The sequence below is a fragment of the Enterococcus sp. C74 genome (genome assembly GCF_040887125.1).
GTDB lineage: Bacteria > Bacillota > Bacilli > Lactobacillales > Enterococcaceae > Enterococcus_B > Enterococcus_B hirae.
The window spans coordinates 115,344-173,014 of record NZ_JBFOFA010000003.1; the positions used below are offsets into that span (position 1 = coordinate 115,344).

The following is a 57,671-nucleotide window of genomic DNA, read 5'->3' on the forward strand; positions in this document are numbered from 1 at the left end:
GGACTGGAGTAGGTGGGGCAATCTTTACCCAAGGACAACTAAATAAAGGCGCTCATTTGTACGGGGGAGAATTTGGCTTGATATTCTTAGAAGGCAATCAAACATTTAGTAAGCTTGGTACAGCAGTTCAAATGGCTTGGCGTTACTGTGACCGTTTGGGAGTTTCACGTACGACTTATAGCGGAAAAGAAGTCTTTGAACGAGCAGAACAAGGGGATGAACTAGCAAAAGAAGAGGTAGATAATTTTTATAATTATTTAACAAAAGGTTTGTTTAGTATCCAATTTTCGATTGATCCTGAAGTCATCGTGATTGGTGGGGGGATCTCTGCAAAAGCAGGGTTATTAACAGAAATCAATCAACGAATGAAACAATTAACTACTGATTTAGAACTAAATGACTTTGATCCTAAAATTTTATTATGTGATTATCGAAATGATGCAAACTTGATTGGAGCAGCTGCCAATTTCACCGCTCAACGAGAAGGTTTAGTTCAATGATGCATAGCGTTGAACAAAACTTTTAGACATATGGTAGGCATTCCATGATTGAATATGATAAACTATCATGGAGGTGGAAAAAGATGTCAAAAAAAAATAAAGATATTGAAGTACGTATCGAAGAAGTCAAAAAACAAATCAAAGGAACAACTTATGATGTGACTCAGTTATTTATTGGTAAAAAAATGATTGGGGAAATTTTGGCTTATGGACCAAAAGAATTTGAAATTTTTTTTGGTGAAGAAGATTTTGGGAAAGAAAAGAGTCTTGAAAACGCGATAGAAACAGTTATTCGTCACTGGAATCTACACGAATAAAAAAATATCAAAAAAATTTTCAATAAGGGGTTGCAAAAATCTGGAAAATTAGGTATTATAACTAAGTCAGGTTGATACAAACCTTTCGGAGGAGTAGCGAAGTGGCTAAACGCGACGGACTGTAAATCCGTTCCTTAGGGTTCAGTGGTTCGAATCCACTCTCCTCCATTTCATTGGGGTATAGCCAAGCGGTAAGGCAAGGGACTTTGACTCCCTCATGCGTTGGTTCGAATCCAGCTACCCCAGTAGTACGGAGTGATCTATTAAGATCACTCTTTTTTTTGTGAAAACAGCTTGTTTCTTGAAGATTATCAAGAAATAGGCTAGAGTGAATAGTAGATAGATCAAAAAAAGGGGGCAGTAAAATGAAGTGGAAAGAAAAAGTAGATGAGACCGCAGAGAAAATCTATGATTTGATTAAGTCGGAAAAGTATCAGGTAGAAGTCCGGTTACCGAAAAAATCAGAAAAAGCGATACAAGTGAAATCAAAGCGTCCAACCAATCACACAAAAAAATGGCTTTCAAAAAACCGTTAAGAATAACACAATCTCTAAAAAACAGTGATTTTACTGTCTTTTGGAGATTTTGTTATTTTACAAAATGATTTTCAATCCTTCCACTTGGATTAAAGAGGAAGGACACACATTTACTTACATAAACTTTTGGATAAAATAATCGGGTTGGCAAATGATTGATCGACAATTAGTCGAGCAAAAGAAACTTTTTCCTTTTCAGTTGTGAACCAGGTATATACCAGTTATAATAAAGGAAATGAAAGGGCGGATATACGTTATGTCGAATCAACTACCAGTCTATATACAAATCCATGATCAGATCAAAAGTGAAATCGAACAAGGTATTTGGAAAATCGGTGATCGCCTTCCTTCTGAAAGAGAATTGGCAGTGAAATTCAATGTTAGTCGAATGACTTTACGTCAAGCCATTCAAAACCTGGCTGATGAAGGGATTTTGGAAAGAAAAATTGGCTCAGGTACATATGTAGCAAGAGAAAAAGTCCAAGAAAAGATGTCTGGTGCGACCAGTTTTACTGAAATTATGGAATCACAGAATCGAGTACCCTCTAGTCGGACAATCTATTATTTTTTAACTTCCCCAAGTTCTAGTGAAATGGAGAAGCTGCAACTGGAAAAAGACGAAACGATTCTTCGTATGGAACGAATTCGTTATGCTGATGATATACCAATCTGTTTTGAAGTAGCCAGTATCCCGCAAAAGATTATTGCAGACTATAGTAAATCTGAAATTACCAATTCTCTTTATCGGGTACTCGAAGAGAAAAGTGGGCATAAGATCGGGGCAGCTAATCAAACAATCACAGCCATTCTTGCTTCAGAAAAAATTGCAGAATATTTAGAAGTAAAAAAAGGAGATGCTGTGTTACGTTTACGCCAAACTTCTTATTTTGATGACGGTACCCCATTTGAATATGTTCGTACGCAATATGTAGGGAATCGTTTTGAATTTTATTTAGAGAAATAAAAGAGGGACACGAAACAGTCCAAATAAAGAAGAGCCTGAGACAAGTTTTGTCCTAGGCTCTTCTTTTTTGATTTCGAGATCAGCGGATAGAGTGATTACTGGTCAGCTTCTACCAGTTGTTCATGATAGGAAATTGGACCATCTGTAAATTCCACCTGTCCATTCAATAATTCAACGACTGCTGTTTTAAATGCAGTAACTTCTGTTTCTACAATCAAACAGTGAACCGTGACTTTGTCTGTGTAGATCGTTTCTTTTATAGGAATATGTTTCAACTCAAGCATATTTTCTAATTTACCTAATTGCGGATAGGTGATATGGACAGCTATTTCTTGCTGTTGTGTTCCTTCAACGATCCCGATTTCAATTAGTGCGTGAGAAACAGCCTGTGTATAGGCACGAATCAAACCACCGGTACCCAATTTTGTCCCACCAAAATAGCGTGTGACGACAGCGACCACATTGATCAATTCATTTTTTTTTAGTACTTCCAGCATTGGGACACCTGCCGTACCACTAGGCTCACCGTCATCACTACTGCGTTGAATTTCATTTTTTTCACCGAGAACGAAAGCACTACAGTTATGGTTTGCTTTCCAATGCTCTTTTTTCATTGCCTGAATAAACGCTTTAGCTTCTGCTTCCGTTTCAATTCGTTTCATAGAGCAAATAAAACGAGATTTTTTGACTTCGATTTCTGCTTGACCGTCTGCTTGGATGGTTCTATAACTATTCAGCGTGATGCTTCCTCCTTACAAGTAGTTGATAATAGTCAAAGTATAATGAATTATTCCTTTAGTTTCAACACTTATAATACTTGAGTAATGAAGATAGTCTATGGGATAATAGAAGAAAGAAAGGTGAGATGGGGATGAAAGAACGCATAAAAAAATATGACGCCATCACCCAATATTTAAAAAATAACGGGGGATCACAGGTTACTTTAACATTTACACAGATCGACGAACTTCTTTTTCCAAGTTATGGGCTCCCTAAATCAGCTAGACAAAGCACTGATTGGTGGGCAAATGATTATAAGCACCCAGAAAAAGGAGCATATGGCTGGATCAATGTTGGCTACGAGGTTGTGGTGATCAATTTAAAAAAAGAATATGTTGTGTTCAATCAATTAGTTAAATCGAGTTGGCTATTCGACTGATAAGAAAACGTTGACATTATCTTGCTTTTTTGTATAATAATCACACAAGCAAAAAAGAAATCGTTTGCAAAAGTTAAAAGAATGGAGAGAGTAAAATGACTAAAAAAACAATCATGCTCGTATGTTCTGCTGGGATGAGTACCAGTTTACTTGTAACAAAAATGCAAAAAGCTGCTGAAGAACAAGGAATTGATACGGATATTTTTGCCGTATCAGCTTCTGATGCCGATAATCAGCTAGCTTCTAAAGAAGTTGATGTTTTGCTGTTGGGACCACAAGTCCGCTTCATGAAAGCTGATTTTGAAAAACGTCTAGAGCCAAAAGGAATCCCATTAGATATTATCAATATGGCAGATTATGGGTTGATGAATGGCGAAAAAGTATTACAACAAGCCATCCATTTAATTGAAAATAAGTAAAAGCACACGAAACGCATCCCAAGATGGTCGAATCGTAAAATAAGCCGAAAAATCCAGCGAATAGGGCGCCTATTCAAGGATTTTTTGGCTTATTTTTTATACCAACCGTTTCAAATAACCATTTATTCTCAAATTTTTTGAAGAATGGACTGATGTAGCGTATCTTCTTTTAGGGGATTAGATGAAAAAAAGTAGTTTATGCAGTTTATATGGTAGACGATTACTTACGAGAGACTTGAGAGAATGGACAGAGAGTTTTGAACAGATTCGCTATCAGAAACTAGCTGCCATTCATCTACAAGGAAATTGGTTAACATGTAATCGATGCAGCATGCGAACAAAAATAGGTAAATCAGAGCAAAAGCAACCAATCCTCTTTTGTCCTGTTTGTCTTTTTTTAGGTCGTTGTGACAACACACAAGAATTATTTTTATTTGAACAACCTGAGTTGCCGAAAAGAAATGTCTGTTTTACTTGGACAGGAAAGTTAACGCCAACTCAACAAGCGATTTCTACGAACTTGGTCACTGATGTCTCGGGAAAACAGCACATGATTTGGGCTGTGACAGGAGCGGGAAAGACTGAGATGCTTTATGAAAAGGTCATAAAAACGTTAGAAAAAGGTGGACGAGTCGCATTAGTTTCACCTAGGGTTGATGTGTGTAACGAACTTTACCTGCGTTTTTGTGGCGTTTTTCCAGAAGAAGACATTGTCCTGCTTCATGGAAAAAAGAAAGAAGCCTATCGCTTTAGTCCATTCGTGATTGCGACTACGCATCAGCTGTATCGTTTTTATCAGGCGTTTGATCTGTTAGTCGTCGATGAGGTGGATGCGTTCCCTTTTGCAGGAGATCCTGGGTTAGCTTATGCTGTTGAAACTGCAATTAAACCAAAAGGAACATTTATCTATTTAAGTGCGACACCTAATGAGCAGCTACTGAAAAAAATCCGTTCAACCTTTTTGATCCATCAATTGCCACTTCGCTTCCATCAACGGTTATTGCCTGAACCACATTTGTTTTTTTGGAATGACTGGCCGAATAAATGTTTGAAAGAAAAAAAACTTCGACCACTTTTGAAGTGTCTAAACATGCTGCTCCAACAAAATCATGTCTTATTATTTTGTCCGTCGATTGCCTTGATGAATCGATTAGCCTCACTGTTAAAGCGTTGTTTACCCATGTACCGTATTACCGATGTATCCGCAAAAGATCCAAACCGTTCAGAAAAAGTTCAGCAAATGAGAAAGCAACAATATGATGTGTTACTTACTACAATGATTTTGGAACGTGGGGTAACATTTGCGAATGTGTCAGTGATCGTGTTAGGCGCTGATCACCGTGTTTTTACTAAATCTTCCCTTGTACAAATCGCTGGTCGAGCCGATCGAAAGGGAGATTTTACCAATAGCCAAGTCTATTTTTTCTATGAAGAACTGACAAAAGCTATCAAATTAGCCTGTCGTGAGATCAAAGAAATGAATCGTCAGGGAAAAAAGCAGCTTGCTATGAAAAATAGTGAGCCTAGAGGAGAAAAAACACATGAATCGTTGTAGTTATTGTCAAAAACAAGTCATCCGAAATTTGAAGATCAGCGAGATTCTTGGGTTGGGAAAGATTCTTCCTCAGATTTGTGAGGACTGTTCAAATTTGTTTCGTCCGATAAATAAACAGCAAAGCTGTCGAACTTGCCAGAAAGAACTGCATGCGGATGTTACTTATTGTGAAGATTGTATTGCCTGGAAAAACGCCTATCCCAATTATGATTTCAGTCATCATGCTTGTTTTTACTATGATTCAGCCTTCAAAGAATGGTTAAAGCGCTATAAATTTATGGGAGATGTCCGACTGGCAGGTACATTTGCTAAACAGTTGCAAATAATCCAACAAGAATTTAGCGATTATCAAATCTGTCCAATCCCACTAGCAACTGCTCGTTTAAAAGAACGTGGGTTTAATCAGGTCATTGAAATGTTGAGAGTAGCTAAAATACCTTATCGTCAACTGCTGACTCGCTCTGATCATTCACTTTCACAATCCCAAAAAACACGTCAGGAACGTTTAAAAACTACCCAACCTTTCAAATTAGCTGTTGTTCCAACGATCATCAAAGGGAAAAAAGTATTGTTGGTAGACGATGTCTATACGACGGGGCAAACCCTTTTCCATGCTGCTTCTTGTTTATTGCCACATGCTCCTGAAAAAATCCGCACCTTTTCGCTAGCTCGATAAATAAATGAAAAACGAATGTCCTTGATAGCGATTTAGTTTGCAAATGGATTAGAGTTCGATATAATGGTAGTAAGAAGAGGGAAAGAGTGGTCCTTCTCCTTCTTGATTGTGGTAGACGAAAGGGGTAATTTTTATGTTTAGATACAATGTACGCGGTGAAAATATCGAAGTAACTGAAGCGATTCGTGACTACGTTGAGAAAAAAGTAGGAAAACTTGAACGCTATTTCAGTGATGCACCCGATGCTACAGCACATGTAAATTTAAAAGTTTATACTGAAAAAACAGCGAAAGTGGAAGTAACTATTCCATTACCTTATCTTGTATTGCGTGCCGAAGAAACATCACCTGATCTTTATGCAAGTATTGATTTGGTAGTTGACAAATTGGAACGACAAATCCGCAAATTCAAAACAAAAATTAACCGTAAATCTCGCGAAACCGGTATGAACACAGCCGATGCAGCGGTATTATTCAATAACGAAGCTGACGATGCCGATCATGAAAATGATTCTGAATTAGACATTGTCCGCACGAAACGTTTATCACTGAAACCAATGGACAGTGAAGAGGCTGTTCTACAAATGAACATGCTTGGTCATAATTTCTTTATTTTTGAAGATGCAGAAACCAATGGTACAAGTATCGTTTACCGTCGTAAAGATGGCAAATACGGTTTGATTGAAACCGACTGATAAATAACAATTAGAAAAAGCAGTAAAAAGCTTGTGGCAAACCCTTCACGGTTTGCCACAGCTTCTTTTTTGTCTACGTCAGAAATTGTGAATTAATTGTGAATATATTACATTAATTGTGTTAAGATATTTCAATTATCTAGAACTAATGATAAAATAGAAACTAGAATCTACATAATCTGGATAATATATGTAAAAAGGAGATTATACAACGCATGGCCAATTTTATTCGTTCGATTATCGAAAATGATAAAAAAGAACTAAAACGTTTAGATCGTATTGCTAAAAAAGTAGAAGATCATGCTGACGAAATGGCAGCATTAACAGATGAACAATTACAAGCAAAAACAGCTGAGTTTAAAGCTCGCTATCAAAAAGGGGAAACTTTAGATCAATTATTACCGGAAGCCTTTGCGGTAGTTCGTGAAGCTGCCAAACGAGTGTTGGGACTTTATCCTTACCATGTACAATTGATGGGGGGGATCGTTCTTCACGATGGAAATATCCCAGAGATGCGTACTGGTGAAGGGAAAACTTTAACAGCGACAATGCCGGTTTATTTGAATGCATTGACGGGAGAAGGTGTTCACGTCGTTACTGTCAATGAATACCTGGCTACTCGTGACTCCTCTGAAATGGGCGAATTATACAACTTTTTAGGTTTAACAGTTGGCTTGAATATCAATTCAAAATCAGCGGACGAAAAACGAGATGCTTACAATTGTGATATTACCTATAGTACCAATAATGAATTAGGTTTCGACTATCTAAGAGACAACATGGTCGTTTATCGTCATCAAATGGTTCAAAGACCATTGAATTATGCGATTGTCGATGAAGTCGATTCGATCTTGATCGATGAAGCAAGAACACCGTTGATTATTTCAGGTCAAGCTGAAAAATCAACAGCTTTATATACAAGAACAGATAATTTTGTGAAACGTTTGAAAGAAGAAGAAGATTATAAAATCGATGTGCAATCGAAAACAATCAGCTTGACTGAAGCAGGGATCGAGAAAGCCGAAGAAACATTTGGCTTAGAAAATCTATATGATATCGAAAATACTGCCTTAACCCACCATCTGGATCAAGCATTGCGTGCCAACTATATCATGATCTTGGATATTGATTATGTGGTCCAAGATGGAAAAGTCTTGATCGTTGACCAATTTACTGGTCGTATCATGGATGGACGCCGCTACTCTGATGGATTACATCAGGCGATTGAAGCAAAAGAAGGCGTAGAGATCGAAGACGAAACGAAGACGATGGCGACAATCACGTTCCAGAACTATTTCCGAATGTATAAGAAACTGTCAGGTATGACTGGTACAGCAAAAACAGAAGAAGAAGAGTTTCGGGAAATCTATAATATTCAAGTTTGTCAAATCCCAACAAATCGTCCAGTCATTCGTGACGACCGACCTGATTTGTTATATCCAACATTGACTAGCAAGTTCCAAGCGGTGGTGCAAGACATCAAAGAACGTTACCGCAAAGGACAACCTGTTCTTGTCGGAACGGTAGCAGTGGAAACTTCAGAATTATTGTCTGATATGTTGAATCGTGAACGTATCCCACATGAAGTATTGAATGCAAAAAACCACTTCAAAGAAGCGGAGATCATCATGAATGCTGGTCAAAAAGGTGCGGTGACGATTGCAACGAATATGGCTGGACGTGGTACAGATATCAAGTTGGGACTTGGTGTCAGAGAACTAGGCGGACTAGCTGTTATCGGGACAGAACGTCATGAATCACGTCGTATCGATAACCAATTACGTGGTAGGGCTGGACGTCAAGGAGACCCAGGGATGTCTCAATTCTATCTTTCATTGGAAGATGATCTGATGAAACGATTTGGTTCTGAACGGATCAAAGCATTCTTAGATCGCATGAAAATCGGTGAAGAGGATGCAGTGATCCAAAGTAAGATGCTGACAAAACAAGTGGAATCAGCACAAAAACGTGTCGAAGGAAATAACTACGATACTCGTAAAAATGTCTTACAATACGATGATGTAATGCGAGAACAACGCGAAGTTATCTACAAACAACGTCAAGAAGTCATCATGGAAGAAACAAGTTTGTCTAAACCAATGATGAATATGATCAAACGTACGATCAGTCGGGTAGTAGATGCGCACACACAACTAGAAAAAGACAACTGGAACCTTGAAGGAATCGTTGATTTTGCAGGTAGTACATTAGTCCATGAAGATAGCATCTCAATCGATGATCTTAAAGGGAAAGAACCGCAACAGATCAAAGAATATTTAAATGAGTTAGCACAAGAAGTATTTAATACGAAAGCTAACCAGCTCAACGGACCTGAACAATTACTAGAATTTGAAAAAGTAGTCATTCTACGAGTAGTGGATTCGAAATGGACCGATCATATCGATGCTATGGATCAATTACGCCAATCAATCGGTCTTAGAGCATATGGACAAAACAATCCATTGGTTGAGTATCAAACAGAAGGATACAAGATGTTTGAAGAGATGGTTGGAGCGATCGAATATGAAGTGACTCGTCTCTTTATGAAAGCTGAGATTCGTCAAAATGTTCAACGGGAGCAAGTGTCAACCGGCGAAGCAGTTCAACCAACTACCGGTGATGCAAAAGAAAATAGCAACACAAGTGCCAAAAAACAACCGGTTCACGTGAACAAAGTAGGCAGAAATGATCCTTGTCCATGTGGTAGCGGGAAAAAATATAAAAACTGTCATGGAAAAGATGAGAACTAATTTTTGACAGCTAGCAGATAAGATTGGTGAGATCGGTTCTTTTTGATTAAGAATCGACTCACCTTCTTTCTGTTATGAAGCGTTTCTGTTAAACTAAAGTGGTTGAATAAAACATAAAATAATGTAGATAGAAAGAGGGAAGTTTATGGAGATTTCAGAAATCCGTAACTTATTAGCTGAGATGGAAGAAAAGGTCACAAGTTTCAGGAGGTCTCTTTGACTTAGATCGGTTGGAAGAAGACATCGCTGAAGCTGAAGCCAAAATGGCAGAGCCTGGTTTTTGGGATGATAGCGAAGCAGCACAAAAAGTGATCAATGAAAACAACACAAATAAAGAAACGTATGATCAATTCAATGCGTTAGCTGAAGAATTAGAAGAGTTAGCCCTAATGGTAGAAATGTTGCAAGAAGAACCAGATGCACAAATGCAACAAGAAGCAGAAGATAGAATCCAACTATTAGACGAAAAAATGAAGACGTATGAATTAGCCATGCTTTTAGATGGTCCATATGATCGCAACCATGCAATCGTCGAACTTCATCCTGGAGCAGGGGGTACAGAATCCCAAGACTGGGGAAGTATGTTGTTACGCATGTATACACGTTGGGCAGAACAACATGGCTACCAAGTGGAAACATTGGATTACCAAGCAGGGGATGAAGCAGGAATAAAAAGTGTGACTTTACTGATCAAAGGGCATAATGCATATGGCTATTTAAAATCGGAAAAAGGTGTCCACCGTCTTGTTCGGATCTCCCCATTTGATTCAGCCAAACGGCGCCACACTTCGTTTTGTTCGGTCGATGTGATGCCAGAACTAGATGAAACGATTGATGTTGCCATCAACCCAGATGACTTGAAGATCGATACGTACCGAGCAAGCGGTGCCGGAGGACAACATATCAATAAAACAGAGTCTGCCGTTCGGATCACTCATCTTCCAACAGGAACGGTCGTAGCTAGTCAAGCGCAGCGTTCACAATTAAAAAACCGAGAACAAGCAATGAGCATGTTGAAAGCGAAATTGTATCAACTTGAGGTTGAAAAGAAAGAACAAGAAGCTGCAGCATTGCGTGGGGAGCAAAAAGAAATTGGTTGGGGTTCACAAATTCGTTCCTATGTCTTCCATCCATATTCAATGGTAAAAGATCACCGGACAAACGTAGAAACTGGTAATGTTCAAGCTGTAATGGATGGCGATTTAGACTTATTTATTGACGGATATTTAAAAATGCACCTCTAAATAGTTGACTTTAATTGAAATAAAATTGTAAGATTTTGAAAGCAAGATGAAACATTACCATGCTATAATGGTGAGAGACTGAGAAAAGATATGGAGAGAACGCCATGATTGAAATGAAGGATGTCATGAAAAAGTACTCAAATGGTACGACTGCAATCCGAAATTTATCGGTTGTTATCGATCAAGGAGAGTTCGTTTATGTAGTTGGTCCATCAGGGGCTGGGAAATCTACATTCATCAAATTGATGTATCGAGAAGAAAAAGCGTCAAAAGGAACCTTAAATGTTGCTGGTCATGATTTAATGGCAATCAAAAACAAAGATGTTCCTTACTTACGCAGAGAAATCGGGGTAGTTTTCCAAGACTACAAACTGTTGCCGAGAAAAACAGTTTACGAAAATGTCGCTTATGCGATGCAAGTAATCGGTAGAAAACCACGAGATATCAAAAAACGTGTGATGGAAGTGTTAGATCTTGTTGGATTGAAACATAAAGTGCGTGTTTTTCCAAGTGAGCTATCTGGTGGGGAACAGCAACGGGTATCGATTGCCCGTGCAATCGTAAATACGCCGAAAGTATTGATTGCTGACGAACCTACAGGAAATCTAGATCCGGAGAATTCTTGGGAGATCATGAAGTTATTGGACCGAATCAATGCTCAAGGGACAACGGTTGTTATGGCAACCCATAACAGTACGATCGTGAATACAATTCGTCATCGAGTGATCGCCATCGAAAATGGACGAATCATACGTGACCAAGCGGAAGGGGAATATGGATACGATGATTAGAACCTTTTTCCGACATTTATTAGAGAGTATCAAGAGTTTAAAGCGTAACGGCTGGATGACTGTCGCTTCAGTGAGTGCCGTGACGATCACATTAACATTAGTTGGGGTGTTCATGGCTGTGATCATGAATGCAACGAAACTAGCCGAAGATATCGAAGGCAACGTAGATGTTTCTGTTTTCGTTGATATTGGCACGAATGAAAAAGATATGAAGACTCTTGAAAAACAATTAAAAGAGATTGATCACGTCAAAAGTGTCAAATTCTCAAGTAAAGACCAAGAGTTGAAAAAGATCCAGGATGCTATGGGGAATTCATGGAGTTTATTTGAAGGAGATAACAACCCGTTATATGATGTTTATGTCGTACAAACGTCAGAACCTTCTTATACGAAACAAGTATCTCAAGAAGCCGGAAAATTAGCGAATGTTTCTCGCGCGGATTACGGTGGAACGTCTTCAGATAAAATTCTTAAGCTTGCAGGAACCGTTCGAACATGGGGCTTAGCTGCAGCAGCATTATTATTGTTTATTGCAATGTTTTTGATTTCAAATACAATCAGAATCACGATCTTATCTCGCCAAAAAGAAATTCAAATCATGCGATTAGTTGGTGCCAAAAACGGCTACATTCGTTGGCCATTCTTTTTAGAAGGTGGCTGGATTGGTTTGATCGGTGCAATTATTCCGGTATTGCTGATTACATTTGGGTACCAAGAAGTATTCCGAATGCTTAACCCTTCATTATTGCGCTCCCACTATTCCTTGATCCAACCACAGGATATCGTGTGGAAAATCAACGCTTTGATGGCTGGGATCGGAATCATTATCGGTTCATTAGGATCAATTATTTCGATGAGAAGATTCTTGAAGTTTTAATTCATTTCCATCGTTTCACCATATGAAAGGATGGAACGAGTTGTTTCAAGAAGATCCAACAACTTTAAAGTTTAAATGGATGATTCAATGAATCAGCAGACAGAAATTCATTTTTCTGTCTGCTTTTTTAGTTATGATAAGAGTGACCATTTTGTAAAACGCTATGATTTTTTTTACCTCATAATATAAAATAAAAAAATAATATCAAGTAATGATCAATAGGAGGTCATATTGGTTCAGCAGTAGGTATTTTAATTCAGTGAGATCATTATCTGTCTGATACTTTCACTTTACTTTAAAAAACATCTCGGCTATTCTTAAGTAGGTGTAAAAGTGAAGAGGTGAGCCATGAGAGTAGTTGTTGATAATTTTTTTACGATCATCTTAATTGCGAATATCTTATTATCAATTGTCATTGTTTTTCGTGAACGAAAAGAAACCGCTCAGACATGGGCATGGTTGTTAGTATTAATGTTTATTCCGATTGTCGGTTTTCTTTTATATATCTTTTTTGGCAGAGGTATTTCACAAGACAAGATCTTTGATTTGAAGATCCAAGGGAAAATCGGGAAGAACTTGGAAATTGAAGAAGACAAACAAGCCTTGATGCGAGGACTTTATCCGCATCCACCAACAGGACAAGTTGATGTCAAGCAATTAATCTATATGCTGACAGTGTTTGAAAGTACATTGTACACAACTGGAAATGAAGTGACTTTATTTACGGATGGACGAGAAAAATTTGATGCATTGATTGAAGACATTAAGCAGGCAAAAGATCATATCCATCTACAATATTATATTTATCGGGGCGATGCTCTGGGTAAGGAAGTGCGTGACGCGCTGACTGAAGCAGCTCAAAGAGGGGTTAAAGTCCGTGTATTATTAGATGCTTGGGGGTCTACCCAAGTAAATGCAAAATTTTTCCACGAATTACAGGTAGCTGGTGGTGAAGTCGCTTTTTTCTTTCCACTATTTGTCCCTTATATCAATCCACGAATCAATTATCGAAACCATCGGAAAATAGTTGTCATTGATGGGAAAATTGGTTATACTGGTGGATTTAATGTAGGAAACGAATATTTAGGAGAAGTTTCAAAGTTTGGTTATTGGCGAGACAATCATTTGCGAATCTATGGGGAAGCAGTTTATACGCTACAAAATCGTTTTTTGATGGATTGGAACTCGCAGCACGTGAAAGAAGTCAGCTATGCACCAAAATTTTTCCCAAAAATTGATTCTGTAGGCACTTTAGCACTTCAAATCGTCACAAGTGGCCCAGATTCTGAGCATGAACAAATCAAATTGACTTATTTAAAAATGATTTCATTAGCAAAAAAAGAAATATTGATTCAAACGCCTTACTATATCCCAGATGAATCCATTCATGAAGCATTGAAATTAGCCTTGCTTTCTGGTGTCAAAGTTCAGATTCAGATTCCCAATAAACCTGATCATCCGTTAGTCTATTGGGCAACTTATTCTTTTGCAGCAGAACTAATCGAATATGGTGCAGTGATCGAAACCTATGAAAATGGGTTTATCCATGCTAAGACCATGATCATTGACAGTGGAATAGTTTCAATTGGTTCAGCAAATATTGATGTCCGTTCATTCAAATTAGACTTTGAAGTGAATGCGTTGATCTATGATGAAGGAATGGCGACTCACGTAAGAAAAGCTTTCTTTGCTGATTCAAGAAAGTCACAATTGTTAACCAAAGAACGCTATGAAAATCGAGGATTTATCATCAAATTAAAAGAAGGTTTGGCACGATTGATCTCGCCATTATTATAATTGCTACTTCCAGCTAATCAAAAAGGACATGAGGGAGGCGTCTAAGACGTCAGCTCATGTCCTTTTTCTGTCGGGGCCATTTCTGTAAACTGTCAGAAATGGAGAAAGCGTCTCACAGGAACAAAACTAACTTTGGGGTACTTCTTGTTTTTGGGGAAAGCAAGAAATAAGTTAGATAATGTTTGATAAAGAGACACATTTCAAAGCCAGTATAGCATAGAATAACCTAATGAGATAGTGTTTTTTTATTAATAATCATTATTTTTGTTATTTTATAATTTTAATTCGTTTTCAAGTATTTTGTTAAATGTTAAAATGAACTTACTTTAGGACTGAAGGAGATTTCTAAATGAAAAAATTAAAATTACTTTTACCAATAATAGGATTAACTATTCTTTTATCAGGTTGTTCAAAATGGATCGATCGAGGAGAATCCATTACAGCTGTCGGTTCTTCCGCATTGCAACCATTAGTTGAAACAGTCGCTGAATCTTTTCAGGCTGCAAACCCTGGGAAATTCATCAATGTCCAAGGAGGAGGAAGTGGAACTGGATTATCTCAAGTCCAATCTGGAGCAGTAGATATCGGGAATTCTGATTTATTTGCGGAGGAAAAATCTGGAATCGATGCAGCTGCTTTAGTTGATCATCGGGTGGCTGTAGTTGGGATCACACCGATCGTTAACAAGGAAGTGGGCGTTAAAGACATCTCAATGGAAAACTTACGGAAGTTATTTACGGGTGAAATCACCAACTGGAAAGAACTTGGCGGGAAAGACCAACCAGTGGTTATTTTAAATCGTGCATCAGGAAGTGGGACACGTAGTACTTTTGAAAAATGGGTCCTTGATGGAGAAACGGCGATTCGTGCGCAAGAACAAGATTCAAGCGGAATGGTGCGACAAATCGTTGCAGATACTCCAGGAGCAATTAGTTATGTCGCTTTCTCATATGTAACCAACGATGTGGCTACTTTGAGTATTGATGGTGTAGAGCCAACCGATGACAACGTTACGACCAATAAATGGATCATTTGGGCTTATGAACATATGTATACAAAAAATCAACCAAAACAGTTAACGAAAGAGTTTTTAAACTACATGCTATCAGAAGAAGTTCAAAATAATATCGTAGGTGAATTAGGTTATATTCCGGTTTCACGTATGCAAGTTGAACGTGATTGGGAAGGAAATATTGTAAAATAATCATCTTTACACAATCTTTACAAACTTCGCATAAATTTTACATGTTATTAAACTCAAATTGATGTTCGCTTTGTACACTGTATAAGTATGTTAAACCTTACTGGGGGGGAATCATCTGTGGAAGATGTGAAAAAAGTATTATTAACAAAATCAAAACGTTCAAAAATGGAGCAGCGTGGTAAATTCATCAGCTTCTTATGTATCGCCTTGATCGTTCTAGTAGTAGTAGCCATTTTTTATTTTGTTGCAAGTAAAGGATTAGCGACCTTTTTCGTTGATAAGATCAACGTATTTGATTTCTTGTTTGGAACGAATTGGAATCCTGGACAAATTGGTGCAGATGGTAAACCGATGGTCGGGGCATTACCAATGATCGCTGGTTCGTTTATCGTTACTTTTTTATCTGCGATCATCGCGACACCTTTTGCCATCGGTGCAGCGGTCTTCATGACAGAGATATCTCCAAAAAATGGCACAAAAATCTTGCAACCAGTCATTGAACTATTAGTTGGTATTCCATCTGTTGTTTATGGTTTTATTGGATTATCAGTCATCGTACCATTTATCCGAAACATTTTTGGCGGAACTGGTTTTGGTATTTTAGCTGGGACATTTGTTTTGTTTGTCATGATCTTACCAACTGTGACGACTATGACAGTCGATGCCTTAAAAGCCGTGCCGCGTCATTATCGTGAAGCGTCATTAGCTTTAGGAGCTACACGTTGGCAAACGATCTATAAAGTCGTTTTACGAGCTGCTGTACCGGGAATCTTGACAGCCGTTGTATTTGGTATGGCACGTGCATTTGGTGAAGCATTAGCGATCCAAATGGTCATCGGGAATGCTGCCTTGATGCCAACAGGATTAACAACTCCTGCTTCAACATTGACATCGATTTTAACAATGGGGATCGGAAATACGATCATGGGAACAATTGAAAACAACGTGTTATGGTCATTAGCTTTGATCTTGCTATTGATGTCATTAATCTTTAATATCGTGATCCGAATGATTGGTAAGAAAGGGGCATTGAAATAATGAACGCAAAACGCTCTGATAAAATCGCAACAGGAGTCCTTTATGCAATATCGGGAATTATTGTATTGATCTTAGCTGCGTTACTTTTATATATTTTAGTTCGAGGAATTCCTCATATCTCTTGGTCATTTTTAACTGAACCATCAAAAGCCTATCAAGTAGGCGGCGGAATCGGTATCCAATTATTTAACTCGATTTATTTATTATTGATCACGATGATCATCAGTTTTCCGCTTTCTTTAGGAGCCGGTATTTACCTTTCGGAATATGCTGGTAAAAACTGGTTGACTGATGTAATCCGTACTTCAATTGAAATATTAAGCTCATTACCATCTGTAGTCGTTGGTTTGTTTGGCTTTTTAGTTTTTGTTATCCAATTCCAGTATGGCTTCTCCATTATCTCTGGGGCACTAGCTTTAACAGTTTTTAACTTACCCCTATTGACGAGAACGGTAGAAGAATCTTTACAAGCGGTGCATTACACACAGCGTGAGGCAGGGCTTGCATTAGGTTTGTCACGTTGGGAAACAGTGATTCGTGTAGTTGTACCCGAGGCAACTCCAGGGATTTTAACAGGAGTCATTTTAAGCTCAGGGAGAATTTTTGGGGAAGCAGCAGCTTTGATCTATACAGCTGGGCAAAGCGCGCCTGCACTTGATTTCTCAAACTGGAATCCATTGAGTGTCTCTAGTCCAATCAGTATTTTCCGTCAAGCTGAAACACTAGCTGTTCATATTTGGAAAATCAATACGGAAGGAACGATGCCAGATGGCGTATCAGTATCTGCTGGAGCATCTGCGGTCTTAATTATCGCAGTATTACTATTCAATTTTGGTGCTCGTGCGATTGGTAAACGTTTATACCGGAAAATGACTTCAGCTTAAGGAGAAGAAGTAAGATGAAAGAATATAATTGGAATGAAAGAAATATCATCACAATGGGTCAAGAAAAAGAAATTGCCCTTTATACAGATGATCTTCATGTTTGGTACGGTGACAACGAAGCGATCAAAGGTGTTGATCTGGAATTTGAAAAGAATAAGATCACAGCTTTAATCGGTCCTTCTGGCTGTGGTAAGTCAACTTATTTACGTTCGTTGAATCGGATGAATGATGGGATCGCAAATACTAAGGTGACTGGTAAAATCATGTACAAAGATGTCGATATCAATGCACCACAAATTGATGTCTATGAGATGCGTAAGCGAATCGGAATGGTTTTCCAACGACCAAATCCATTTAGTAAATCAATCTATGAAAATATCACGTTTGCATTGAAGCAACATGGCGAAAAGAACAAGAAGAAATTAGATGAGATCGTTGAGACCAGCTTGAAACAAGCCGCATTATGGGATCAAGTAAAAGATAGCCTGGATAAAAGTGCTTTAGCCTTGTCAGGTGGTCAACAACAACGTTTATGTATTGCACGTGCGATTGCGATGAAACCGGATATCTTGTTATTAGATGAACCAGCCAGCGCACTTGATCCGATTTCTACTGGGACAGTAGAAGAAACATTGGTGAATCTAAAAGATGATTACACGATCATCATTGTGACCCATAACATGCAACAAGCAGCTCGTATCAGTGACTACACTGCCTTTTTCTACTTAGGAAAAGCGATCGAATACGATAAAACGAATAAGATATTTACTAGACCAAAAATTAAAGCGACCGAAGATTATGTATCGGGTCATTTTGGGTAAGACGGAGGATTCGTTATGACAAAAGAAATTATCTCATCAAAAGATCTTCACTTATATTATGGAAAAAAAGAAGCGTTAAAAGGAATCGATCTAAGCTTCAATCAAGGCGAAATCACAGCGATGATTGGTCCTTCTGGCTGTGGTAAATCAACTTATCTACGCTCATTGAATCGAATGAATGATTTGATACCGAGTGTGACGATCACTGGAAGTGTCCTATATAAAGGAAAAGATATCTATGGCCCTAAAACGGACATTGTTGAATTGCGTAAAGAAATCGGAATGGTCTTCCAACAACCAAATCCTTTTCCCTTTTCGATTTACGAAAATGTAATCTATGGGTTAAAACTAAAAGGCGAAAAAGATAAAAAAGTCCTTGATCAAGTAGTCGAAGAAAGTTTAAAGGCTGCATCTGTGTGGGATGATGTCAAAGACAAACTGCATAAAAGTGCCTTATCCTTATCAGGTGGTCAACAACAACGGGTATGCATTGCAAGAGTGTTAGCCGTCAATCCAGAAATTATTTTGTTAGATGAGCCAACTAGTGCGCTTGATCCTGTTTCTACTGGGAAAATTGAAAGCATGCTCTTGGAATTAAAGGAAAGATATACTATGATTATAGTTACGCATAATATGTCACAAGCTTCACGGATTTCTGATAAAACAGCCTTTTTCTTAGATGGGAATTTAATTGAGTTCAATGATACGAAAAAAATCTTTATGACTCCAGAAAAACAAGAAACGGAAGACTATATCTCAGGGCGATTTGGATAAGGAGGAAACGAAATGTTACGTACACAGTTTGAAGAAGAACTACTTAACCTTCATAATCAATTTTATGAGATGGGGATGATGGTAAGTAGTGCAGTGCATAAATCAGTTCGTTCTTATATCAAACATGATAAAGCACTTGCTCAAGAAGTGATCGAAAATGATATTAAAATCAACGACATGGAAACACGTTTAGAGAAAAAAAGTTTTGAAATGATTGCTTTGCAACAACCAGTGACTACAGACTTACGGATGATTATTACCGTGATGAAAGCTAGTTCTGATTTGGAACGAATGGCAGATCATGCGGTTTCAGTTGCCAAATCAACGATCCGTGTGAAAGGTCAAACCAGAATCCCAGAGATCGAAAAAGAAATCTCTGATATGTCTGATTATGTCAAAAAAATGGTGGACAATGTGTTGGTTGCTTACGTCAAAACGGATGAAAAAGATGCTCGAACGATCGCAAATATGGATCAACGGGTCAATGATTATTTCAATCGCATCTACAATGCAACGATCAAAAATATGCAGTCTGATCCAGAAACAGTCATCAGTGGGACAGATTATCTAAATGTTGCCAGCTACTTAGAACGGATTGGCGATTATGTAACGAATATTTGTGAATGGATCGTGTATCTAGCTACAGGAAAAATCACCGAATTAAACTCAAATCATAACGAAATTTTCTAACTCTTGAAGATTGGAAAGTAACGATCAACGTGTGAGTTATGAGTAATAAGCCGAAAAATTCCAAAATAGGAAATATCCTAGGAATTCTTCGGTTTTTTTGTAACTTGAAGACTTAGAGTGAATATTGCTGACTTCTCTGAGAGAAAAAGGTCAAGACTAATTGTCATTTGTATAATCGAAATTCAGCGACTAGTCTTTGTTTTTTCAACTCGTTCAATTATAATAAGAGCATAGAGATGAAAAGGAGTGAAAGAAGATGAAATTTGTTGAGCAAGATTTTGCTTATTATGAGCGGACAATCAAAAGAATGTATCAAAGTTATTATTGGAAGCGAATTCTAATCTTAGCATTCGTACTCGTGATTGTTCTGGCTTATACAGGCATCTTTCAGGAACATTTGCTTTATAATGTTTTACTGATGATAATCATTGCTGGGGGAGGTATTTATCTTTATCTGCAAAAACAAAAATTTCCAGAGGTCTATCAAAAATATCTAGAGATAAATCAACCAGAAGCAAAAATCGTTAAGATCCAAGAAGCAGAGTATAGCTATAATGATCTTGAAGACAAGAGTGTCAGGATTAACAAAACTGGTATGCGTAATTTGCCGTCAAGGAATAAACAATATACATTGATGGTTGGATTCTCCAAGTCCTTTTTTCCGCGTGAACCACTTCAAATTGTTTATTATGATATGCTTGAACTAACCTATGAAGAAAAGTTTCGTTTGAAGCGAAACGGCTATCATTCAATGCCACGTTTTTTGCGTCGGTTTACATTTAGTAATTTAAAAGAAAGCATTGGTAATATGGGACGTTTTATTGTCGGAAATATATTTTTACTAGTTATCCTGTTTCGTGTTATACGCTATTTATGGTCATTTATCCAATTGCTTTTTTAATATCCATAATATTCATACATAATTCATAAAAAATTAGAAAACAATATTTCTTGCCATAAAAAGGGAAAGAAATATTGTTTTTAAAGCATTATTGGCTGGTTCAATGGGAAGTAAATCGTTCAGTAACTCAAGTTGGAGAAAAAGTTACAACTTAAGTCCTATGACTTTTTCTTCCATTCCGTGCATAATATGAATGTAAGGAAAAGCTTGCAAACTATATTTGCTTAAGGAGGCAATTTCCATGAAAGAAAGAGAACGTATTTTAGACTTAGTTAAAAAAGGGATCCTTTCCACTGAAGAGGGCTTAGATTTATTAGAAAGCATGGCAACTGAGAAAGATGAAAAGCAAATCGCAAAAGAAGCAGATAAAGTAACTGCTAGTCATAAAGAAAAAGATCAAGCAACTCAATTGATCGATGAATTGGAAAATGGCACATCAGAAGAAATCCATTTTAATGCCGATCCAAAACAAAATGAAAAAGAAGATCAAGAAAATTTGGAACGTATCTTAGATGAGTTAGCAACACAAGCCAATCAAACGTCGGCTCATTTAGACGAAGTGAATGAAAAGTTAGCACAAAATAAAGCGGCACGCAATGACAAACAGGAGACATTGATGCAGCTGAATACCAAAGAAGAATTGGATGAACTAACAGAAGATGAGCTTCTCCAAAGAAAGACTCTTGAATCTGAGATCAAGGAATTAGAAGCTGCGAGTGAACAATTAACAGAAGAACAATTGAAACTAGAAGCAGAATTAAAAGATATTCGCAAAAACCAATGGACAGAAAAGAAAGAAACAATTGCTGATAAATTTGAGTTACCAGATGACTGGAAAGAACAAGCCAACGATACATTGAACCAAGTTGGAGAAAAAATGTCTGAAGCTGGTTCTCAGCTAGGCAAGTTTTTGCGGAAGACATTCCAAACGGTATCGGAAACAGTCAATGAAAACATGGAATGGAAAGATGTCAATCTCCGTGTACCAGGTATCGCAACGACAAAATTTGAACACGAATTTTATTATGAAGCACCTGCAGCAAGTATTCTTGATATCAAAGCTGCAAACGGAAATGTCACATTGAAAACTTGGGAAAGTGAAGACGTGAAAGTTGAAGCTAAAATCAAATTATACGGTAAAATGAATGCAGAACCATTCGAGGCATTCTTAGAACGTAGTCAAATTGAAGTCAATGATGAGCATGTCTCATTCCAAATCCCAAATAAACGTGTACGTGCGGATCTAGTCTTTTATTTACCAAAACGAGTATATGACCATACAGCAATCAAATTGTTAAATGGGAATATTACGATTAACGACTTAGAAGGTAAAGATGTGTACACCAAATCGACAAATGGAAATATCGTCATTCAAAAATTACAAGCAACCATGCTTGAAATTGAAGGCGTTAATGGGAATATCGATGTTCAATCAGGTGCAATCTTAGATTCGATCATCGAAACAGTGAATGGTACGGTCACTGTAGGAACAACCCCTGAAAATCTTTCCGTTTCTCTCGTTAATGGGGATGTACGGTTGACAATGAAAGAAGAACATTTGAAAAAAATTGAAGCAAGTTCAGTCAATGGCAATGTCAAAGTAGCTTTACCAACAGGAATTGGCATGGAAGGTAATGCGAAAACAAGTTTAGGCAGCATCAACAGCCGCCTGACTGATTATGAAGTAATCCGTGAAAAAAAAGAACGGACCAATCAATTACTACAGTTCCGTCGTCTCTCTGAAAATGAAGTAGCTAGAATCCAATTATCGACTACGACTGGTAGTATTTATTTAAAAGATACGGATCAATAAAGTAATCAACCGGTGAGTTAGCTTATTCTAACAATCGAAAGCAGGATTGATAAGTGGGATGTACGTTCACTATTAAACGATGATACTTGGTCATTCGTTCCTTTAACGAGGAAAAGCAAAAATCTTTGGAGAAAAAGTGTAGTGAGAATGAACAGTTTATCTATTGTCACACTCTTTTTCTTCCATTAAAATGAATAGAACAGAGGTGAAAGTAAAATGAAAAGAAAATTGACAAAATCAAATAAAAATATTGTTTTGACTGGTACATTAGCTGGGATTGCAGAATATCTTGGAATTGATCCAACGGTAGTTCGTGTGATCTATGTATTCCTAAGCTTAGTGGCATTTGGAAGTCCAGTTATCTTATATATTTTATTGGCTTTGCTCATCCCTTCTGGACGAAACAAACAGACTCGTTATGGGCATGAAAACCAATATTATCAAAATAATAATTATCATCATGAACAAACAAAAAAACGTAAAGAGGCGGAAAAGGTCAATGATGACGAATGGAGTGACTTCTAATGTCTTATCTTCAGCGCCTCATCGTGAATACGTTGACGTTCATCTCTCTGGCAGTGATTTTTCCGACGATGATTTATGTAGATAGTATTTGGACAGCTATTTTAGCAAGTTTCGTATTGTCCATCTTGAATATGTTCATCAAACCTATTCTAACAATTTTATCACTACCATTCACTTTAGTGACACTGGGCTTGTTCACATTTGTCATCAATGCGGCAATCTTGAAGATGACTTCCTTTTTTGTTGGAGCATCTAATTTTAATTTTGCTTCCTTTGGTTCAGCTTTTTTGATTGCTGTGATCATGTCAGTGGTGAATATGATTGTCAGTGAACACAATAGTAGAAGGTAAACGTGAACAATCGATAATGACTAAAAGGGTACATCCATGGGAAATGTCTTAAATTCCTTGGTTGTACCTTTTTGCTTTGTTTTATAAAAAAAGTGAATTTAAAATAAAAACGTTTTTTTTATTTGGTAGTACTTTTTGTCAGACAATGATAAAATGGGAAGGAACACTCTAATAGAAATGAGGTAGCACGAATGGCAGAAGTTGTAAAAGTAAGCCAATTAGTAGAAAAATTATCATTAGAAATAGTGACTGGTGATGAAAAGAGTTTGGAGCGTGTTATCGTAACTGGTGACATCTCAAGACCTGGTTTAGAATTGACCGGTTATTTTAATTATTATTCACATGATCGTTTACAATTATTTGGGAGCAAAGAGATTAGCTTTGCTGAACGGATGATGCCGGAAGAAAGACTGATGATCATGAGAAGATTGTGCAGTGAGGATATGCCAGCATTCATTATTTCTCGGGGGCTTCCAGCTTCTGAAGAAATGATTCAAGCAGCCAACGAATACGGTATGGCTGTCTTACGTTCACCAATCTCCACATCCCGTTTGCTTGGAGAATTATCTAGTTATTTAGATGGTCGTTTAGCTCCTAGAACGAGCGTTCATGGTGTGCTAGTCGATGTTTATGGGTTAGGTGTACTCATTCAAGGGGATAGCGGAATTGGTAAGAGTGAAACCGCATTAGAATTAATCAAACGTGGTCATCGCCTGATTGCTGATGACCGAGTAGATGTTTATCAACAAGATGAACTGACAGTCATTGGTGAACCACCAAAAATCTTAGAACACTTGATAGAAATCAGAGGGATCGGAATCATTGATGTCATGAACTTGTTTGGAGCAAGTGCTGTCCGTGGTTCAATGCAAGTGCAGTTAGCCGTTTATTTAGAAGCCTGGGCGAAGGACAAAAAATATGATCGACTAGGTTCTGAAGATACTTCTGTGGAAATTGCAGAAGTGGGGATTCCACAAATAAAAATACCTGTCAAAACTGGACGAAACGTGGCCATCATCATCGAAGTTGCAGCAATGAATTTCCGAGCAAAAACGATGGGATTTGATGCAACAAAAACGTTTGAAGAAAGATTAAGTCGTCTGATCGAAGAAAATTCAGGGGCACAATAGCAAGGAGTGGAAACATGATAGCGCAAATCGATCGGGTAGCGTTCAATCTTTTAGGAATACCAATCTATTGGTATGCTTTGATCATTGTATCGGGAATAATTATTGCCATGTGGCTAAGTAGCCGTGAAGCCGTACGAGTTGGCTTAAAATCTGAGGATGTCACTGATTTTATGTTGTGGGGATTGCCACTTTCAATTATTGGCGCACGGTTGTACTATATTTTATTTGATTTACCACAATATATAGCTGATCCTATTCAAATATTCAATATCCGTTCTGGCGGGTTAGCTATTTATGGTGGATTGATCGCAGGTGCCATTACTTTATACTTCTTTACCAAATACCACTTTATTTCCATGTGGACATTTTTAGATATAGCAGCACCAAGTGTCCTACTCGCTCAAGCAATTGGGCGCTGGGGAAATTTTATGAATCATGAAGCTTATGGCCCTGTCACGACGAGAATCTTTTTAGAAAATCTTCATATCCCAAGATTCATAATTGATAATATGTACATTGAAGGTTTTTATCGTCAACCTACCTTTTTATATGAATCCGTTTGGAGTTTGATTGGCTTTATCCTACTCCTATTTTTAAGAAACAAAAAGCATTTACTGAAAAAAGGAGAAGTTTTACTTGTTTATGTGATGTGGTACAGCTTCGGGCGCTTTTTTATCGAAGGATTACGGACAGATAGTTTATACTTCTTAGGTGTTATTCGTATCTCCCAATTGTTGTCAGCCTTTTTATTCGTTGGGACAATTATTCTGTTTATCTGGCGTAGAAAAAAAGGAAATTTACCAGATTACGATCGCACTTTTGGTAAAAATCAAATGATTATCTAATTTACAGAGCTAAAAAAATGAAAAAAATTGCAGGAGTGGTAAAATGAAATATAGGGTGGCAGTCTTAGGAGCTGGCTCATGGGGGACAGCTCTTGCGCAAGTTCTTGCTGAAAATGGACATGATGTTCGCCTATGGGGACATCGTCAATCGCAAATAGACGAGATCAACCAACAACACACCAATCAAAAATATTTACCCGACTATCATTTGTCAACGTCAATCCGTGGTTTTAGTGAGTTGGAACAGGCAGTTCAAGATATTGATGCCTTGTTATTCGTGATTCCGACACGAGCCATTCGCTCTGTAGCACAAGAGGTGGTCACTAAATTGAATACCAAGCCTGTAATCATTCATGCAAGCAAGGGTCTAGAACAGGAAACACACAAACGGATCTCAGAAATTCTTTTAGAAGAGATCCCGAGTGACAAACGTCAATCCATTGCTGTTTTATCTGGTCCGAGTCACGCAGAAGAAGTAGCAAATCATGACATTACTACGATCACAGCTGCTAGCACAGATCAAAAAACAGCTTCCTTTGTCCAAAGGTTATTCATGAATCATTATTTTAGGATTTATACCAACCCTGATGTGATTGGGGTTGAAATGGGGGCTGCATTGAAAAATATTATTGCTCTTGGTGCAGGAGCAATCCACGGATTAGGTTTCGGGGATAATGCAAAAGCTGCTATTATGACTAGAGGTTTAGCTGAAATCAGTCGTTTAGGTGTTGCCATGGGTGCCAACCCATTGACTTTTATTGGTCTTAGTGGTGTGGGCGATTTGATCGTTACTTGTACTAGTATCCATTCGCGAAATTGGCGAGCGGGCAATTTGTTAGGTAAAGGGCATGAACTGTCAGAAGTATTGGAAAATATGGGGATGGTTGTGGAAGGTGTCCATACGACAAAAGCCGCAAAAGAACTTGCTCAGCAAGTAGGTGTAGACATGCCAATCACTCAAACAATTTATGAAGTACTTTATGAAAATAAAAATGTACAAATTGCGGCAAGAGAAATCATGTTGCGAGATGGAAAAAAAGAAAATGAATTTTCACGATTAATTTTTTAGAGGAGAGATGACAAATGAAAGTAAAAAAGGCAGTTATTCCAGCAGCAGGTTTAGGAACAAGATTTTTACCTGCAACAAAAGCGATGGCAAAAGAAATGCTTCCAATCGTTGACAAACCAACGATTCAATTTATCGTAGAAGAAGCACTTAAATCAGGGATCGAAGACATTTTGATCGTCACTGGGAAAGCAAAACGACCAATCGAAGACCATTTTGATTCAAATATCGAGTTAGAAACGAATTTGAGTGAAAAAGGGAAAACAGAATTATTGAAGTTGGTTGAAGAAACAACTGATGTAAATCTACACTTCATTCGTCAATCTCATCCAAAAGGGTTAGGACATGCTGTATTACAAGCCCGTGCTTTTATCGGTAATGAACCTTTTGTTGTGATGTTAGGTGATGATATCATGGAAGATGAAGTACCTTTGACACAACAATTGATTGATGACTATGAGCGGACACATGCATCAACGATCGCAGTGATGGAAGTGCCACAAAAAGATACGTCTAAATACGGAATTATTAATCCTGGTGAAGAATTAGAAGAAGGATTGTTCAATGTTAAAAACTTCGTTGAAAAACCAGACCCAAGTAAAGCACCAAGTAATTTAGCTATTATTGGACGCTATTTATTAACTCCTGAAATCTTTGATGTTTTGGCAGAACAACAACCAGGTGCTGGGAATGAGATCCAACTGACAGATGCGATTGATACATTGAATAAAACACAACGAGTATTTGCTCGTAACTTTACAGGCAAACGCTATGATGTTGGTGACAAGTTTGGTTTCATGAAAACCAGTATCGAATACGGCTTGACTCATCCAGAAGTCGGCGAACCATTAAAAGAATATATCAAAGAGCTAGGGAAACAATTAGAAGCTGATCAAACGATGGTACCAAAAAAAGACAACAAAAAAATTGAATCAAAAGATGAGCTGAAAAAATAAATTTTTTAGCAATGAAAGCTTCAACTGCTCTTATCCAAAAAAAGTAGTTGAAGCTTTGCTATTTTTTATTTGTTTAAAAAATGCGAAAATGCTATGCTTATAGAAAGAGTATCAGAAGGGAGTTCGAGTATGACAGGCGGAGAAATTGCTGGGCTGATTGCGGCCATCGCATTTGCAGTCCTCGTTGTTTTTATCATAAGAGTATTGTTACAATTATCAAAAACATTAGAAAAAGTGGATCAAACAGTAGCAGAAGCAAATACGACGATTGAAGTCGTCACCAAAGATGTCGATCTTTTGTCAAGGCAGGTGGAAGGTTTACTAGTCAAAAGTAATGAATTGCTTTTAGACATCAATGGGAAAGTAGAAACGATTGATCCATTATTTACAGCTATCGCGGATTTAAGTGAAAGCGTGTCAGAATTGAATACATCAAGTAAAAATATCGTAACCAAAGTTGGTGGGATTGGGCGTACAACAGCTAAAGCTACCGTGGCTGGAAAAGTTGGTGGCACAGCTTTAAAGTTTTTCAAAAATAAAAAACATACAGAAAAGACTGGAGGAATTTAATTATGGCAAAAAAAGGTGGATTTTTACTAGGAGCAGTTATTGGTGGGACAGCAGCGGCAGTCGCAGCATTATTATTAGCACCAAAGTCAGGAAAAGAACTACGCGATGAACTTGCTGCACAAGCAGATGATTTACTTGATATGGCTTCAGACTACACGGATATGGCAAAAGAAAAATCAGCGACATTAACAGACATCGCAAAAGAAAAAGCGCAAGATCTATCCCAACAAGCTGGTGACTTAGCTGGTAGCGTGAAAAATAAAGTCAATCATTCTGCAAATGATGTCGAAGATGAGTCTGAAGACATTTTATTAACATTAAAAGAACAATCAGAAGATCTTTCTCATCGCTTCAAGAAATCAGCAGATGAGCTTAAAAAGCCAGTCGGACAAATGAATGAAACAGTTAAAGATGCATCTGAAGATATGATGATCAATGCGAAAGATGCTGCAGGTGAAGCTGGACAAACAGTCAAAGAAGGCATTGCTGAAGCAAAACCAGTCGCAAAAGATGCGCAAGCAATGGCAGATATGGCTAAAGAAGATGTCAAAGCTAAAAAAGAAGATTTAAAAGATACATTTACTGACAATGGAAAATAGGCAATTTCTATTTTTTGTAAATAATCAATAGATGCTATCTCTATTTTGGTTAATCGAACGGAACAAGTGATGAATATCAAAGCTAGCAAAGTTTCCTAGCTTTGATATTTTTTTGTTTGGATAATTACTAGAATAATACATAATGTAAAGGTCTAATTTGCGTAATCACTTGATAGCATGCTTGTTACCATGAGAGTGAAGACACTATAAAAGAACCAGAATGATCAGAAGAATTCGTATAATCTATTGGTAACCAGAGCTCTTTGGTATGAATGGGTCAACAACAATTAGTGAGGTTGAAGATAAGAAAAAAATGAGTCTAGGACTAACAGTCACCCTAGACTCATTAATAGATGTAGAAGTGATAAACGGCGTTCAAAGAGCTGATCTTCGGCGATAAGCCGCTCTTTTCACGACCTTACTCAATAACCAATAATTCTTTTGGCGTAGTTGTAAATGGAATACAGCCGTCTTTTGTCACATAGACACAGTCTTCGATTCGAACACCTACTTGATCAGGGATATAGATTCCTGGTTCAAGGGAGAAGCACATGCCTTCTTCGATGACTAAATCATTACCTGCTACAAGGGAAGGAAATTCATGGACAGTGGTTCCGATTCCGTGACCTAGACGATGATTGAAGTATTCGCCATAGCCATAGCTATTGATTACATTTCTTGCAATTTGATCTAGTTCGGCAGCCGTTACGCCGGGACGTACAGCTGCTTGGGCAGCTAATTGTGCCTCAAGTGTGATTTGATAAATTTTTTCCTGAAATTCAGTTGGTTTTTTATAGGCTACAGTTCGAGTAGCATCGCTGCAATAACCATCCCAAACAACACCTAAATCAAACAAAACAAGTTCATTAGGCGAAATTTTTGTGCTGCCTGGAGCACCGTGGGGGCTTGCTGCGTTTTTACCAGCTAAAACAAGCGTGTCAAACGACATTTGCGAAACACCTTGTTTTTTTAGTTGGTATTCGATTTCTGCAATGATTGCTTGCTCAGTAACACCTTCTTTTACTGCCTTAAAGCCGATTTCAAAGGCAACATCTGCCCATTTACCAGCAGCAAGTAATTGGTCTTTTTCTTCCAGTGTTTTGATTAATTGGAGACGTTGAATGATTGCTGTTAAATCAGTAAAGTTGTCAGAACCAGTTAGAACATCTGAAATGGCATCGAAACGATCAACGGTTAACGCATTTTTTTCGATTCCGATATTTCCAGGCTGACCATAACGGTGACGAATTTCTTTCCCAATGATTTCCCAAGGATTTTCGCTGTCTAAATAGCCACGAACATCAAAAGACCATGCACTGTTTTGTGCATCTTCAACTTCTAAAGCCGGAGTGAATAAAAAAGGATCCTGTTCAAGAGGGATAAATAGTGCTAAGACACGTTCATGGGGTTCACTTTCGTATCCTGAAAAATAAGCGATGTGTCCTGGATCACTAATATAGGCAAGATCCACTTGATTTTGAGCCATCCATTTACGTAATTCGTTGATTTTTACGTTATTCATTTTGGCATCCTTCTTTCTAATTTATTGAATTATTAGATAATTGTACCACTTAATGTTTCAAAGACCAACGTATAAAAGTGAAAAAATGAATTATTTTCATGAAAGCGGTAGTAAAACGGTTGCAATTTTGAGTATTATTTGTTATCCTGTTTTAGAAATGTAAAGCGTATTTTCAGAAAACATATAAAAATGAACAGGAGAGCAAGAATGGAAAAGCAAACAATTACTATTTATGATGTAGCGAGAGAGGCAAATGTTTCGATGGCTACTGTTTCACGTGTCGTTAACGGGAATCCGAATGTCAAACCTGCGACTAGAAAAAAAGTGTTAGAAGTCATTGATCGATTGGACTATCGTCCGAATGCTGTTGCACGTGGGCTAGCAAGTAAGAAGACAACGACAGTAGGGGTAATCATTCCAGATGTCAGCAATATGTTTTTTGCTTCTTTAGCACGTGGGATCGATGATGTTGCTACAATGTACAAATACAACATCATTTTAGCAAATTCAGACGGCAATGATCAAAAAGAAGTGAATGTATTAAATAACTTGTTAGCAAAACAAGTAGATGGCGTGATCTTCATGGGACATCATATCACTGATGAAATCCGTGGTGAGTTTTCTCGATCTAAGACTCCTGTAGTATTGGCTGGCTCAATTGACCCTGATGAACAAGTTGGAAGTGTGAATATCGATTACACTTCAGCAACTAAGGATGCTGTCAATAAATTAGCTAAGAATGGCAATAAAAAAATTGCCTTTGTCAGTGGGGCATTGATTGATCCAATCAATGGTCAAAATCGCTTGAAAGGATATAAAGAAGCACTTAAAGAAAATAATTTACCTTACAGCGAAGGTTTGATCTTTGAAGCAGAGTATAACTTTAAAGATGGATTAACTTTAGTTGATCGCATTCATAACAGTGGCGCAACAGCTGTTTATGTTTCAGATGATGAATTAGCTATCGGTATTTTAGATGGTCTTTTAGATAAGGGTGTGAAAGTACCGGAAGAATTTGAGATCATTACAAGTAATAACTCATTGTTAACAGAAGTTGCACGTCCACGCCTAACAAGTATCACACAACCATTGTATGATTTAGGTGCCGTTTCAATGCGTCTATTAACAAAAATGATGAATAAAGAAGAAGTTGAAGAAAAAACAATTATCTTACCTTATGGAATTGAAGAAAAAGGATCGACGAAATAATAAGTGATTAACACTCCACTAGATGATGCTAGTGGAGTGTTTTTAACCTCTAAAAAGATTCAGTGATTGAAATAAGTAAACATTCGTTGAAGCTTTTAGCTCGTTAACAAGAACAACTATTTATTTTTTTGTAAAAACTTGGACAAATTTTAGCTTTTTATTCCGTATAATGAAATGGAATCTCTATCAGAAGAGAAAATCTAAAATGCCAGGAGTTACTGTATATGTCAGATTTTTATTTTGTAAAACTACGCCCTGAAGTTTACAATGATTTAATAACTTCAAAGGAAACTAAAAATAGGATATTAAATAAAGAAACAAGAATGTATCTTGCTTTCGAACAAAATGGAAGAAATTGGTATATTCCTTTTAAAGCTTATACAAGTACAAAACATCCAGATTCTGTATTTTTTTTGCCAATATTGGAGGAGGACCCTCATCTTGTTTCTCCGGGATTAGTTTTCTATCAGTCCTTAAATCTTTCCTCTTCAGATGTAATAGAAACAGAGATAGAAAGGAAAGAGATAGCTGATTTATATATACCGTTTATAGAAAAAAATTTGGAAAAAATTAAGGACGCTTTTTATCATTATCTAAGAGGATACTATAATCATTGTGTATACGATAAGAAGACCGGAACGCTTGAATTATTTCTAAAAGAAATAGAGGAAATATGCAATCTTAAGTTTAATGAGGGAATAAGTGATAAAAGTATACAAAATTTGAGCAAACGAGGTGATATAAAAGGGATTGAAGCATATCGAGAAAAACAACTTCCAAATTTTCTAGAAGAAGATTATTTTATTAAGTTTTTATCTGTTAAATCTCATCTTCCTTGGCAAGATTCAAGCATAATCCAAATCTTGATCGCCCAAAAACCAGACGTCCAATTGGCTCTTCAGGCTTGGGAATGGAAGAAACTTGAAAAAAAACTAAATCTGTGTCCGGAATCCCTCCTTAGAGCATATACGGGAGAAGTTTTCAAAAAAAAAACAAACTCTAAACCAACAGATTATTTTCAAGTACAGGTTTTTGATGTTAGTGAATTAAAGGAAAATCAAGAAATACCTAGACCTGCTTACTACGTAGGAGATCAAACAGTTGATTCATTTCTTTATAAAATTTTATTCCAAAGTATCAGAGGACTTACAAGTAGGTCAATCGAGATTCAATCAGGAATGAATGATAAAGAAAAATTGAGTACCTTATTGCGTTCAGCCATACATAAGAGAAGATGGACTAGTATCGGTGATCAAGACCATTTAGAATATTTTAAATCAGAAGCGGTCGGTTATACCTTAGCAAAACATTTAGGATTATCTACGGAGAGTTATTCTTTTGAATATCTTTCTACTTTGAGGCAGAATAAATTGTCTGAAACTACAATAGATAATATTTTAGAGAGCATTAGTTCAGAAGTAAATAAAACATATAATGACTTTAGAGAAAAATTTAATATTATTTTGAATAAAAGTAACGAAAAGAATAAAGTTACCCAACTTCAAAATAATCAATCTATAGAGATATTAGACCCCGTCAATAAAGGGAAAAAAAGACGTGAAGCTTTGATTGAAAATAGTAAAAAAAAGTTTAGCGACAAACGTTTGAAAGTAGGAGAAAAACAGCAGCGTGATCCACAAACTTGGACAGAAGTTAAAACTAAAAAGAGTAAAAGAATCCATCCGAATATATATGAGAGTAAAATACAAAATTCTGAAGGGCAAAATAGCGAAAATAATAGCGAGTATTGGTGGGAAATCGAAAGTAAACACGTGAGGAAAGTCAAAGAAGGGAACCACCAGCTATCAGGCGACTCTAAAGGATTGATTAGACCTGAAGTCAAAATATCTTTGGAAAAAGCTGAGGGTGCCAGCATAAAAAAAACTGAACTCTCGATGGATATTAAGGGAAATGAGCAACAGACAGTTCATATTAAAGGATCAAATGGTACTAAGCAACAAGAAGTTAAAGAGAGATCTTGGAAAGAGAACTCAAGCACAGAAAGAAACAATCAGCTAGATAATCTAGAGAAATACAGAGAAGCGAATCAACAATGGTTTGAGAAAGGAACTTTGGAAAAAAACACAAGTAAAGGAAGTAATACAAGTACTTCAGAAAATGTTGTTACCAATGATTTAAAGAGTTCTAAACTTAGAACTTTTGAAGGATCGATTATCCTTAAAGCCAAAGAAGGTGCAAGTCTACCTTTGAGAAAAGCTGAGGATACCAACCGAAATGAATTTGAACATTCGACGACTATTAATAGAATTAACCCGCAGACAGATCATCAAGAATCTTCTACCCTTAAAACCTTTGCAAGCTTGTTTAACATGAAAGACAAAGAAGGTACAAGACAATCTTTGAAAAAAGCTGAGGATACCAACCGAACTGAATCTAAACTTTCGACGACTATTAATGGAAAAGATCAGCAGACAGATCATCAAGCGGATCAAAGTGAGTCGGAAGAAATGACTTGGGAAACAGTTACAAGAAAAGGAAGTAAAAAAAGCAACAAAAGCAACAAAAGCACTTTAGAAAAAGTAGATACTAACAGACTAAGTTCATTTACTACAGATAAAAACAGTCCGCAACGGCAAAGGATAGCTCAGGAAAAGGCAACTAAAAATAATCGGTAGAAAAAAATGGAGTATCCGGGCGTAGAACATTGGCAAGATAAAAAAGTTTCTTTAAAACCATAACAAGATAAAAACGAGAGTGGGACAATAGTCAGAAAAAAATCTGATTATTTCCCCATTTTTTTGATTTTAAGGTACATAAAAAGCACAACCTTGTATGATTAAAGTGCTTAAACAAAAATCAAAGGAGTGTGCTTTATGTTTAAAAATTATACCATCAGCCAAACAACTTTACCACGAAATGTAGAACATTAACTGTTACCACCTTTATGTGGATGAAAGACGGTTATATGCGAAATGGACAGCGCAAACCAGGTTATAATTTCCAAATCGCCAACGATTGAGAAAGAACTATTGTCCCACTCTCGTTTTAACTTCTAAAAAAGATTCAGTGATTGAAATAAGTAAACATTCGTTGAAGCTTTTAGCTAGTTAACAAGAACAACTATTTATTTTTTTGTAAAAACTTGGACAAATTTTAGCTTTTTATTCCGTATAATGAAATGGAATCTCTATCAGAAGAGAAAATCTAAATTGTAAGGAGAAGTTATAAATGTCAGATATTTATTTTGTGAAACTGCTTCCTGATGTTTACGATGAGTTAAAAACTTCAAAGTACAAAGAAATAACATTAGAAAATTTAAATAGGACATATCTTGCATTGGAAAGAAATAGGAGAAATTGGTATATTCCTATTAAATCTTTTACAGAGAAAATTTTTACAGAGTTTGTATATCCATTGCCAGTAATGGAAGAGAAGTACAAGAACAATCGTCGCTGTACTCCAGGTTTTGTTTTTAATCATTCCTTGTATCTTGATTCTTCACTGGTAATAGTAACTAAGGATCCGGGAATGGAATTATATCGTCCGTTTATAGAAGAAAATAAAGAAAAGATCATAGAAAAATTTTATTATTTTGTAAGTATGGCACATCATATTAATGAACGTGGTAATAAGTTGGTTAACTCAATTGACTTATTTCCAGAAGGAGTTGAACATATACTAACTCTTAGGAATAATGAGGGAATAGACGATAAAAAAAGTATACAAAGCTTGAACAAACGGGGGGATAGGGAAGGGATTGAAACGTATCGAAAAAAACAACTTTCAACTTTTCTAGAAGAGGATAATTTTATTAAGTTTTTATCTGTTACAGCGCATCTTCCTTGGCAACAGGCAAAAATAACCCAAAACCTGATCGCCCAAAAACCAGATGTCCAATTGGCTCTCGAGGCTCAGGAATGGAAGAAACTAGAAAAAAAATTAAAACTGGGTCCAGAGGCACTTTATAGAGACCATACAGAAGTACGTTTCGACAAAGAAACAAAAAGTAAACTAACAGCCTCTTTTCTAGTACAGGTTTTCGATGTTAGTGAATTAGCGGAAAAGCAAGAAATACCCAGACCAGCATACTATGTAGGGAATCAAACAGTTGATTCATTTCTCTACCAAATTTTGTTCCAAAGTATTAACCAATTTAAAAGTATGCCAATCGAGATTCAATCAGGGATGAATGATAAACAAACATTGAGTAACTTTATGCGTTCAGCCATACATAAGACAAGAGGGACTAGTACCGATTATCCAGACCAATTAGAATATTTTAAATCAGAAGCGATTGGTTATATCTTAGCAAAACATATAGGTTTACATACGGAGAGTTATTCTTTTGAATATCTTTCTACTTTGAAAAAAAGTGAATTGTCTGACAGTAAAATCGATGCTATTTTAGTTAGCATTAGTAGGAAAGTAAGTCAAATATATGGACGGTTTAGAGACAATTTTAACGATATTTTGAAAAAAAGCATGGAAAATGATACAGTCTTCCAATTTCAAAACAATCAATCTATTGAGTTATTAGACCCTGTCAACAAAAGGAGAAAAGGACGTGAAGCTTCAAAGGAACGTAATCAAAAAAGGGTTGACAGCATACGTTTGGAAGAAGAGAAACAAAAACAGCATGACCCACAAGTATGGATAGAAGTACAAACGAACAGTAGCAAAAGAACCAATTGGAATAAAGATGAAAGTAAAATGCAAAGTCCTGAAGAGCCAAATAGAGAAAACAATAGCGATTATTGTAGGGAAATCGAAAGTAAGCAAGTGATGACTGTCAAAGAAGGGGATAACCGGCAATCAGGTGACTTTAAAGGAAAAGACAAAGATGATGCAAGCCTACCTTTAGAAAAAGCTGAGCCCTCAATGAATATCAATGGAAATGACCAACAGTCAGATAACCTAAAGAAATCAAGTGAAACGAACCCGCTGTGGTTTGAAATTGGGGTATGGGAACCAGTCATACATGAAAAAGAAAAAAGCAAACCTGCTACCAATGATCTAAATAGTTTTAACCCTAGCACCTTTAAAAGCTTGACTGCTCCTAAATTCAAAGAAGGAACCAGCCTATATTTAGAAAAAGCTGAGCCCTCGATGAATATCAATGGAAATGACCGACAGTCAGATAACCTAAAGAAATCAAGTGAAACGAACCCGCTGTGGTTTGAAATTGGGGTATGGGAACCAGTCACACATGAAAAAGAAAAAAGCAAATCTGCTACCAATGATCTAAATAGTTTTAACCCTAGCACCTTTAAAAGCTTGACTGCTCCTAAATCTAAAGAAGGAACCAGCCTATATTTAGAAAAAGCTGAGCCATCATTGAATATCAATGGAAATGTCCAACAGTCAGATAACCAAAAGAAATCAAGTGAAACGAACCCGCTGTGGTTTGAAATTGGGGTATGGGAACCAGTCACATATGAAAAAGAAAAAAGCAAACCTGCTACCAATGATCTAAATCAGTCTAAATATTCACCGACTACAGATAAAAATACTCATCAACAGCAAACAGTGGATCAAAAAAGGAATAAAGCAATGAACTTAGTCAAACAGCAAGAAAAAAAGCGTATGGGCGCTACTGAAAAATTAACAAGATAAAAACAGTCGCCATAATTGGCGACTGTTTTTGTAGGTCCTTTGTCAAATAATGTTGGTACGTTTCATCAATATTATTTGACAAAGTCTGAGTTATTCTTTTTCTTTATCATTTTCTTTTTTTGCTGGATGCGCTCGAGCAAAGGATGAAGCAGTTCCCCAATAGTTTTTATAGTTTTCATCCGTTCCACCGACACCAAACTTGAATGTTGATTTTTTTGGACCATTTTTTGCCCAAAGCGATTCAACTGTCTGACTTGGCGTTTCGATGGTTTTCTTATCAACAGTAACTTTACCAGGAAGTTGTCCTGTAAAGGATGCTACTTTTTTCTTGGAGACATCAGAAGATAATTCAAATTTATCCTTTGTCCCGAACATCGCTGGATTTGCTTGGTATACTTGATTAATGAGATTGGCTAAATAGCTAGAAGAACGTAATCGGGCTCTTGAGTCCATTCCAGTGTTGTCATCGTGACCTGCCCAACTACTGATCGTAATAGATGGCGTTGAAACAATCAGCCAAGAATCACGGTAGTCATTTGTTGAACCTGTTTTGCCGATCCAATCCGCTTGTCCCAGTTCATGATTTAAAGCAGTAATATCATCTTTAAAAGGTGTCGTGATTTTCGCAGTGATTACACTACGCATCATATCATTCATAATTGATGCTGTAGCTTCAGAATACACTCTTACAGGTTTTTCCTCATGTTTGTAGATGACGTTTCCCGAGTTATCAGTAATTGAATCAATCAAATAACCTTCTTGATAGACCCCGCCATTAGCCAAAGCTTGGAAGCCATTGGTTTGTTCCAAAGTCGTTACATCAACGGTTCCCAACGGCGCAGACTCAACACCCCAATTATCGTTGGTTGGATAATTCATTTTTGCCAAGTAATTTTCATAAGCATATTGTTTAGAACCACCATTTTCTAAAACATCCTGATATAAATGATAGGCAGGGATATTGTTAGACCATTCCAAAGACTCTCGAATCGTTTGGAAGGTATTAGAACCTTCATTCGTTGCATTGACGATTTTTTCTCCTGCGTTACTTCCTTCTTGCCAGGTAGTTGCGTAATCAGAAACGCGTGATTCTGATCCTACAAGCCCCATATCGATGGCTGGACCATACACGAGTACTGGTTTAATCGAAGACCCAGCTTGTCTTTGGGTGTCAAAAGCATGATTATTTTGGTTTTGTAGATAATTTCTACCACCAACAAAACCATAGATACGACCAGTTTTATTATCCATCAAGACATTTCCTGTCTCAACTTGTGTGGCTTTGCCATCGTCTAATAGATGACCATAACTTTTTGCTGCTTCTTGCATTGCCGCATAAACATTTTTATCGATCGTTGAATGGATCGTATAACCTTTGTTTTGGATCGTTTGTTGTGCTTTTTGATAGTAGGCATCATAGACTGAACTATCAGATAAATCTGCATCATCTTTTTCAGCTAATTGTTTAGTGATGATCTCTGTGGCTTCACCCATAACGGTATAATATAGAAACTCACGATCACTTTGTTCAGCAATCTGTTGTGGTAAGAAATCTTTCGTGAGATTATAAGCTTTCGCTTCTTCATATTGCTGTTTTGTGATTTTATTTTCACGATACATGCTGAATAGAACCACATCTTTTCGATTCAATCCTGCTGAAAGGTCTTCTTTTAAACTCCCAGTATTTGTATAAGGACTATAAGTGATCGGACTTTGTGGCAAACCTGCGATAAAGGCAGCTTGTGGTAAGTTGACATCTTTGGCATTAACACCAAAGATTCCTTTCGCTGCTTCTTGTACACCAGCGATATTTTGTCCTTTATTGTTTCGACCAAATGGAGAAACATTTAGATACATAGAAATAATTTCATTTTTGGAAAAGTGTTTCTCGACTTGTGCTGCTAATAAAATTTCATTTGCTTTTCGCTTGAATGTTGTTTCATCAGTTAAGATTTGTTGTTTGACTAACTGTTGAGTCAACGTGGAACCACCGGAAGAACCGATACCAGTTGCTTCAGAAAATAAAGCACGCAAAACAGCTTTTGGTACATAGCCGTTATGTCGCTCAAAATACTCATCTTCAGTACTAATGATTGCAGTTTTCAATAAAGGCGAAATTTGATCTGAAGGAACGGCTGTCCGCATTAAATCAGTTTGGATCTTTGATATTTCAGAATTGTCAGCATAAACAAGTTTAGATGTTTCTGTAATGTTGCCAAGCTCTGATTGCAGGGTTGCTTTGGATGGTATTTCGGTATCTTCAACAAGATAGGCAAAATAACCAGCTCCGATACCAACACCAAGGGCTGCCAGTAGCAGAAGAAGGACGACGATAAAAGTAGTCAGTGATTGGAAGACACCAAAAGCGATGTTTAATCCCAACCATTTTTGCTTTTTCCTTCGATGTTGCTTTTTCCGAGTATCTTTACGTGGCAAAAGGGTTCACCTCAACTAATAGTTTTATTTCGCTAATTATAGCAAATAATGGAACAAAAAAACAGATATGGTGATTTTTATAAGGATTATTTCAACTTTCTTTTTCTGAATGATAGAGTGAACGAGAAACTTAAAGCACTAGACCGGTTTTCGAGTCGTAAACTTTCCTTTCCCTATATGTTCAGTTAAAATAGAAAAAGATTAGCTTATTTAGAGTGATTATCAATGAATGGAATATGGCTTGATAAGGATTTCGATCATTGACTCACTTTTTATGGAGAGGAAGAATTTTATGTTATTAGGGTCACACGTAAGCATGAGTGGGAAAAAAATGCTATTAGGGGCAGCAGAAGAAGCTGCAAGTTACGGTGCTTCAACCTTTATGATTTATACTGGAGCACCGCAAAATACTAGACGTAAAGCAATTGAAGACATGAATATCGAAGCGGGGAAAGCGTATATGAAGGAACATGGATTATCTGATATAGTGGTTCATGCACCTTATATTATTAATTTGGGAAATACGACTAAACCGGAGATGTTTCCTTTTGCGGTTCAATTTTTAAGAGAAGAGATCGTCCGAGCGGAGGCTTTAGGAGCAACCCAGATCACTTTGCATCCAGGTGCCCATGTCGGTGCAGGTGCCGAAGCTGGTATCGCCAAAATCATTGAAGGATTGAATGAAGTTTTAACGAAAGAACAGACTGCACAAATTGCTTTAGAGACAATGGCTGGTAAAGGGACGGAAGTCGGTCGGACATTTGAAGAATTAGCGCAGATCATTGATGGCGTGACTTTGAATGAAAAATTGTCTGTGACATTTGATACTTGTCATACGAACGATGCAGGCTATGACGTGTGTCATGATTTTTCAGGTGTCATGACAGAATTTGATAAAGTAATCGGCTTGGATCGATTGAAAGTGTTACACATCAATGACTCGAAGAATCCTCAAGGGTCACATAAGGATCGTCATGCTAATATTGGTTTCGGGACGATCGGTTTTGATGCACTGAAAGAAATCGTACATGAACCGATGTTTTCAGATATTGCCAAAATCTTAGAAACCCCTTATGTAGGGAAAGAGAAAAAAACGGCCTATGCACCATATGGAAAAGAAATTGCTATGTTAAAAGAAAAACACTTTGATCCAGAAGCTTTCCCAGAATTATTAGCAGCAGTGAATGAATAAACAAATGAAACCTTAAAGTTTTGATTGTAGGATTTGTGCAAAACCTACTGATATTAGTAGAAAAAAACGTGATTTATCTCTTCACGAAGACATTTCAACAAATGGACATCAAAGCTGTTGAATGTAGTTATACGAATTAAAATAAGCCGAAGAATTTCCCTGAGTAACTATTTCGGGATTCTTTGGCTTATTTTTTAAAATCAGACACATCTGTCTCATCTTTTTTAGTCATATCAATAGAAGCAGGTACTTTTTATTAGTTATTTTCTTGAACGGTTAGTTGTTGCAAACGTTCTGCGTATCTTTTGTTCCCTTTATACAAGTCGACGATCGTCCAACACAATAAGGCTAAGACAGCAAAGATGATCAAGTAGGCCACATTGTCTGCCCACATCAATTCATTGGTAGTTGCTTGATCACCAAAGAAACTTTCGATTTGTCCAGGCAACCCTCGTAAATTCAAGAATGTCAGACTGATTACGGAGATCCAACCTAAAGATTTAACGAATAGATTATTTTTAAATTGTTTCCCCATCTCTACTTCACTATTTGTCATCATCAATAATGGAATCATTGAAAAAGGAAGCGCAAATGCAAGGAATACTTGAGATTCGTTCATCAAATGATTCAAAGCAGTATGTTCTTCGATCGTTCCTTTTGTGCTGGTAAAGAGGACACAGAGTAAAACAGGGATGACAGACAAGAGACGTGTGACCAAACGACGTAACCAAATCGGCATACGCATGTGGATAAAGCCTTCCATGATCACTTGTCCTGTCAGTGTTCCAGTAATCGTAGAATTTTGTCCAGAAGCTAAAAGGGCAACAGCAAATAATGTAGATAAAATGCCAGATTTTGCTACAGTGGTCAATACATCATTGCTCATAACAGAAGGATTAGACAATGCTTCGTAAAGCCCAAAAAATGATGGGTCTTGCACAGAACCATTTTTAAATACTGCAACGCCCATGATCAAAAGTAAAGCATTGACTAAAAAAGCCATAGTTAATTGAATATTAGAATCCCAAGTTGTAAAACGAACAGCTCGAGCGATATCGGTTGGGTCTTTCCGATCGATTTCTCTCGTTTGTGAGACTGCAGAATGGAGATACAAATTATGAGGCATGACAGTTGCGCCAATGATTCCTAAAGCACCTGTCAATGGTGTTTCGCCACCGATCATCGGTGAATCAGCAAACGTTTTGCTATTAGGAACAAAGCCAGCAAATAAATGTTTCCAGTCGGGATTTGACAAAGCCACTTGGTAGACAAAAACGAATAAAATGACAAAGATCAAACAAACGACGATCGCTTCAATTTTACGAAAGCCAATCTTAGTTAACATCAATAAAACAAAAACATCAAAAACAGTAATAAATACGGCAATTACTAATGGAATATCAAAAAGTAAATAAAGGGCAATGGCGGCCCCAATTACTTCTGCAATATCGGTTGCCATGATTGCCAATTCAGTTAACACCCACAAAATCACACCAAGTGTTTTACTTGTACGGGCTCGGATGGCTTGGGCTAAATCCATTTGACTAACGATGCCTAGTTTTGCTGCCATATATTGCAAAAGCATAGCGACTAAGCTGGATAAAAGAATGACTGACATCAGTAAATATTGAAAGTTTTGACCTCCTGTAATAGAAGTCGACCAGTTTCCTGGGTCCATATAACCTACCGCAACGAGTGCGCCAGGACCTGAATAAGCTAATAATGTTTTAAAAAAACTTTTCCCTTTAGGAACTTTGACTGTTCCGTTCACTTCAGCTAAAGATAAGCCGTTGGTGTGTTCAATCAATTTTTGTTTATGGAATTGATTACTCAAAAAAATCACCTCTCATTTTCTTCACGACACCATTCTACACCTGCATCAAAAAAATTGAAAGCAATTTATTCGGTTTGCCTAAAAAAAATATATGGTTAAGCTTCCATTTGGCGAAGTTATAGGAAAGCAGTAAAATAAACTTTTTAGCCAAAACTAAAGAAAACGCCTTTCTTTTTTGGGAAAACTTTAGTAAAATAAGTCATTGAGAGCAATTCGGAAATAGAAAGGAGAGATTTATATGGTAAAAACAGGAATAGTCGTACTTATCGCAGTTATTGCTTTATTAATCGGCGCAATCGGTGGATTCTTTTTTGCGCGTAAATATATGAAAGATTATTTAGAAAAAAATCCTCCCGTTAATGAGGACATGTTACGATCAATGATGATGTCAATGGGGCAAAAACCATCTGAAAAGAAAATTCGTCAGATGATGCAACAAATGAAAAACCAAGGGAAAAAATAGGGTTTTCATTGGACAAATCATAGCGGGCTGATTGATTTCAGCTCGCTTTTTTTGTTAGATGGATTTATGGAAGCGATTAAAAACAAGGTTGTGTAGTTAGTGAGAAAAATGAGTGACACTGACTAAATTTTTAAGAGAAAAAGAGGTTGATGGGAGTTAAAAAGGAGGAAAAATATGTCTATTTTTAGGAAGTTGGGTTGGTTTTTTAAACAAGAAAAGAAGCACTATGTGATCGGCGTTTTTTCTTTATTATGTGTTGCCTTGGTTCAGTTAGTTCCGCCTAAAGTAATCGGGATCATCATCGATGAGATTGCAGATAAGAATCTCTCCATGCGATTTATCGTCTTTTGGATCGCTGTATTAATCGGATCTGCTATTTTACAGTATCTCTTTCGTTTCATTTGGCGGGTGAATATTTGGGGAAGTGCAGCGAGGTTAGAGAAGGAATTACGTCAGCGTTTGTTTATCCATTTCACCCGTATGGATAGTATGTTTTATCAAAAATATCGTACAGGTGATTTAATGGCACATGCGACCAATGATTTAAATGCGATTCAAAATGTGGCAGGAGCAGGCATCTTGACATTTGCTGATTCGGTCATTACTGGGGGAACCACAATCATTGCCATGATCCTTTTCATTGACTGGCGCTTGACTTTACTTGCTTTGATCCCTTTGCCGCTATTAGCTGTTACTTCAAGGATATTAGGATCAAAACTACATGATGCTTTTCGAGAATCACAAGAAGCTTTTTCCAGTATCAACGACAAAACGCAAGAAAGTATTACTGGGATTAAAGTAATCAAAACCTTTGGGCAAGAGCAGGAAGATCTGGCAGATTTTCAAGAAAAAATCGAACAGGCAATCACCAAGAATAAACGTGTCAACTTTTTAGATGCTTTGTTTGATCCGTTTATCACGCTAATCATTGGGTTATCTTATGTTTTAACGATCATCTTGGGTGGTAAATATGTGCTAGATGGCACGATCACGATTGGACAAATGGTTTCCTTCATCAGTTACATTGGAATGTTGGTTTGGCCGATGTTTGCTATTGGTCGGTTGTTCAATGTTCTGGAAAGAGGAAATGCTTCTTATGACCGAGTGAATGAACTCTTACATGAGAAGACCCATATCGTCGAACAACTTGGTGCAGTGAAGACACCCGCAAAAGGAGAATTAAATGTAGAGATCGCGCAATTCCATTATCCCAAAGAAGAATTACCCGCCTTGGAACAAATCAAGTTTGCAATTAAAGAAGGGGATACATTAGGAATTGTTGGTAAAACTGGTGCTGGAAAAACCACGATCATGAAGTTGCTGATGCGTGAATATGATGACTATCAAGGACAAATCAAATTTGGTGGTCGTTCGATCAAAGAATATTCCTTAGATGCTCTTTTACATTCTATTGGCTATGTACCACAAGATCATTTTTTGTTTTCAATGACGATTCGTGAGAATATCCGTTTTTCTGATCCTAAGTTATCTAACGAAGAAGTGGAAGCTGCTGCTTCGTTAGCATCAATCAACCAAGAGATCAAAGAATTACCGAAGGGGTATGAAACATTAGTTGGTGAGCGGGGTGTTTCCTTATCTGGTGGACAAAAACAGCGGATCTCGATTGCCAGAGCATTGATCCAAAATCCAGAGTTATTGATCCTTGACGATGCGTTGTCGGCAGTGGATGCTAAAACAGAAGAAAGAATTTTGCGGAATTTAAAAGAAATTCGTCAAAGTAAAACCACGATCATTGCCGCTCATCGACTAAGCAGTGTGATGCATGCTGATGAAATCATCGTCATTGACAAAGGACAGATCGTTGAACGTGGCCGTCACGCCGAGCTATTGGCTTTAGGTGGTTGGTACAAACAAATGTGGGAAAAACAACAGTTAGAAGCCAAAATTGAAAGGGGAGAAAATGATGGAAGATAACTATCAATCCGAATGGTCAAAATCCATTCCATTGCGAGAGCAAAAGCAAATCATTAAACGCTTGTTGCATTTTGCTAAACCCTTTAAAGCGACTTTCATCATTGCCATCCTGTTTGCTTTGGGATTGTCAGTAATCAATGTCCTATTACCTCGAATCATTCAAATCTTTATGGATGAATATTTAGCCAAACAATCTGCTACGACACAAGTGATTTTATTTTTTGCAGGCTTGTATTTATTTGGGGTCATCGTCAAAAGTATCATCTGGTTTTTCCAATGGTATTTGTATTCCAATGCTTCGCTTAAAACCTATCAATATATCCGTATAAAATTATTTGAAAAATTGCATACATTGGGAATGAGATATTTTGACCAGACACCAGCCGGCTCGACTGTCTCAAGAGTCACGAATGACACCGAAACGCTTTTTGAATTTTGGTATGTTTTTCTGATGGTATTGACAGGCATTTTCGCAGTAGTTTCCTCCTTTATTGCAATGTTTCAAATCAACGGACGCATTGCTTTATGGCTGTTGCTTTTTTTACCTGTTCTAGGAGTCGTGATCTGGTATTATCAAAAATTTAGTTCTCGGATTTATCGTAATATGCGAGAAAAGTTAAGTCAGTTGAATACTAAATTAAATGAATCCATTTCAGGGATGCGGATCATTCAGCAATTCCGGCAGGAAAAACGGTTAGCAAACGAATTTGAAGCGGTCAATACGGATTATCTCAATACACGATACGCTATGATCAAAACCAATTCGCTGTTATTGAGCCCGATTATCAGCTTTTTATATGCATTAGCCATTGCTTGGGCACTGACACTTTTTGGTTTAGATGCCTTAAAATCACCAGTGGAAGTTGGGCTGATCTATGCTTTCACCACATATGTCCAAGGGTTCTTCAATCCGATGTCTCAAATGATGGATTTCTTAAGTATATTCACTGACGGGATCGTCGCTGGTAGCAGAATCTTAAAAATCATGGACACAGAAGAATACGCACCACAGCAACATGAAGGAGCAAACAAAACCATCACTGAGGGGAAAATCGAATTTCGTAATGTCAGCTTTTCCTATGATGGAAAAAATAAAGTACTGAACAACATTTCTTTTGTTGCCAATCCTGGTGAAACTGTCGCATTAGTCGGTCATACTGGCAGTGGGAAAAGTTCGATCATCAATGTATTGATGCGTTTTTATGAATTTTATGAAGGGCAGATTTTAATTGACGGGTGTGATATTCGGGAATATCCGATTGCTGAACTTCGTAAAAAAATGGGGTTAGTTCTCCAAGATGCTTTTCTATTCTATGGGGATATTGCAGGAAATATACGTATGATGGATCCAGCGATCACAGATGAACAGATACGTGCAGCGGCAGAATTTGTCCAAGCCGATCGCTTTATTAATGAATTACCAAATGGGTATCATTCAAAAGTGATTGAGCGAGGCGCAAGTTATTCTAGTGGACAACGACAATTGATCACATTCGCACGAACCATTGTTACTGATCCTAAAATCTTGGTTTTAGATGAAGCAACTGCCAATATTGATACCGAGACAGAAGGGTTGATCCAAGAAGGATTAGCAAAGATGCGTCAAGGAAGAACCACTATTGCGATTGCGCACCGCTTGTCAACGATCAAAGATGCGGAACTCATTCTTGTCTTGGATAAAGGAAAAATCGTTGAACAAGGAACCCACCAGGAGTTGCTAGTAAAAGAAGGACTGTATGCTGATATGTATAAACTTCAAAGTGAATAGTTGTTCCAAATAGAAGTAATCAGACAGAGAAAAAGAGGAAATCATCTTCTTTTTCTCTGTTTTTTTAATAAAGACAATTTTATTGAGTATCAGAAGTAGAGTACCTTGAACAATAGCGTTTGAAATAAACAAACAGATATAAAATAACTATTTAGTGATCATTTCTTAGCGGAGACATTTTATCGTCTGTCAGAACTTAATGAAAAACAAAAAGCAGTTTTGGTAGGCTTAATGGCTGACAAAATTGGTTCTCCAACTGTATCTGTAGAAGAACTTAAAAAAACAGTGATTGCCAAAATGAAACACCTCTCACTAACTGAATCAAAACAGTTAGCAAGATTTGATCAGAAAAGAGCAAGTGGGCTAGAAGGCGCTGATAAGCAATTACCAGTTAACTCCAATAAAACTGCTAAAAGCCACGAAACACAACATGAAATTTAAGCAAATAAAACCTAAAAAATATCCATGTTGTCATGGTAAATTTTTTAGGTTTTTCTTTTTGGACACGACTAACTTAACAAGCTAGATGGTGAAAAGAGAAAATGCATAAGAAGCTGAAAAGTGTGAGATAATTTATTCCTTAATTGTAGGAGGCTCTTCCATAATAGAGGAGCTGATTGGGCGATCGTCTACTTTTTGTCCGATTTTGATTAAATGGTTGAGGTTTTTTTGATATTCCTCTGCAAAGATACAGCTGTATAGTACGTCTAGTAAGTAACAAATTGAAGTATTGATCGTAAAATTACTGATTTTGGAATACAATCGTTCTCTGGTAGTGATACGAAGGATTGCTGAGCTGAAAGTAGAAAGAGTGGAATCACCAATACTCGTCAATGTTAAAATCGGCACATTGATTTCTTGCAAAATCTTGGCTGTTCGTAACATCATTTTATTTTCGCCGGTATAAGAAATTAAGATGGCACAAGTATCAGGCGTACAGTTGTAGGCTTCATAGTAGGATTCGCCTGAAGTCGTCACGATCGTTACGTCTCGTTTGATTCGCTTCATTTTCAACATAAAAGCCTGCGAGATCAAAGTATTCGAATTACTAGAAAAAAGGACGATTTTTTTTGCTTTCAATAAAAGCTGTTTTGCTCGTTGTAAGTCATCGTGGTGAAGCAATGAGAGTGTGTCTTCAATCGTCATTCGTTCCAGTGCAGCGACTTTGTTCGCAATAGACATGATTCCATCGTTTTCTAGAAAGGGGAGGTTGGCATCAACTTCTTGAAAATTTCCTTCCAAATACTCGTTTTCCGCCAAAAAAGCTTCCTTAAAGTGGACCCAACCGTTGAACCCAGCCTTTTTGGCAATCCGAATCAACGTAGAAGGATGGACATAACATGCCTTCGCAATTTGTTGAATTGTTGCTTCTTTGAGTTGATGTTCATGGCTTTGAATAAAATGGATCACTTCTGTTTCTGCGGGAGAAAAAGCAATTTTTTTTAGTTTTTCTTTTAATAGCATGACGATCCTCTTTTACATGTTTTTAATTTTTTGTGTAAAAATATTGTAAGCGCTATTTGTTGATTCGTCAATCGTTCGTTGTTCTTATACAAGATTTTTACAAAATAATCGGCTATATAATGAATTTTTGTAAATGGAAATGCAAAAGAATAAAGTTAACTTGTTGTTTTCGTTTACAAAAAACATAATATAGTTGTAAAAACAAAAAAGGAGGAAGCTCATGGAACGAAAAGTGAAGATTGCAACAATTGGTGGCGGAAGTAGCTATACCCCTGAATTGATGGAAGGGTTTATTAAACGATATGAAGAATTACCGATTAAAGAAATCTGGTTAGTGGATGTAGCAGAGGGTCAAGAAAAATTAAGAATCGTCAGTGAAATGTCTCAACGAATGTGGGATGCTTCGCCTTATGATGTTAAGATCTATGCGACGTTGGATCGAGAAGAAGCACTGCGAGATGCTGATTTTGTAACAACTCAGTTTCGGGTAGGTCAATTAGATGCCAGAGTGAAAGATGAACGAATCCCTGCATATTATGGCATGCTTGGACAAGAAACCAATGGAGCTGGCGGGATGTTCAAAGCGTTTCGTACCATTCCGGTCATTCTTTCAATCGTAGAAGATATGAAAAGACTATGTCCCGATGCTTGGCTGATCAATTTTGCCAATCCTAGTGGAATGGTTACAGAAGCTGTCGTTCGCTACGGAAAATGGGAAAAGGTAATTGGGCTTTGTAATGTACCAGTTATGGCAATGATGACAGAGCCAGAAATGCTGGGAGAAACCAAAGAAAACTTGATTTATAAATTTGCTGGACTCAATCACTTTCATTGGCATAAAGTAGCAGATTCACATGGAAACGATCGAACGAATGAGCTAATCGACCGACTTTATGCTGAAAATAATGGCTTACCAAAAAATATATTCGATGTGCCGTTTTTCCAGGAACAATTACAACAAATGCAAATGATTCCTTGTGGCTACCATCGCTATTATTATCGTGAAGAAGAAATGTTGAACCATGCTTTAGAAGAATATCAAACAATTGGTACAAGAGCAGAACAAGTTAAAAAAACGGAAGCAGAATTATTTGAGTTGTATCAGGACCCAGAACTAGACCATAAACCAGAACAGTTACAACAACGTGGGGGTGCTTATTATTCAGATGCTGCCTGTGAAACGATCGCTTCGATCTATGCCAATAAAGAAACCCAAATCGTTGTTTCAACAAAAAATGACGGCGCTGTTCCTGATCTGCCTGCTGATTGTGTCGTGGAGGTCACAGCGTATGTCGGGGCACAAGGGGCACGCAACGTTGCTTTCGGTTCTTTTCCACCAGCTGAACGTGGCTGGCTTCAAGTCATGAAAAATATGGAATTATTGACGATCGAAGCGGCAGTGACGGGTAATTATGGCACAGCGCTTCAAGCATTTACGATCAATCCTTTAGTACGGTCGGGTGAAACAGCGAAACGGATCATGGATGAATTGTTTGTTGCTCACGAAGCGTATTTGCCACAATTTAAGGAAACGATCCACCGCTTAAAAGAAGAGGGGATCGAAGTACAAGATGAAATAGCAAACAACCTGACAAAAACTTATCAAAAACAATAATGGAGGAAGTAGGATGGCATTTAGGAAAGACTTTTTATGGGGTGGCGCAACGGCTGCCAATCAATGTGAAGGAGGCTACGCTGAAGGTGGACGTGGTTTAGCTAATGTTGATGTTGTTCCGATTGGTAAAGATCGTTTTTCAGTGATCACTGGGAAACAAAAAATGTTTGACTTTGATGAGGAACATTTTTATCCAGCAAAAACAGCCATTGATATGTACCATCGTTACAAAGAGGATATTGCACTTTTTGCGGAAATGGGATTTAAAACCTATCGCTTATCCATTGGGTGGAGTCGTATTTTTCCAAAAGGTGATGAAAAGGAACCAAATGAAGAAGGGTTGAAGTTCTATGAAGATGTCTTTAAAGAATGTCAAAAATATGGAATCGAACCGTTAGTGACGATCACTCATTTTGATTGTCCGATGCATTTGGTCAAAGAATATGGTGCTTGGCGTTCTCGAAAGTTGATAGAGTTTTATGAAAGACTTTGCCATGTCATTTTTAATCGTTACAAAGGACTAGTGAAATACTGGTTGACCTTCAACGAAATCAATATGATTTTACATGCTCCATTTATGGGCGCTGGATTGTATTTTGAAGAAGGGGACGATGTGGAACAAATCAAATACCAGGCAGCCCATCATGAACTAGTTGCTAGTGCAATCGCTACAAAGATCGCTCATGAAGTGGATCCAGAAAATAAAGTTGGCTGTATGTTAGCAGCTGGCGCAAATTATCCTTACACTTGTAAACCTGAAGATGTCTGGGCGTCAAGAAAGGCGGACCGGGAAAACTATTTCTTTATTGATGTCCAGTCAAGGGGAAGTTATCCCGCCTATGCCTTAAAAGAAATGGCACGTAATGGAATCAAAATCGAGATGGAACCAACTGACTTAGAAATATTAAAAGAACATACCGTTGATTTTATTTCATTCTCCTATTACTCTTCCCGGGTAGCTACTACTGATCCAAAAGTATTAGAGCAAACGGCCGGTAATATTTTTGAATCGGCTAAAAATCCTTATCTTTCAGCCAGTGAATGGGGCTGGCAAATTGATCCATTGGGGTTACGTATCACGATGAATGATCTTTATGATCGTTACCAAAAACCATTGTTCATCGTCGAAAATGGGTTAGGTGCCATTGATACACCAGATGAAAATGGCTATGTAGAAGACGACTATCGGATCGATTATTTAGCACAACATATCCAAGCAATGAAAGATGCGGTTGAGCTCGATGGTGTGGATCTCCTAGGCTACACGACTTGGGGCTGTATCGATCTTGTCTCTGCTGGGACTGGCGAAATGAAGAAACGCTATGGGTTCATCTACGTTGACCGTGACAACGAAGGAAATGGGACATTGAAACGCTCGAAGAAAAAATCGTTCAACTGGTATAAAAAAGTCATTGCAACAAATGGAGAAGATTTAAGTAACGAATAGCGAATCAAATAAAAGTCTATTGTTTTTAAACTGATTTTTCGAGTATAATAAATCTATTCGAGAAAAGAGTAAGCAGAACAATAGACTTTTTTTTCTATAGGCTGTAAAGTAAGCTTACTTGATTTTTATAATGGAGGAATGTACATATGTATGATGTTATCGTGATTGGCGCTGGACCTGCTGGAATGACTGCTGCGTTATATGCGTCACGTTCAAATCTTTCAGTTGCTATGATTGAACAAGGCGCACCTGGCGGACAAATGAATAACACCGCTGAAGTTGAAAATTATCCTGGATTTGATTCCATCATGGGACCTGATCTTGCTTATAAAATGTATGAAGGTGTCACTAAATTTGGAACAGAAAATGTCTATGGAATTGTGCAAGACATCAAAGACCATGGAAATTACAAAGAAGTGATTTGTGAAGATCAATCTTATGAAGCCAAAACAGTGATTATCGCAACGGGTTGTATCCATCGTAAGTTAGGTGTTCCTGGAGAAGAAGAATACGCTGGACGAGGTGTTTCCTATTGTGCCGTATGTGATGGTGCTTTTTTCCGAAACAAACGCTTAGTCGTGATCGGCGGTGGCGATTCTGCGGTAGAAGAAGCCATCTACCTAACGCAATTTGCTTCTGAAGTCGTGATCGTTCATCGAAGAGACGAATTACGTGCGCAAAAAATCATCCAAGATCGCGCATTCGCTAACGAAAAGATTTCATTTGTCTGGGACACTGTCACAGATGAAATCGTTGGTAATGACATGGTGGTCACTGGGGTTAAAGCGCATAATGTGAAAACGAATGAAACCGTTGATTTAGCAGCAGATGGCGTGTTTATTTATGTGGGCTTAGATCCATTGACTGAACCATTTAAAAAAGCTGGTTTAACTAATGCAGCTGGTTGGATTCCAACAGATCAAGACATGCGTACGACTATGCCTGGTGTGTTCGCTATTGGGGATGTTCGTGAAAAAGATTTACGACAAATCACGACAGCAGTCGGCGATGGCGGCATTGCTGGTCAACAAGTTTATAAATATTTAGAATCATTAGAAGAAACAACACAAGCGTAAAGTGATCAAAAGAGATGAAGAGCTTCTTGAATACTATTCATTTTTATACTACTAAAGAGAGAGTGGGACAATAGTTCTTTCTCAAAAAGAAAATAAGTTCGATTTTGATGTTTATTGTCAAAATCGAACTTATTTTTTCTGTTATGCGCACTTTCCTCTCCATAAGGCATATACGTAGAGGATGCAAAATTGGCTTGAATAGTGCAAAAACTAAATCCAAATTTAAAGATCCATTTTTGTTTAGATGGGCTAAATATGAGTGAGGTTTTATCTAAAGACAATTGCAACGGAAAAAAGATAACATCAACTGAGCTTCGCTACGTTTATCGCAATTGGAAGGAATTGAGCGATAAAGTTATTTTTATGAAAGGAGGACAGATGGTAAAAGCACCTTGGGAACAGGAACCAGAAGTTTGGCAAGCATATCAGCCGAAGAGTTGGAATAATCTTGGAACTTTGCAAAAGAAAGAAGAGCAAACAAATAAAAAAAGAAAATTATTTGATATTCTAAAAAATAAAAAAACTCAACCAGATAATCGTAACGGTTCAGTGCAATTTCAAAAACAAGAAAAATCTTGTTTAATATTGTAAGAACAGTAGGAATAATCTTGATCTTGGTGAAAGAAAAGAAGATCCTATCTGCGCTTATTTTTTCTTCTGACTTTTCTATCTAAAAAGAGAATGCTATACTGAAAGAGGTAGATATTTTAGAAAGAGGTGTTCGCTTCATGTCTTGGGAACAAGTATACCAACAATGGGCCAATGAAGAAAATTTAGAAGAAAATTTAAAAAAACAATTAACTGATCTTAGTCAGGACCCTGAAAAGCTGGAAGATGCTTTTTATGCTCCTTTAGAATTTGGAACAGCAGGAATGCGGGGGATTTTAGGTCCTGGGATCAATCGAATGAATATTTATACGGTCAGACAAGCAACAGAAGGGCTGGCACGTTTTATGGATACACAAGGAGAAGAAACAAAACGTCGCGGCGTAGCGATTGCTTATGATTCACGCCATCAATCGCCTGAATTTGCGATGGAAGCAGCGAAGACTTTGGCACAACACGATATTCCTTCTTTTGTCTTTGAGAGTCTACGTCCAACACCTGAGCTTTCTTTCGCTGTTCGTCATTTGAATACGTTTGCGGGAATCATGGTGACAGCTTCTCATAACCCAGCAGCTTACAATGGCTATAAAGTTTATGGAGAAGATGGTGGACAAATGCCACCCGCTGATGCGGATGCATTGACAAAATATGTACGTGAAGTAAGTAATCCTTTAAAAGTCGCTGTTTTAGCTGATGACGAAGTAGAAACTAGTGGATTGATTACGATCATTGGTGACGAAGTCGATAAAGCATATTTGGAAGAAATCAAAGCAGTCACGATTGATCAAGAATTAGTCCAAACAATGGGGAAAGACTTAAAATTGGTGTTTACACCCCTGCATGGTACAGGAAAAATGCTAGGAGAAAGAGCATTACAACAAGCTGGTTTCGAACAATTTATGCTTGTACCTGAACAAGCTGTAGCTGATCCTGACTTTACAACGGTTCAATCACCAAACCCTGAAGAACATTCAGCATTTGAGTATGCTATTCGTTTAGGTGAAAAAGAAGGCGCTGATTTATTGATTGCAACTGATCCTGATGCGGATCGCTTAGGAGCAGCAGTTCGCCAACCTGATGGCTCTTATAAAGTTTTGACCGGTAATCAAATCGGTGCGTTAATGATTCAATATATTTTAGAAGCACATCAATCACGAGGGACTTTACCTGAAAATGCAGCCGTACTTAAGTCAATCGTATCAAGTGAACTTCCTGCAGCCATCGCTGAAAGCTATGGCGCTACGATGATCAATGTCTTAACGGGCTTTAAATTTATTGCAGAAAAAATCCATCAATTTGAAAAAGATCATTCTCATACATTTATGTTTGGTTTTGAAGAAAGCTATGGTTACTTGGTCAAACCATTTGTACGTGATAAAGATGCAATCCAAGCACTCTTATTGTTAGCCGAAGTGGCTGCTTTTTATAAAAAACAAGGGAAGACACTTTATGACGGCTTACAAATGATTTTTGAAAAATATGGTTATTTTGCTGAAAAAACAATCTCAGTCACGATGAGTGGTCAAGAAGGTTCAGCTAAAATCGCTGCTTTGATGAAGAAATTCCGTGACCATGCCCCATCAGAATTTGCTGGAGCAAAAGTTCTTCAAACAGAAGATTTCAAAGAATTAACGAAAACAGATTCAGCTGGACGAGTGGAAAAATTAACGACACCTCCATCTGACGTATTAAAATATGTATTAGAAGAACATGGTTGGGTAGCGATCCGTCCTTCAGGAACAGAGCCAAAAATCAAATTCTATATCGGTGTAAAAGGCAATTCCGCACAAGAGGCACAAGAAAAGATCGATACCTATGAAGCAATCATCAAATCAATGACAGAAGAATAAAATAATTGAGACTGATGGAAAAAGTGGTAAACTTTAGAAGTCAGTCTTTTTTTATGGAGGTGAATCGGTTGACAGACACACCAAAAAGCGAAATAGAAAAAGTGAGTCAATTATTTAAAGTCTTAAGTGATCCTACCCGATTGAAAATATTGATGTATTTAAAAGATGGAGAACAAAATGTGACGGCCATCAGCCAAGCGGTGGAAATGGAACAATCCGCTGTTTCCCACCAACTACGTTTATTAAGGGAAAACCATGTGGTAAAATCGCATCGTGAAGGCAAAGCAATCTTATATAGTTTAGATGATTTTCACGTGTTGGATATCTTGGAACAAACCTTGAAACATGTGGAACATCAGTAAAATAAGAATGAGGCATTTCTAAGGGAATGTAAATAGATTATACTGAAAAAAAAGCCAGCAGACACGTGTCTGCTGGCTTTTTTTTCAACTAGTTATGCGTTTGGTTCTGGTTGTTTGTTATAGCTGCTTACTGGATACAATTATTTGTTCTTTATTTTTCTCCTGAAGTATCCGTGCCATAATAACTGTGGTCCTCTAAATCTAAGGCATTTAGGATCAACGAAGCCGTTTCTTCAATTGAGAGAGAAGCAACATTGATCACAACGCAACCTAATTTTTCATACAAATCATTAGCAAAATCTAATTCTGCTCGTATTTTTTCGATATCAGAATAAGCCGTATCAGGATTTAATCCATAGGAACGCATCCGTTCTTTTCGAATATTATTTAAAATATCGGGATTATTGGTTAAACCAACAATTTTTTTAGGATCGATCTCCCAAAGTTGTTTTGGGATATGGGCTTGAGGAATGAGTGGGAGATTCGCCACTTTTAAGTTTTTATTCGCTAAAAAAAGACTTAACGGTGTCTTTGACGTTCTGGAAACTCCTAGCAACACCACGTCTGCTTCTAAGAAACCTCTTGGATCTTTCCCATCATCGTATTTTACAGCAAATTCCATTGCCTTGATTCGTTTAAAATAATTTTCATTCAATAAATGTAGGGCTCCAGGTTGACGAGTGGGTTGAATTCCTGTTAATCGTTGGATTTCTTCGATCGGTGGGGTCATCACGTCAAAACTAAATAAGTTGTTTTCTTCGCAAAAACTTCGGGTATAATCAATCAGCTCTTGGTTGATCAAGGTATGAAGAACTAACGCTTTTTCTGCTAACGCATCTTGTAAGGCTTGTTCGAGGGTGTCTTGGTCAGTGACAAACGTTCGACGAAATAAATTAAATTCAACTGTAGGATATTGTGCCATGGTTGCCTGTGCGAGTTTTGTTGCTGTTTCACCAGCTGAATCAGAAATGACAAAAAAAGTAACGATCTCAGTAGAATCAAAAGCCATAAATAAAAAACCTCACTTGCATTTTTTTTATCTTTAGTATACCATACTGTGGAATATGTACTTCGTAATCATTTTGATTTGGAGGGGAAGACTTGAAAAACCAAACATTAATCGAACAATCGTTAGAAATTTTGAAAAATAACGGATTTAAATACACGAAAAAGCGAGAAGCATTATTGACTTATTTGGTCAAAAGAAATCGTTATGTGTCAGCAAAAGAAGTATTTGATTTTATGAATGAGGAATTTAAAGGAGTGAGTTATGATACGATTTATCGTAATCTCCATGATTTCTCTGAGTTAGACTTATTAGAAGAAACCGATTTGAATGGCGAAATGAAGTTTCGCTTTCATTGTTGCCAGGGAGAGATCGGTCACCATCATCATTTTATTTGTACCGTTTGTGGGATGACAAAAGAAATCCATATGTGTCCAATGGACTATTTTGAAAATCAATTATCAGGTTGTACGATCGAAGGGCATCGGTTTGAAATTTTCGGTCGATGTGAAAACTGTCAGTAGTTGTTTTATAATAAAATAACATATCATTATTTTAAAAAATCCAAAGATTCCCTTGACGGTCAAATCAGCATTAGATATAATGTTTTATAGAACAGTCTTGTTTTTTGGATTATAATTTCAATAACAATTACGGTTACTTTTTAAGCTCGGAGGGAGGGAATTAACATGTCAAAAACAGTCATTCGTAAAAACGAATCAATTGACGATGCTCTTCGTCGCTTCAAACGTTCCGTGTCAAAAGCGGGTACTTTACAAGAATCTCGTAAACGTGAATTCTACGAAAAACCAAGCGTAAAACGTAAGAAAAAATCTGAAGCAGCTAGAAAAGCAGCGAAAAAACGCAAAAAAACGCAAAAAAACTAGTTCCTTTATGAATTGGAGTTGGTAGTGTGTCACTACTAAGTAGATTGAACGATGACATGAAAACAGCGATGAAAGCAAAAGATAAAGAATCTTTACAAGTCATACGTATGATTAAGTCATCCATTCAAAACGAGCAAATCAAAGAAGGTCACGACTTGACTGAAGATGAAGAATTAACAGTGTTGTCTCGTGAAATGAAACAACGGCGTGATTCTTTACATGAGTTCGAAGAAGCTGGACGTGACGATTTAGCTGAAAAAGTGAAAAGTGAAATAGTAATTGTTGAAAAATACATGCCAGAACAACTTTCTGAGGATGATATTCGTCAACTTGTTCAAGAAGCGATTACACAAACTGGAGCTTCTTCTGTCAAAGAATTTGGCAAAGTCATGGGTGCGATCATGCCGAAAGTCAAAGGAAAAGCAGATGGGAACCAAGTGAATGCGATTGTGAAAGAGCTATTACAATCTTAAACTTATCATTTAAAGAGTTTGGGACAACCGCCCTCTCTTAAAAAAGAAAATAAGCCTGATTTTGATCCACAACGTCAAAATCAGACTTATTTTTTTTAGATTTTTTTTCATACATGTCCCAATTTCCTCAAGGTGAGCGCCAAGGCAACATCAATCGGTACGCCTTGTTCCCCATGCAATCATACATATCCTTCTTTTATCTCTCTTCCTCACTCGATAGATCTAGGCTTGGTTAGATTGGTTCTTTGCCTTATCTATTAAGTAAAAGCTGTTTATTGATAGGCAGGAATCTCTCAATCATGGAATAACATAAAGTAAATCATGGAAGTTCAGCAAAGTAATTTTAGGTTAAAATGAATGAAACGAATAAGGAGTGAGACAACCTTTTTTATTTGCTATATAGTTTTTTATGAATATGGTAAAATAGGAAGGAATGAATTGAAGTAAAGGAGATGTCTATTTTTGACAGAAGCATCCAGTTCTTTAGAAATTAGATTAACAGCTGCT

55 protein-coding genes and 2 tRNA genes (2 of these 57 cut by a window edge) are annotated in these 57,671 nt (G+C 37.3%); 51 read left to right on the plus strand and 6 right to left on the minus strand.

Annotated features, from left to right (window positions below; genetic code table 11):
• The 6 genes from AB3H93_RS05045 to AB3H93_RS05070 form a co-directional block, all read left to right on the plus strand.
• On the plus strand, window positions 1-500 hold the 3' portion of the coding sequence (locus AB3H93_RS05045; protein WP_368020320.1) for an ROK family protein. It extends 388 nt beyond the left edge of the window; only the last 500 of its 888 coding nucleotides appear in the window; the start codon falls outside the window, past its left edge; it ends in the stop codon at window positions 498-500.
• 83 nt (window positions 501-583) lie between these two features.
• Complete coding sequence (locus AB3H93_RS05050; RefSeq protein ID WP_010718582.1) at window positions 584-817, plus strand: DUF2969 domain-containing protein; 234 nt, start codon at window positions 584-586, stop codon at window positions 815-817.
• 87 nt (window positions 818-904) lie between these two features.
• A tRNA-Tyr gene (locus AB3H93_RS05055) sits at window positions 905-985 on the plus strand.
• Between the two features lie 6 nt (window positions 986-991).
• Window positions 992-1,063 (plus strand) — tRNA-Gln (locus AB3H93_RS05060).
• Window positions 1,064-1,182: 119 nt separating this feature from the next.
• Entirely contained in the window at window positions 1,183-1,353 is a 171-nt protein-coding gene (locus AB3H93_RS05065) for a hypothetical protein (RefSeq protein WP_010718581.1), read from the plus strand.
• A gap of 256 nt (window positions 1,354-1,609) precedes the next feature.
• Window positions 1,610-2,317, plus strand: coding sequence for a GntR family transcriptional regulator (locus tag AB3H93_RS05070; RefSeq protein WP_368020237.1), 708 nt, complete (start codon window positions 1,610-1,612; stop codon window positions 2,315-2,317).
• A 95-nt stretch (window positions 2,318-2,412) separates the two neighbouring features.
• Here AB3H93_RS05070 and AB3H93_RS05075 read toward each other — a convergent pair whose 3' ends face one another.
• Window positions 2,413-3,054 (minus strand): YigZ family protein, encoded by a 642-nt coding sequence (locus AB3H93_RS05075; protein ID WP_025480523.1) that lies wholly within the window; start codon window positions 3,052-3,054, stop codon window positions 2,413-2,415.
• Window positions 3,055-3,188: 134 nt separating this feature from the next.
• Here AB3H93_RS05075 and AB3H93_RS05080 point away from each other — a divergent pair, with 134 nt between their 5' ends.
• The 27 genes from AB3H93_RS05080 (at window position 3,189) to AB3H93_RS05210 (ending at window position 28,845) form a co-directional block, all read left to right on the plus strand.
• Window positions 3,189-3,476: a hypothetical protein gene (locus AB3H93_RS05080; protein ID WP_368020238.1), complete on the plus strand. Its 288-nt coding sequence runs from the start codon at window positions 3,189-3,191 to the stop codon at window positions 3,474-3,476.
• A 95-nt stretch (window positions 3,477-3,571) separates the two neighbouring features.
• The gene (locus tag AB3H93_RS05085) at window positions 3,572-3,895 is read left to right on the plus strand and encodes a PTS sugar transporter subunit IIB (protein WP_010718577.1); all 324 of its coding nucleotides are present in this window, start codon (window positions 3,572-3,574) and stop codon (window positions 3,893-3,895) included.
• A gap of 181 nt (window positions 3,896-4,076) precedes the next feature.
• Complete coding sequence (locus AB3H93_RS05090) at window positions 4,077-5,450, plus strand: DEAD/DEAH box helicase (protein ID WP_368020239.1); 1,374 nt, start codon at window positions 4,077-4,079, stop codon at window positions 5,448-5,450.
• Window positions 5,437-6,126: a ComF family protein gene (locus AB3H93_RS05095; protein WP_368020240.1), complete on the plus strand. Its 690-nt coding sequence runs from the start codon at window positions 5,437-5,439 to the stop codon at window positions 6,124-6,126. The genes AB3H93_RS05090 and AB3H93_RS05095 overlap by 14 nt, the downstream gene beginning before the upstream one ends.
• A 133-nt stretch (window positions 6,127-6,259) precedes the next feature.
• Entirely contained in the window at window positions 6,260-6,820 is a 561-nt protein-coding gene (gene raiA, locus AB3H93_RS05100; protein ID WP_010718572.1) for a ribosome-associated translation inhibitor RaiA, read from the plus strand.
• A 215-nt stretch (window positions 6,821-7,035) separates the two neighbouring features.
• Window positions 7,036-9,570, plus strand: a complete 2,535-nt coding sequence (gene secA / locus AB3H93_RS05105; RefSeq protein WP_010718571.1) for a preprotein translocase subunit SecA — start codon at window positions 7,036-7,038, stop codon at window positions 9,568-9,570.
• A 145-nt stretch (window positions 9,571-9,715) separates the two neighbouring features.
• Window positions 9,716-10,814, plus strand: a protein-coding gene (gene prfB, locus AB3H93_RS05110) for a peptide chain release factor 2 (RefSeq protein WP_178243920.1) whose coding sequence is annotated in 2 segments (ribosomal slippage) — window positions 9,716-9,787 and window positions 9,789-10,814 — 1,098 coding nt in all. Because the reading frame shifts where the segments join, the coding sequence is not laid out codon by codon here.
• Between the two features lie 104 nt (window positions 10,815-10,918).
• Window positions 10,919-11,605: a cell division ATP-binding protein FtsE gene (gene ftsE, locus AB3H93_RS05115; RefSeq protein ID WP_010718569.1), complete on the plus strand. Its 687-nt coding sequence runs from the start codon at window positions 10,919-10,921 to the stop codon at window positions 11,603-11,605.
• Window positions 11,598-12,482: a permease-like cell division protein FtsX gene (ftsX, locus tag AB3H93_RS05120; protein ID WP_278250225.1), complete on the plus strand. Its 885-nt coding sequence runs from the start codon at window positions 11,598-11,600 to the stop codon at window positions 12,480-12,482. The genes ftsE and ftsX overlap by 8 nt, the downstream gene beginning before the upstream one ends.
• 348 nt (window positions 12,483-12,830) lie before the next feature.
• Window positions 12,831-14,279, plus strand: a complete 1,449-nt coding sequence (gene cls / locus AB3H93_RS05125; protein ID WP_010718567.1) for a cardiolipin synthase — start codon at window positions 12,831-12,833, stop codon at window positions 14,277-14,279.
• A gap of 349 nt (window positions 14,280-14,628) precedes the next feature.
• Window positions 14,629-15,483, plus strand: a complete 855-nt coding sequence (locus AB3H93_RS05130; RefSeq protein ID WP_063627395.1) for a phosphate ABC transporter substrate-binding protein PstS — start codon at window positions 14,629-14,631, stop codon at window positions 15,481-15,483.
• Between the two features lie 117 nt (window positions 15,484-15,600).
• Complete coding sequence (gene pstC / locus AB3H93_RS05135) at window positions 15,601-16,521, plus strand: phosphate ABC transporter permease subunit PstC (protein WP_010718565.1); 921 nt, start codon at window positions 15,601-15,603, stop codon at window positions 16,519-16,521.
• Window positions 16,521-17,405 (plus strand): phosphate ABC transporter permease PstA, encoded by an 885-nt coding sequence (gene pstA / locus AB3H93_RS05140; protein WP_010718564.1) that lies wholly within the window; start codon window positions 16,521-16,523, stop codon window positions 17,403-17,405. Before pstC ends, pstA begins: the two co-directional genes overlap by 1 nt.
• Before the next feature lie 14 nt (window positions 17,406-17,419).
• Window positions 17,420-18,226, plus strand: a complete 807-nt coding sequence (gene pstB, locus AB3H93_RS05145) for a phosphate ABC transporter ATP-binding protein PstB (RefSeq protein WP_010718563.1) — start codon at window positions 17,420-17,422, stop codon at window positions 18,224-18,226.
• A 15-nt stretch (window positions 18,227-18,241) separates the two neighbouring features.
• On the plus strand, window positions 18,242-19,000 hold the full coding sequence (pstB, locus tag AB3H93_RS05150) for a phosphate ABC transporter ATP-binding protein PstB (RefSeq protein WP_010718562.1): 759 nt from the start codon (window positions 18,242-18,244) through the stop codon (window positions 18,998-19,000).
• Window positions 19,001-19,012: 12 nt separating this feature from the next.
• Window positions 19,013-19,690 (plus strand): phosphate signaling complex protein PhoU, encoded by a 678-nt coding sequence (gene phoU / locus AB3H93_RS05155; RefSeq protein WP_010718561.1) that lies wholly within the window; start codon window positions 19,013-19,015, stop codon window positions 19,688-19,690.
• 256 nt (window positions 19,691-19,946) lie between these two features.
• Complete coding sequence (locus tag AB3H93_RS05160) at window positions 19,947-20,591, plus strand: hypothetical protein (RefSeq protein ID WP_034699165.1); 645 nt, start codon at window positions 19,947-19,949, stop codon at window positions 20,589-20,591.
• Between the two features lie 241 nt (window positions 20,592-20,832).
• Window positions 20,833-22,404 carry a daptomycin-sensing surface protein LiaX gene (liaX, locus tag AB3H93_RS05165; protein ID WP_010737970.1) on the plus strand — a complete coding sequence of 524 codons (1,572 nt, stop codon included), beginning with the start codon at window positions 20,833-20,835 and terminating at the stop codon, window positions 22,402-22,404.
• A gap of 216 nt (window positions 22,405-22,620) precedes the next feature.
• Window positions 22,621-22,929 (plus strand): PspC domain-containing protein, encoded by a 309-nt coding sequence (locus tag AB3H93_RS05170; RefSeq protein ID WP_010718558.1) that lies wholly within the window; start codon window positions 22,621-22,623, stop codon window positions 22,927-22,929.
• Window positions 22,929-23,279, plus strand: a complete 351-nt coding sequence (locus tag AB3H93_RS05175) for a phage holin family protein (protein WP_010737969.1) — start codon at window positions 22,929-22,931, stop codon at window positions 23,277-23,279. Before AB3H93_RS05170 ends, AB3H93_RS05175 begins: the two co-directional genes overlap by 1 nt.
• A gap of 191 nt (window positions 23,280-23,470) precedes the next feature.
• Entirely contained in the window at window positions 23,471-24,409 is a 939-nt protein-coding gene (gene hprK, locus AB3H93_RS05180) for an HPr(Ser) kinase/phosphatase (protein ID WP_010718556.1), read from the plus strand.
• Between the two features lie 14 nt (window positions 24,410-24,423).
• Window positions 24,424-25,254: a prolipoprotein diacylglyceryl transferase gene (gene lgt / locus AB3H93_RS05185; protein ID WP_010718555.1), complete on the plus strand. Its 831-nt coding sequence runs from the start codon at window positions 24,424-24,426 to the stop codon at window positions 25,252-25,254.
• Window positions 25,255-25,297: 43 nt separating this feature from the next.
• Window positions 25,298-26,323, plus strand: a complete 1,026-nt coding sequence (locus tag AB3H93_RS05190; protein WP_010718554.1) for an NAD(P)H-dependent glycerol-3-phosphate dehydrogenase — start codon at window positions 25,298-25,300, stop codon at window positions 26,321-26,323.
• Window positions 26,324-26,337: 14 nt separating this feature from the next.
• Complete coding sequence (gene galU, locus AB3H93_RS05195) at window positions 26,338-27,276, plus strand: UTP--glucose-1-phosphate uridylyltransferase GalU (protein WP_010718553.1); 939 nt, start codon at window positions 26,338-26,340, stop codon at window positions 27,274-27,276.
• Between the two features lie 129 nt (window positions 27,277-27,405).
• Window positions 27,406-27,846 (plus strand): DUF948 domain-containing protein, encoded by a 441-nt coding sequence (locus tag AB3H93_RS05200; RefSeq protein WP_010718552.1) that lies wholly within the window; start codon window positions 27,406-27,408, stop codon window positions 27,844-27,846.
• 2 nt (window positions 27,847-27,848) lie between these two features.
• Window positions 27,849-28,445, plus strand: coding sequence for a YtxH domain-containing protein (locus AB3H93_RS05205; protein ID WP_034699167.1), 597 nt, complete (start codon window positions 27,849-27,851; stop codon window positions 28,443-28,445).
• A 268-nt stretch (window positions 28,446-28,713) separates the two neighbouring features.
• Window positions 28,714-28,845 (plus strand): hypothetical protein, encoded by a 132-nt coding sequence (locus AB3H93_RS05210; RefSeq protein WP_368020241.1) that lies wholly within the window; start codon window positions 28,714-28,716, stop codon window positions 28,843-28,845.
• An 18-nt stretch (window positions 28,846-28,863) separates the two neighbouring features.
• On the opposite strand, the gene AB3H93_RS05215 is transcribed toward AB3H93_RS05210, so the two are convergent.
• Complete coding sequence (locus AB3H93_RS05215) at window positions 28,864-29,967, minus strand: Xaa-Pro peptidase family protein (protein WP_010737965.1); 1,104 nt, start codon at window positions 29,965-29,967, stop codon at window positions 28,864-28,866.
• A gap of 207 nt (window positions 29,968-30,174) precedes the next feature.
• Between AB3H93_RS05215 and ccpA the strand changes: the two genes are divergently transcribed.
• The 3 genes from ccpA (at window position 30,175) to AB3H93_RS05230 (ending at window position 36,750) form a co-directional block, all read left to right on the plus strand.
• A complete protein-coding gene (gene ccpA / locus AB3H93_RS05220; RefSeq protein WP_010718548.1) occupies window positions 30,175-31,176 on the plus strand; it encodes a catabolite control protein A in 1,002 nt (333 codons plus the stop codon).
• Window positions 31,177-31,400: 224 nt separating this feature from the next.
• Window positions 31,401-33,812 (plus strand): hypothetical protein, encoded by a 2,412-nt coding sequence (locus AB3H93_RS05225; protein WP_368020242.1) that lies wholly within the window; start codon window positions 31,401-31,403, stop codon window positions 33,810-33,812.
• A 553-nt stretch (window positions 33,813-34,365) separates the two neighbouring features.
• Window positions 34,366-36,750 carry a hypothetical protein gene (locus AB3H93_RS05230; protein ID WP_368020243.1) on the plus strand — a complete coding sequence of 795 codons (2,385 nt, stop codon included), beginning with the start codon at window positions 34,366-34,368 and terminating at the stop codon, window positions 36,748-36,750.
• Window positions 36,751-36,840: 90 nt separating this feature from the next.
• On the opposite strand, the gene AB3H93_RS05235 is transcribed toward AB3H93_RS05230, so the two are convergent.
• Window positions 36,841-39,186 carry a transglycosylase domain-containing protein gene (locus tag AB3H93_RS05235; RefSeq protein WP_368020244.1) on the minus strand — a complete coding sequence of 782 codons (2,346 nt, stop codon included), beginning with the start codon at window positions 39,184-39,186 and terminating at the stop codon, window positions 36,841-36,843.
• Between the two features lie 292 nt (window positions 39,187-39,478).
• Between AB3H93_RS05235 and AB3H93_RS05240 the strand changes: the two genes are divergently transcribed.
• Complete coding sequence (locus AB3H93_RS05240; protein WP_240274201.1) at window positions 39,479-40,378, plus strand: deoxyribonuclease IV; 900 nt, start codon at window positions 39,479-39,481, stop codon at window positions 40,376-40,378.
• Between the two features lie 256 nt (window positions 40,379-40,634).
• On the opposite strand, the gene AB3H93_RS05245 is transcribed toward AB3H93_RS05240, so the two are convergent.
• Window positions 40,635-42,212 carry an Nramp family divalent metal transporter gene (locus AB3H93_RS05245; RefSeq protein ID WP_010718543.1) on the minus strand — a complete coding sequence of 526 codons (1,578 nt, stop codon included), beginning with the start codon at window positions 42,210-42,212 and terminating at the stop codon, window positions 40,635-40,637.
• A 238-nt stretch (window positions 42,213-42,450) separates the two neighbouring features.
• Here AB3H93_RS05245 and AB3H93_RS05250 point away from each other — a divergent pair, with 238 nt between their 5' ends.
• From AB3H93_RS05250 to AB3H93_RS05265, 4 genes are all read left to right on the plus strand, one after another.
• The gene (locus tag AB3H93_RS05250; RefSeq protein WP_010718542.1) at window positions 42,451-42,675 is read left to right on the plus strand and encodes a YneF family protein; all 225 of its coding nucleotides are present in this window, start codon (window positions 42,451-42,453) and stop codon (window positions 42,673-42,675) included.
• Between the two features lie 174 nt (window positions 42,676-42,849).
• On the plus strand, window positions 42,850-44,610 hold the full coding sequence (locus AB3H93_RS05255) for an ABC transporter ATP-binding protein (RefSeq protein WP_034700948.1): 1,761 nt from the start codon (window positions 42,850-42,852) through the stop codon (window positions 44,608-44,610).
• A complete protein-coding gene (locus AB3H93_RS05260) occupies window positions 44,600-46,378 on the plus strand; it encodes an ABC transporter ATP-binding protein (RefSeq protein WP_368020245.1) in 1,779 nt (592 codons plus the stop codon). Before AB3H93_RS05255 ends, AB3H93_RS05260 begins: the two co-directional genes overlap by 11 nt.
• 231 nt (window positions 46,379-46,609) lie before the next feature.
• Complete coding sequence (locus tag AB3H93_RS05265; RefSeq protein WP_240274199.1) at window positions 46,610-46,819, plus strand: hypothetical protein; 210 nt, start codon at window positions 46,610-46,612, stop codon at window positions 46,817-46,819.
• 132 nt (window positions 46,820-46,951) lie between these two features.
• Here the strand turns inward: AB3H93_RS05265 and AB3H93_RS05270 are convergent, their stop codons facing one another.
• Window positions 46,952-47,842 carry a MurR/RpiR family transcriptional regulator gene (locus tag AB3H93_RS05270; protein WP_010718539.1) on the minus strand — a complete coding sequence of 297 codons (891 nt, stop codon included), beginning with the start codon at window positions 47,840-47,842 and terminating at the stop codon, window positions 46,952-46,954.
• A 220-nt stretch (window positions 47,843-48,062) separates the two neighbouring features.
• On the opposite strand from AB3H93_RS05270, the gene AB3H93_RS05275 reads away from it, so the two are divergent.
• From AB3H93_RS05275 to AB3H93_RS05300, 6 genes are all read left to right on the plus strand, one after another.
• The gene (locus AB3H93_RS05275; protein ID WP_368020246.1) at window positions 48,063-49,457 is read left to right on the plus strand and encodes a 6-phospho-beta-glucosidase; all 1,395 of its coding nucleotides are present in this window, start codon (window positions 48,063-48,065) and stop codon (window positions 49,455-49,457) included.
• A gap of 13 nt (window positions 49,458-49,470) precedes the next feature.
• Window positions 49,471-50,904 carry a 6-phospho-beta-glucosidase gene (locus AB3H93_RS05280; RefSeq protein ID WP_368020247.1) on the plus strand — a complete coding sequence of 478 codons (1,434 nt, stop codon included), beginning with the start codon at window positions 49,471-49,473 and terminating at the stop codon, window positions 50,902-50,904.
• A 146-nt stretch (window positions 50,905-51,050) separates the two neighbouring features.
• Entirely contained in the window at window positions 51,051-51,980 is a 930-nt protein-coding gene (trxB, locus tag AB3H93_RS05285) for a thioredoxin-disulfide reductase (RefSeq protein ID WP_088775277.1), read from the plus strand.
• A gap of 255 nt (window positions 51,981-52,235) precedes the next feature.
• Window positions 52,236-52,571 carry a hypothetical protein gene (locus AB3H93_RS05290; protein WP_368020248.1) on the plus strand — a complete coding sequence of 112 codons (336 nt, stop codon included), beginning with the start codon at window positions 52,236-52,238 and terminating at the stop codon, window positions 52,569-52,571.
• A 137-nt stretch (window positions 52,572-52,708) separates the two neighbouring features.
• Window positions 52,709-54,436 carry a phospho-sugar mutase gene (locus tag AB3H93_RS05295; RefSeq protein WP_240274196.1) on the plus strand — a complete coding sequence of 576 codons (1,728 nt, stop codon included), beginning with the start codon at window positions 52,709-52,711 and terminating at the stop codon, window positions 54,434-54,436.
• A 14-nt stretch (window positions 54,437-54,450) separates the two neighbouring features.
• The gene (locus AB3H93_RS05300) at window positions 54,451-54,798 is read left to right on the plus strand and encodes a helix-turn-helix transcriptional regulator (protein WP_025480128.1); all 348 of its coding nucleotides are present in this window, start codon (window positions 54,451-54,453) and stop codon (window positions 54,796-54,798) included.
• Window positions 54,799-54,949: 151 nt separating this feature from the next.
• Here the strand turns inward: AB3H93_RS05300 and AB3H93_RS05305 are convergent, their stop codons facing one another.
• Complete coding sequence (locus AB3H93_RS05305; protein WP_010718532.1) at window positions 54,950-55,807, minus strand: pyruvate, water dikinase regulatory protein; 858 nt, start codon at window positions 55,805-55,807, stop codon at window positions 54,950-54,952.
• Between the two features lie 92 nt (window positions 55,808-55,899).
• On the opposite strand from AB3H93_RS05305, the gene AB3H93_RS05310 reads away from it, so the two are divergent.
• From AB3H93_RS05310 to AB3H93_RS05325, 4 genes are all read left to right on the plus strand, one after another.
• Window positions 55,900-56,328: a Fur family transcriptional regulator gene (locus AB3H93_RS05310; protein WP_010718531.1), complete on the plus strand. Its 429-nt coding sequence runs from the start codon at window positions 55,900-55,902 to the stop codon at window positions 56,326-56,328.
• Between the two features lie 165 nt (window positions 56,329-56,493).
• A complete protein-coding gene (rpsU, locus tag AB3H93_RS05315) occupies window positions 56,494-56,691 on the plus strand; it encodes a 30S ribosomal protein S21 (protein ID WP_010718530.1) in 198 nt (65 codons plus the stop codon).
• A 26-nt stretch (window positions 56,692-56,717) separates the two neighbouring features.
• Complete coding sequence (locus tag AB3H93_RS05320) at window positions 56,718-57,164, plus strand: GatB/YqeY domain-containing protein (protein WP_010718529.1); 447 nt, start codon at window positions 56,718-56,720, stop codon at window positions 57,162-57,164.
• A gap of 462 nt (window positions 57,165-57,626) precedes the next feature.
• Window positions 57,627-57,671 carry the beginning of a PhoH family protein gene (locus AB3H93_RS05325; RefSeq protein ID WP_010718528.1) on the plus strand. It continues 927 nt past the right edge of the window, so the window shows 45 of its 972 coding nt (coding positions 1-45); its start codon is at window positions 57,627-57,629; its stop codon lies beyond the right edge, outside the window.

Excerpts from the sequence above, each read along its gene's own strand:
- AB3H93_RS05305 (WP_010718532.1), bottom strand. The coding sequence starts at position 55,807 with ATGGCTTTTGATTCTACTGAGATCGTTACTTTTTTTGTCATTTCTGAT.
- AB3H93_RS05300 (WP_025480128.1), top strand. The coding sequence starts at position 54,451 with ATGGAAAAAGTGGTAAACTTTAGAAGTCAGTCTTTTTTTATGGAGGTG.
- AB3H93_RS05070 (WP_368020237.1), top strand. The coding sequence starts at position 1,610 with ATGTCGAATCAACTACCAGTCTATATACAAATCCATGATCAGATCAAA.
- AB3H93_RS05215 (WP_010737965.1), bottom strand. The coding sequence starts at position 29,967 with ATGAATAACGTAAAAATCAACGAATTACGTAAATGGATGGCTCAAAAT.
- AB3H93_RS05065 (WP_010718581.1), top strand. The coding sequence starts at position 1,183 with ATGAAGTGGAAAGAAAAAGTAGATGAGACCGCAGAGAAAATCTATGAT.
- AB3H93_RS05095 (WP_368020240.1), top strand. The coding sequence starts at position 5,437 with ATGAATCGTTGTAGTTATTGTCAAAAACAAGTCATCCGAAATTTGAAG.
- galU (WP_010718553.1), top strand. The coding sequence starts at position 26,338 with ATGAAAGTAAAAAAGGCAGTTATTCCAGCAGCAGGTTTAGGAACAAGA.
- AB3H93_RS05190 (WP_010718554.1), top strand. The coding sequence starts at position 25,298 with ATGAAATATAGGGTGGCAGTCTTAGGAGCTGGCTCATGGGGGACAGCT.
- AB3H93_RS05275 (WP_368020246.1), top strand. The coding sequence starts at position 48,063 with ATGGAACGAAAAGTGAAGATTGCAACAATTGGTGGCGGAAGTAGCTAT.
- ftsX (WP_278250225.1), top strand. The coding sequence starts at position 11,598 with ATGATTAGAACCTTTTTCCGACATTTATTAGAGAGTATCAAGAGTTTA.
- AB3H93_RS05260 (WP_368020245.1), top strand. The coding sequence starts at position 44,600 with ATGGAAGATAACTATCAATCCGAATGGTCAAAATCCATTCCATTGCGA.
- AB3H93_RS05050 (WP_010718582.1), top strand. The coding sequence starts at position 584 with ATGTCAAAAAAAAATAAAGATATTGAAGTACGTATCGAAGAAGTCAAA.
- AB3H93_RS05200 (WP_010718552.1), top strand. The coding sequence starts at position 27,406 with ATGACAGGCGGAGAAATTGCTGGGCTGATTGCGGCCATCGCATTTGCA.
- secA (WP_010718571.1), top strand. The coding sequence starts at position 7,036 with ATGGCCAATTTTATTCGTTCGATTATCGAAAATGATAAAAAAGAACTA.
- AB3H93_RS05290 (WP_368020248.1), top strand. The coding sequence starts at position 52,236 with ATGAGTGAGGTTTTATCTAAAGACAATTGCAACGGAAAAAAGATAACA.
- AB3H93_RS05225 (WP_368020242.1), top strand. The coding sequence starts at position 31,401 with ATGTCAGATTTTTATTTTGTAAAACTACGCCCTGAAGTTTACAATGAT.
- AB3H93_RS05250 (WP_010718542.1), top strand. The coding sequence starts at position 42,451 with ATGGTAAAAACAGGAATAGTCGTACTTATCGCAGTTATTGCTTTATTA.
- AB3H93_RS05170 (WP_010718558.1), top strand. The coding sequence starts at position 22,621 with ATGAAAAGAAAATTGACAAAATCAAATAAAAATATTGTTTTGACTGGT.
- AB3H93_RS05210 (WP_368020241.1), top strand. The coding sequence starts at position 28,714 with ATGAATGGGTCAACAACAATTAGTGAGGTTGAAGATAAGAAAAAAATG.
- pstB (WP_010718562.1), top strand. The coding sequence starts at position 18,242 with ATGACAAAAGAAATTATCTCATCAAAAGATCTTCACTTATATTATGGA.
- AB3H93_RS05205 (WP_034699167.1), top strand. The coding sequence starts at position 27,849 with ATGGCAAAAAAAGGTGGATTTTTACTAGGAGCAGTTATTGGTGGGACA.
- AB3H93_RS05175 (WP_010737969.1), top strand. The coding sequence starts at position 22,929 with ATGTCTTATCTTCAGCGCCTCATCGTGAATACGTTGACGTTCATCTCT.
- AB3H93_RS05130 (WP_063627395.1), top strand. The coding sequence starts at position 14,629 with ATGAAAAAATTAAAATTACTTTTACCAATAATAGGATTAACTATTCTT.
- AB3H93_RS05270 (WP_010718539.1), bottom strand. The coding sequence starts at position 47,842 with ATGCTATTAAAAGAAAAACTAAAAAAAATTGCTTTTTCTCCCGCAGAA.
- lgt (WP_010718555.1), top strand. The coding sequence starts at position 24,424 with ATGATAGCGCAAATCGATCGGGTAGCGTTCAATCTTTTAGGAATACCA.
- pstB (WP_010718563.1), top strand. The coding sequence starts at position 17,420 with ATGAAAGAATATAATTGGAATGAAAGAAATATCATCACAATGGGTCAA.
- AB3H93_RS05230 (WP_368020243.1), top strand. The coding sequence starts at position 34,366 with ATGTCAGATATTTATTTTGTGAAACTGCTTCCTGATGTTTACGATGAG.
- AB3H93_RS05255 (WP_034700948.1), top strand. The coding sequence starts at position 42,850 with ATGTCTATTTTTAGGAAGTTGGGTTGGTTTTTTAAACAAGAAAAGAAG.
- AB3H93_RS05295 (WP_240274196.1), top strand. The coding sequence starts at position 52,709 with ATGTCTTGGGAACAAGTATACCAACAATGGGCCAATGAAGAAAATTTA.
- ftsE (WP_010718569.1), top strand. The coding sequence starts at position 10,919 with ATGATTGAAATGAAGGATGTCATGAAAAAGTACTCAAATGGTACGACT.
- AB3H93_RS05085 (WP_010718577.1), top strand. The coding sequence starts at position 3,572 with ATGACTAAAAAAACAATCATGCTCGTATGTTCTGCTGGGATGAGTACC.
- trxB (WP_088775277.1), top strand. The coding sequence starts at position 51,051 with ATGTATGATGTTATCGTGATTGGCGCTGGACCTGCTGGAATGACTGCT.
- phoU (WP_010718561.1), top strand. The coding sequence starts at position 19,013 with ATGTTACGTACACAGTTTGAAGAAGAACTACTTAACCTTCATAATCAA.
- cls (WP_010718567.1), top strand. The coding sequence starts at position 12,831 with ATGAGAGTAGTTGTTGATAATTTTTTTACGATCATCTTAATTGCGAAT.
- hprK (WP_010718556.1), top strand. The coding sequence starts at position 23,471 with ATGGCAGAAGTTGTAAAAGTAAGCCAATTAGTAGAAAAATTATCATTA.
- AB3H93_RS05265 (WP_240274199.1), top strand. The coding sequence starts at position 46,610 with ATGGCTGACAAAATTGGTTCTCCAACTGTATCTGTAGAAGAACTTAAA.
- AB3H93_RS05280 (WP_368020247.1), top strand. The coding sequence starts at position 49,471 with ATGGCATTTAGGAAAGACTTTTTATGGGGTGGCGCAACGGCTGCCAAT.
- AB3H93_RS05080 (WP_368020238.1), top strand. The coding sequence starts at position 3,189 with ATGAAAGAACGCATAAAAAAATATGACGCCATCACCCAATATTTAAAA.
- AB3H93_RS05240 (WP_240274201.1), top strand. The coding sequence starts at position 39,479 with ATGTTATTAGGGTCACACGTAAGCATGAGTGGGAAAAAAATGCTATTA.
- AB3H93_RS05090 (WP_368020239.1), top strand. The coding sequence starts at position 4,077 with ATGAAAAAAAGTAGTTTATGCAGTTTATATGGTAGACGATTACTTACG.
- rpsU (WP_010718530.1), top strand. The coding sequence starts at position 56,494 with ATGTCAAAAACAGTCATTCGTAAAAACGAATCAATTGACGATGCTCTT.
- ccpA (WP_010718548.1), top strand. The coding sequence starts at position 30,175 with ATGGAAAAGCAAACAATTACTATTTATGATGTAGCGAGAGAGGCAAAT.
- raiA (WP_010718572.1), top strand. The coding sequence starts at position 6,260 with ATGTTTAGATACAATGTACGCGGTGAAAATATCGAAGTAACTGAAGCG.
- liaX (WP_010737970.1), top strand. The coding sequence starts at position 20,833 with ATGAAAGAAAGAGAACGTATTTTAGACTTAGTTAAAAAAGGGATCCTT.
- pstA (WP_010718564.1), top strand. The coding sequence starts at position 16,521 with ATGAACGCAAAACGCTCTGATAAAATCGCAACAGGAGTCCTTTATGCA.
- AB3H93_RS05160 (WP_034699165.1), top strand. The coding sequence starts at position 19,947 with ATGAAATTTGTTGAGCAAGATTTTGCTTATTATGAGCGGACAATCAAA.